Origin of the sequence: Methylobacterium sp. Leaf87 (genome assembly GCF_001422775.1) — a bacterium.
Classification (GTDB): Bacteria; Pseudomonadota; Alphaproteobacteria; order Rhizobiales; family Beijerinckiaceae; genus Methylobacterium.
Genome location: NZ_LMMI01000005.1, coordinates 111,684 through 169,159 on the forward strand (window position 1 = coordinate 111,684; position 57,476 = coordinate 169,159).

General features: G+C 68.0%; 50 protein-coding genes (1 of these 50 only partly in view). 22 read left to right on the forward strand and 28 right to left on the reverse strand.

All coding sequences use genetic code 11. The features are described 5' to 3' along the window. Both ASF22_RS05010 and ASF22_RS05015 read right to left on the reverse strand, forming a co-directional pair. Nucleotides 1-534, reverse strand: partial view of a DUF58 domain-containing protein gene (locus ASF22_RS05010; RefSeq protein ID WP_056173677.1) — the 5' portion only. It extends 402 nt beyond the left edge of the window; only the first 534 of its 936 coding nucleotides appear in the window; the start codon lies at nucleotides 532-534; its stop codon lies off the left edge, out of view. A 3-nt stretch (nucleotides 535-537) separates the two neighbouring features. Beyond that, nucleotides 538-1,542 carry a MoxR family ATPase gene (locus tag ASF22_RS05015; protein WP_056262066.1) on the reverse strand — a complete coding sequence of 335 codons (1,005 nt, stop codon included), beginning with the start codon at nucleotides 1,540-1,542 and terminating at the stop codon, nucleotides 538-540. 250 nt (nucleotides 1,543-1,792) lie between these two features. Here ASF22_RS05015 and ASF22_RS05020 point away from each other — a divergent pair, with 250 nt between their 5' ends. Genes ASF22_RS05020 through ASF22_RS05035 form a run of 4 tightly spaced genes read left to right on the forward strand, consistent with a single transcriptional unit; the run spans nucleotide 1,793 to nucleotide 4,504 of the window. Then, on the forward strand, nucleotides 1,793-2,362 hold the full coding sequence (locus ASF22_RS05020; protein ID WP_056173671.1) for a DUF1285 domain-containing protein: 570 nt from the start codon (nucleotides 1,793-1,795) through the stop codon (nucleotides 2,360-2,362). Further along, complete coding sequence (locus tag ASF22_RS05025) at nucleotides 2,359-3,024, forward strand: CoA pyrophosphatase (RefSeq protein WP_056262070.1); 666 nt, start codon at nucleotides 2,359-2,361, stop codon at nucleotides 3,022-3,024. The genes ASF22_RS05020 and ASF22_RS05025 overlap by 4 nt, the downstream gene beginning before the upstream one ends. Beyond that, nucleotides 3,021-3,278: a DUF6111 family protein gene (locus ASF22_RS05030; RefSeq protein WP_056173665.1), complete on the forward strand. Its 258-nt coding sequence runs from the start codon at nucleotides 3,021-3,023 to the stop codon at nucleotides 3,276-3,278. Before ASF22_RS05025 ends, ASF22_RS05030 begins: the two co-directional genes overlap by 4 nt. Continuing rightward, nucleotides 3,275-4,504, forward strand: coding sequence for a CCA tRNA nucleotidyltransferase (locus ASF22_RS05035; RefSeq protein WP_056262073.1), 1,230 nt, complete (start codon nucleotides 3,275-3,277; stop codon nucleotides 4,502-4,504). Before ASF22_RS05030 ends, ASF22_RS05035 begins: the two co-directional genes overlap by 4 nt. Before the next feature lie 19 nt (nucleotides 4,505-4,523). Here ASF22_RS05035 and atpC read toward each other — a convergent pair whose 3' ends face one another. The 8 genes from atpC to ASF22_RS05075 form a co-directional block, all read right to left on the reverse strand. Beyond that, the gene (gene atpC, locus ASF22_RS05040) at nucleotides 4,524-4,925 is read right to left on the reverse strand and encodes an ATP synthase F1 subunit epsilon (protein ID WP_056173659.1); all 402 of its coding nucleotides are present in this window, start codon (nucleotides 4,923-4,925) and stop codon (nucleotides 4,524-4,526) included. Between the two features lie 77 nt (nucleotides 4,926-5,002). Then, entirely contained in the window at nucleotides 5,003-5,251 is a 249-nt protein-coding gene (locus ASF22_RS05045; protein ID WP_056262077.1) for a hypothetical protein, read from the reverse strand. Between the two features lie 2 nt (nucleotides 5,252-5,253). Next, nucleotides 5,254-6,714, reverse strand: coding sequence for a F0F1 ATP synthase subunit beta (gene atpD, locus ASF22_RS05050; protein ID WP_056173653.1), 1,461 nt, complete (start codon nucleotides 6,712-6,714; stop codon nucleotides 5,254-5,256). A gap of 45 nt (nucleotides 6,715-6,759) precedes the next feature. Next, a complete protein-coding gene (locus ASF22_RS05055) occupies nucleotides 6,760-7,635 on the reverse strand; it encodes a F0F1 ATP synthase subunit gamma (RefSeq protein ID WP_056173650.1) in 876 nt (291 codons plus the stop codon). A gap of 111 nt (nucleotides 7,636-7,746) precedes the next feature. Next, a complete protein-coding gene (gene atpA / locus ASF22_RS05060) occupies nucleotides 7,747-9,276 on the reverse strand; it encodes a F0F1 ATP synthase subunit alpha (RefSeq protein ID WP_056173645.1) in 1,530 nt (509 codons plus the stop codon). Between the two features lie 68 nt (nucleotides 9,277-9,344). Further along, nucleotides 9,345-9,917 carry a F0F1 ATP synthase subunit delta gene (locus tag ASF22_RS05065; protein WP_056262080.1) on the reverse strand — a complete coding sequence of 191 codons (573 nt, stop codon included), beginning with the start codon at nucleotides 9,915-9,917 and terminating at the stop codon, nucleotides 9,345-9,347. Between the two features lie 301 nt (nucleotides 9,918-10,218). Continuing rightward, nucleotides 10,219-10,908 carry a DsbA family protein gene (locus ASF22_RS05070; RefSeq protein ID WP_056262084.1) on the reverse strand — a complete coding sequence of 230 codons (690 nt, stop codon included), beginning with the start codon at nucleotides 10,906-10,908 and terminating at the stop codon, nucleotides 10,219-10,221. Nucleotides 10,909-10,974: 66 nt separating this feature from the next. Continuing rightward, nucleotides 10,975-11,604, reverse strand: coding sequence for a 2-hydroxychromene-2-carboxylate isomerase (locus tag ASF22_RS05075; RefSeq protein ID WP_056262085.1), 630 nt, complete (start codon nucleotides 11,602-11,604; stop codon nucleotides 10,975-10,977). 178 nt (nucleotides 11,605-11,782) lie between these two features. Between ASF22_RS05075 and ASF22_RS05080 the strand changes: the two genes are divergently transcribed. After that, a complete protein-coding gene (locus ASF22_RS05080; RefSeq protein ID WP_056174143.1) occupies nucleotides 11,783-13,024 on the forward strand; it encodes an argininosuccinate synthase in 1,242 nt (413 codons plus the stop codon). A 48-nt stretch (nucleotides 13,025-13,072) separates the two neighbouring features. On the opposite strand, the gene ASF22_RS05085 is transcribed toward ASF22_RS05080, so the two are convergent. The 3 genes from ASF22_RS05085 to mtgA all read right to left on the reverse strand — a co-directional run bounded on the left by ASF22_RS05085 (nucleotide 13,073) and on the right by mtgA (nucleotide 15,574). Beyond that, nucleotides 13,073-13,639, reverse strand: coding sequence for a hypothetical protein (locus tag ASF22_RS05085; RefSeq protein WP_056262088.1), 567 nt, complete (start codon nucleotides 13,637-13,639; stop codon nucleotides 13,073-13,075). 32 nt (nucleotides 13,640-13,671) lie between these two features. Next, nucleotides 13,672-14,712, reverse strand: coding sequence for a DUF4424 family protein (locus ASF22_RS05090; protein WP_244474201.1), 1,041 nt, complete (start codon nucleotides 14,710-14,712; stop codon nucleotides 13,672-13,674). Nucleotides 14,713-14,860: 148 nt separating this feature from the next. Further along, the gene (mtgA, locus tag ASF22_RS05095) at nucleotides 14,861-15,574 is read right to left on the reverse strand and encodes a monofunctional biosynthetic peptidoglycan transglycosylase (RefSeq protein WP_244474204.1); all 714 of its coding nucleotides are present in this window, start codon (nucleotides 15,572-15,574) and stop codon (nucleotides 14,861-14,863) included. Between the two features lie 85 nt (nucleotides 15,575-15,659). On the opposite strand from mtgA, the gene ASF22_RS05100 reads away from it, so the two are divergent. From ASF22_RS05100 to ASF22_RS05130, 7 genes are all read left to right on the forward strand, one after another. After that, nucleotides 15,660-16,622, forward strand: coding sequence for a polyprenyl synthetase family protein (locus ASF22_RS05100; RefSeq protein WP_056173627.1), 963 nt, complete (start codon nucleotides 15,660-15,662; stop codon nucleotides 16,620-16,622). Between the two features lie 85 nt (nucleotides 16,623-16,707). Beyond that, nucleotides 16,708-17,814 (forward strand): 3-isopropylmalate dehydrogenase, encoded by a 1,107-nt coding sequence (leuB, locus tag ASF22_RS05105; protein ID WP_056173624.1) that lies wholly within the window; start codon nucleotides 16,708-16,710, stop codon nucleotides 17,812-17,814. Nucleotides 17,815-17,921: 107 nt separating this feature from the next. Next, on the forward strand, nucleotides 17,922-19,094 hold the full coding sequence (locus ASF22_RS05110) for a transglycosylase SLT domain-containing protein (RefSeq protein ID WP_056173621.1): 1,173 nt from the start codon (nucleotides 17,922-17,924) through the stop codon (nucleotides 19,092-19,094). Nucleotides 19,095-19,306: 212 nt separating this feature from the next. Next, on the forward strand, nucleotides 19,307-19,846 hold the full coding sequence (locus ASF22_RS05115; RefSeq protein WP_056174139.1) for a response regulator: 540 nt from the start codon (nucleotides 19,307-19,309) through the stop codon (nucleotides 19,844-19,846). A gap of 98 nt (nucleotides 19,847-19,944) precedes the next feature. Continuing rightward, nucleotides 19,945-20,865, forward strand: a complete 921-nt coding sequence (locus tag ASF22_RS05120) for a transglutaminase family protein (protein WP_056262094.1) — start codon at nucleotides 19,945-19,947, stop codon at nucleotides 20,863-20,865. A gap of 74 nt (nucleotides 20,866-20,939) precedes the next feature. After that, entirely contained in the window at nucleotides 20,940-21,746 is an 807-nt protein-coding gene (locus tag ASF22_RS05125; RefSeq protein WP_056173613.1) for a transglutaminase family protein, read from the forward strand. A gap of 105 nt (nucleotides 21,747-21,851) precedes the next feature. Further along, complete coding sequence (locus ASF22_RS05130; protein WP_056262098.1) at nucleotides 21,852-22,505, forward strand: L,D-transpeptidase; 654 nt, start codon at nucleotides 21,852-21,854, stop codon at nucleotides 22,503-22,505. Between the two features lie 117 nt (nucleotides 22,506-22,622). Here ASF22_RS05130 and ASF22_RS05135 read toward each other — a convergent pair whose 3' ends face one another. Then, nucleotides 22,623-22,952, reverse strand: coding sequence for a hypothetical protein (locus ASF22_RS05135; protein ID WP_244474205.1), 330 nt, complete (start codon nucleotides 22,950-22,952; stop codon nucleotides 22,623-22,625). A 247-nt stretch (nucleotides 22,953-23,199) separates the two neighbouring features. Next, nucleotides 23,200-23,691 carry a phasin gene (locus ASF22_RS05140; RefSeq protein WP_056174137.1) on the reverse strand — a complete coding sequence of 164 codons (492 nt, stop codon included), beginning with the start codon at nucleotides 23,689-23,691 and terminating at the stop codon, nucleotides 23,200-23,202. 206 nt (nucleotides 23,692-23,897) lie between these two features. Between ASF22_RS05140 and ASF22_RS05145 the strand changes: the two genes are divergently transcribed. The 6 genes from ASF22_RS05145 to ASF22_RS05170 all read left to right on the forward strand — a co-directional run bounded on the left by ASF22_RS05145 (nucleotide 23,898) and on the right by ASF22_RS05170 (nucleotide 33,332). After that, entirely contained in the window at nucleotides 23,898-26,666 is a 2,769-nt protein-coding gene (locus ASF22_RS05145) for an ATP-binding protein (protein ID WP_056262103.1), read from the forward strand. 47 nt (nucleotides 26,667-26,713) lie between these two features. Next, a complete protein-coding gene (locus tag ASF22_RS05150; RefSeq protein ID WP_056262105.1) occupies nucleotides 26,714-26,983 on the forward strand; it encodes a hypothetical protein in 270 nt (89 codons plus the stop codon). 152 nt (nucleotides 26,984-27,135) lie between these two features. Further along, nucleotides 27,136-29,085, forward strand: coding sequence for an acetate--CoA ligase (gene acs / locus ASF22_RS05155; RefSeq protein WP_056262107.1), 1,950 nt, complete (start codon nucleotides 27,136-27,138; stop codon nucleotides 29,083-29,085). A gap of 121 nt (nucleotides 29,086-29,206) precedes the next feature. Continuing rightward, nucleotides 29,207-29,515 (forward strand): DUF485 domain-containing protein, encoded by a 309-nt coding sequence (locus ASF22_RS05160; protein WP_056173595.1) that lies wholly within the window; start codon nucleotides 29,207-29,209, stop codon nucleotides 29,513-29,515. Beyond that, nucleotides 29,512-31,206: a cation acetate symporter gene (locus ASF22_RS05165; protein WP_056173592.1), complete on the forward strand. Its 1,695-nt coding sequence runs from the start codon at nucleotides 29,512-29,514 to the stop codon at nucleotides 31,204-31,206. The genes ASF22_RS05160 and ASF22_RS05165 overlap by 4 nt, the downstream gene beginning before the upstream one ends. 380 nt (nucleotides 31,207-31,586) lie before the next feature. Then, nucleotides 31,587-33,332, forward strand: a complete 1,746-nt coding sequence (locus tag ASF22_RS05170) for an MFS transporter (protein WP_082479296.1) — start codon at nucleotides 31,587-31,589, stop codon at nucleotides 33,330-33,332. A gap of 141 nt (nucleotides 33,333-33,473) precedes the next feature. Here ASF22_RS05170 and ASF22_RS05175 read toward each other — a convergent pair whose 3' ends face one another. From ASF22_RS05175 to ASF22_RS05230, 12 genes are all read right to left on the reverse strand, one after another. Beyond that, nucleotides 33,474-34,826 carry a DUF2252 domain-containing protein gene (locus tag ASF22_RS05175; protein WP_056262110.1) on the reverse strand — a complete coding sequence of 451 codons (1,353 nt, stop codon included), beginning with the start codon at nucleotides 34,824-34,826 and terminating at the stop codon, nucleotides 33,474-33,476. A 56-nt stretch (nucleotides 34,827-34,882) separates the two neighbouring features. Then, the gene (gene purH, locus ASF22_RS05180; protein WP_056262112.1) at nucleotides 34,883-36,490 is read right to left on the reverse strand and encodes a bifunctional phosphoribosylaminoimidazolecarboxamide formyltransferase/IMP cyclohydrolase; all 1,608 of its coding nucleotides are present in this window, start codon (nucleotides 36,488-36,490) and stop codon (nucleotides 34,883-34,885) included. Nucleotides 36,491-36,566: 76 nt separating this feature from the next. Continuing rightward, the gene (locus ASF22_RS05185) at nucleotides 36,567-38,291 is read right to left on the reverse strand and encodes a heparinase II/III family protein (protein ID WP_056262116.1); all 1,725 of its coding nucleotides are present in this window, start codon (nucleotides 38,289-38,291) and stop codon (nucleotides 36,567-36,569) included. A 148-nt stretch (nucleotides 38,292-38,439) separates the two neighbouring features. Beyond that, entirely contained in the window at nucleotides 38,440-39,453 is a 1,014-nt protein-coding gene (gene bcsN / locus ASF22_RS05190) for a cellulose biosynthesis protein BcsN (protein WP_056262242.1), read from the reverse strand. 8 nt (nucleotides 39,454-39,461) lie between these two features. Then, complete coding sequence (locus ASF22_RS05195) at nucleotides 39,462-41,453, reverse strand: tetratricopeptide repeat protein (RefSeq protein WP_056262120.1); 1,992 nt, start codon at nucleotides 41,451-41,453, stop codon at nucleotides 39,462-39,464. Beyond that, nucleotides 41,438-42,673: a glycosyl hydrolase family 8 gene (locus ASF22_RS05200; RefSeq protein ID WP_056262124.1), complete on the reverse strand. Its 1,236-nt coding sequence runs from the start codon at nucleotides 42,671-42,673 to the stop codon at nucleotides 41,438-41,440. The genes ASF22_RS05195 and ASF22_RS05200 overlap by 16 nt, the downstream gene beginning before the upstream one ends. After that, nucleotides 42,670-45,288 (reverse strand): cellulose biosynthesis cyclic di-GMP-binding regulatory protein BcsB, encoded by a 2,619-nt coding sequence (locus tag ASF22_RS05205; RefSeq protein ID WP_056262125.1) that lies wholly within the window; start codon nucleotides 45,286-45,288, stop codon nucleotides 42,670-42,672. The genes ASF22_RS05200 and ASF22_RS05205 overlap by 4 nt, the downstream gene beginning before the upstream one ends. Then, nucleotides 45,288-47,753, reverse strand: coding sequence for a UDP-forming cellulose synthase catalytic subunit (gene bcsA, locus ASF22_RS05210; RefSeq protein ID WP_056262128.1), 2,466 nt, complete (start codon nucleotides 47,751-47,753; stop codon nucleotides 45,288-45,290). The genes ASF22_RS05205 and bcsA overlap by 1 nt, the downstream gene beginning before the upstream one ends. Before the next feature lie 656 nt (nucleotides 47,754-48,409). Next, nucleotides 48,410-49,186, reverse strand: coding sequence for a cellulose biosynthesis protein BcsS (gene bcsS / locus ASF22_RS05215; protein WP_056173566.1), 777 nt, complete (start codon nucleotides 49,184-49,186; stop codon nucleotides 48,410-48,412). Nucleotides 49,187-49,540: 354 nt separating this feature from the next. Beyond that, nucleotides 49,541-51,952 carry a response regulator gene (locus tag ASF22_RS05220; RefSeq protein WP_056262131.1) on the reverse strand — a complete coding sequence of 804 codons (2,412 nt, stop codon included), beginning with the start codon at nucleotides 51,950-51,952 and terminating at the stop codon, nucleotides 49,541-49,543. 265 nt (nucleotides 51,953-52,217) lie between these two features. After that, complete coding sequence (locus ASF22_RS25290; RefSeq protein ID WP_156647607.1) at nucleotides 52,218-53,273, reverse strand: glycosyltransferase; 1,056 nt, start codon at nucleotides 53,271-53,273, stop codon at nucleotides 52,218-52,220. A 166-nt stretch (nucleotides 53,274-53,439) separates the two neighbouring features. Next, nucleotides 53,440-53,655, reverse strand: a complete 216-nt coding sequence (locus ASF22_RS05230) for a hypothetical protein (RefSeq protein WP_056262136.1) — start codon at nucleotides 53,653-53,655, stop codon at nucleotides 53,440-53,442. Nucleotides 53,656-54,382: 727 nt separating this feature from the next. Between ASF22_RS05230 and ASF22_RS05235 the strand changes: the two genes are divergently transcribed. Then, nucleotides 54,383-54,583: a hypothetical protein gene (locus tag ASF22_RS05235; protein ID WP_056262139.1), complete on the forward strand. Its 201-nt coding sequence runs from the start codon at nucleotides 54,383-54,385 to the stop codon at nucleotides 54,581-54,583. A 728-nt stretch (nucleotides 54,584-55,311) separates the two neighbouring features. Here the strand turns inward: ASF22_RS05235 and ASF22_RS05240 are convergent. Then, entirely contained in the window at nucleotides 55,312-55,512 is a 201-nt protein-coding gene (locus ASF22_RS05240) for an Rmf/CrpP family protein (RefSeq protein WP_056173544.1), read from the reverse strand. A 497-nt stretch (nucleotides 55,513-56,009) separates the two neighbouring features. On the opposite strand from ASF22_RS05240, the gene ASF22_RS25160 reads away from it, so the two are divergent. The 3 genes from ASF22_RS25160 to ASF22_RS05250 all read left to right on the forward strand — a co-directional run bounded on the left by ASF22_RS25160 (nucleotide 56,010) and on the right by ASF22_RS05250 (nucleotide 57,058). Then, nucleotides 56,010-56,141, forward strand: a complete 132-nt coding sequence (locus ASF22_RS25160) for a hypothetical protein (RefSeq protein ID WP_274533798.1) — start codon at nucleotides 56,010-56,012, stop codon at nucleotides 56,139-56,141. A 347-nt stretch (nucleotides 56,142-56,488) separates the two neighbouring features. Further along, nucleotides 56,489-56,689 (forward strand): hypothetical protein, encoded by a 201-nt coding sequence (locus tag ASF22_RS05245; protein ID WP_056262143.1) that lies wholly within the window; start codon nucleotides 56,489-56,491, stop codon nucleotides 56,687-56,689. 147 nt (nucleotides 56,690-56,836) lie between these two features. Then, on the forward strand, nucleotides 56,837-57,058 hold the full coding sequence (locus tag ASF22_RS05250; protein WP_056173536.1) for a hypothetical protein: 222 nt from the start codon (nucleotides 56,837-56,839) through the stop codon (nucleotides 57,056-57,058). Nucleotides 57,059-57,476: the final 418 nt, after the last annotated feature.

Below are 57,476 nucleotides of genomic sequence, written 5' to 3' on the forward strand. Positions count from 1 at the left end.
TGTGAGACCGGCGTGGTCGCCGACGAGCGCCTGCGCCAGGGTCTCGACGATGCGACGCGAAGTGACGGCGCGGGTCAGTCCCAGAAGTCCCGTACGCTCACCCCCGTCCACCAGGGTGTCGGCCAGCGCGAATGCCAGGACCAGGGCGCGCTCGACCTTCGGCGCCTGGGCGAGGTGCGAGGCGAAGCCCATGGAGGCCGATCGGTCGATCCAGAACCAGATGTTGTGCGCGGCCTCCCACTCACGCTCGCGGACGTAGAGCCGGTCGTCGCGGGCGGAGCGGCGCCAGTCGATCCGTGCGGCGGCCTCTCCGGCGACGAAGGGCCGGAACTGCCAGAAGCTCTCCCCCGGTCCCGCCCGGCGGCGGCCGTGCAGGCCGTGGGCCAGGGTGGTCGAGACGCGTCGCGCTTCGAGGATCAAGCGCGGCATCCGCTCGGCGAGGCCGAGGGCGCTCTCGGTCTCGCGCCGCCCGGGAACGCGGGCCTCGGCGGGGAGGACCCGCGTGGGGGCCGTCCGCGTGGGGGCTATGGCCATGCGCTAGAGCTTGGCCGCGAGCTGGGCGATGAGACCCGGGACGGTCTCCCCGTCCGCACGCGCGGCGAAGCTCAGGGCCATGCGGTGCTTGAGCACCGGTTCGGCGAGGGCCTTCACGTCGGCGATGGAGGGCGCGACGCGGCCTTCGATGAGGGCACGGGCGCGGACCGCCAGGGTCAGGGCCTGGCTGGCGCGGGGGCCGGGCCCCCACAGGAGCTTGCCCTTGAGGAACGGGTCGCCCCCCTCGGGCCGGGCGGAACGCACGAGGTCGAGGATCGCGTCGACCACGGCATCGCCCACGGGCAGGCGGCGCACCAGGCGCTGGGCCGTAAGGAGCTGCTCGGTGGACATCACCGCCTGAGGCTTGTGGTCGTCGACGCCCGTGGTCTCGATGAGGATGCGGCGCTCGGCGGCCCGATCCGGATAGCCGACGTCGATCTCGAGCAGGAAACGGTCGAGCTGGGCCTCGGGCAACGGGTAGGTGCCCTCCTGCTCGATGGGATTCTGGGTCGCCAGCACGTGGAAGGGCCGCGGCAGATCGTATCGTTCGCCCGCCACGGAAACGAAATGCTCCTGCATCGCCTGCAGCAGGGCCGACTGGGTGCGCGGGCTGGCGCGGTTGATCTCGTCGGCCATCAGCAACTGGGTGAAGACCGGCCCCTTCACGAACCGGAACGAGCGGTGCCGGTTGGCATCCTCGTCGAGGATTTCCGTGCCGAGGATGTCCGAGGGCATCAGGTCCGGGGTGAACTGGACCCGGCGCCCGTCGAGGCCGAGCACGGTGCCGAGGGTCTCGACCAGCTTGGTCTTGGCGAGGCCGGGGAGACCGACCAACAGCCCATGGCCGCCCGCCAGGATGGTAATGAGCGTGAGATCGACCACCTGCTCCTGGCCGAAAATGACCTTGTGAACCGCTTCACGCGCCGTGCCGACGGCTCCGAGACACGCTTCCGCCGTGGCGACGATGCCGTCGTCGAGGGAGGTGGCCGGCTGGGAGCCTTGCGTCATGCGGTGTCGGTCCTCGCGTTCCGCCTCGACTTCTGGGGGTCGATGGCGGCAGTCAGGGAACGGCCATGGGGTGGCCGTGCAGGTCGAGTGTGGCGCCGTTTGCGCCGCCCTGGCAAGGTCGGCGCGACGCCGCAGGCGTTCGCCTTCGGTTTGACAGTGCCTTTCCTGTCGCGAATCGGACGCATGCGGGCAACGAAACAGGCCTGCCTCCAGGCGTTCCAAAGGCGGCTTCGAGCGCTATCTTTCCGTCATGGCACCAAACGAATCCGACCCGACCATCGACCGCTTGAGCGCCGCCCTCGGTGATCTGCCCCGACGCGGTCCCCCGCCCGTCGACCAGTGGAACCCGCCCTATTGCGGCGCCATCGACATGCGCATCGCCGCCGACGGGACGTGGTTCCACGATGGTGCGCCGATCCGGCGCCCGGCCCTGGTGAAGCTGTTCGCTTCCATCCTCCGGTGCGAGCCGGACGGCAGCATCGTGCTGGTGACGCCGGTCGAAAGCGTTGGAATCACCGTCGAGGATGCCGCCTTCGTCGCCGTCGAGATGGCGGTGGAGGGCGACGGCGACGGTCGCCGCATCGCGCTGCGCACCAACGTCGACGACCTCGTGGCGGTGGGTTCCGACCATGCCCTGCGGTTCGAGGAGGACGAGGCCGGCGGCCTGCGCCCCTACGTGCACGTCCGGCGCGGCCTGTGGGCGCTTGTGACCCGGGCGCTGACCTACGATCTCGTGGCTTTGGCCGAGGAACGCGACGGCTGGCTCGGCATCGCCGCGGGCGGCACGTTCCACCGGATCGCACCCACCGCCACCGCATGAGACTCGACGCCGTCGCCGAGCTCATCGACCGCGCCGCCCGGTATCTCGACGCGGAACCACCCGGGCCGGGTGACCCGACGGCCAATCCGCGGGGCGACCACGATCTCGACGGCATCGACGTCGTGCCGCCCGGGCCACACCGGAATGCGGCGGTGCTGGTACCGGTGGTGCCGCGTCCCGACGGCCTCGGCGTGGTGTTCACCGTGCGCTCCGCACACCTGCGCGATCATTCCGGCCAGATCGCCTTTCCGGGCGGCAAGATCGATCCCACCGACGCGACGCCCGCCGACGCGGCCCTGCGCGAGGCCCGCGAGGAGATCGGCCTCGAGGCCGGCGCCATCCGGACCCTCGGCTATCTCGACCCCTACCTCTCGGCCACGGGCTTCCTGGTGATGCCGGTGCTCGGACTCGTCGATCCGGCCGCCACCCTGCGTCTCAACCCCGACGAAGTCGCCGACACGTTCGAGGCGCCTCTATCCTACCTGCTCGATCCGGGTCGACGCCGAATCGAGACCGCGACTTGGCAAGGGCGCACCCGGCGCTACTACGTGATCGCCTACGGTAATCATCGGATCTGGGGCGTGACCGCCGGCATCGTGAACAACCTCCACGAACGCCTGTATCCCCCATCCGGCACGTCGCCGCGAATGAGAGTTTCATGATCCGCAAGCTCGTCGAAGAAGTGCTGATCTTCCTCCTGCCGTTCCTGCTGTTCGCGGGCTATCTCGCCCTCAGCGGCCGGCATCCGCGCCATCATGCCCATTGGGAGGGCAAGGTCTTTCGCCTGACCATGGCGGGAATCGTCCTGGTGATCCTCTCCCTCGTCGCCACCGGACTGTTCGGTGAGCGCCATCGCGGCGGCTACGTACCGCCGCGCCTGGAGAACGGCGCGGTCGTGCCGGGTCGTTTCCAGTGACGGCGCACCGCCTCGACCCGGATGGGCTGGGCACCCTGCTGGCGACTCCCGGCCTCGCACGCGTCCTGGCCGCGCTGCGCGTTCCGGGGGAACACACCCGCCTCGTCGGAGGCTGCGTCCGCGACGCGCTCCTCGGGCATCCGTCCAACGACATCGATCTCGCCACCACGCTCCTGCCGGAAGCCGTCGTGGCGTGCGCCAGGCCGGCGGGCCTGCGCAGCATCCCCACGGGTATCGAGCACGGAACCGTGACGCTGATGGCCGGGACTGCGACGTTCGAGGTCACGACGTTGCGCGAGGACATCGAGACGGACGGACGTCACGCCGTGGTCCGGTTCGGCCGCGACTTCGGCCTCGATGCGCAGCGGCGGGATTTCACCATCAACGCCCTCTCGGTGGATGCCGAGGGTCACCTCCACGACACGACCGGCGGCCTCGCCGATCTTCGTGCCGGCCGTGTGCGCTTCATCGGCGAAGCCGCGACACGCATCCGTGAGGATGCGTTGCGGATCCTCCGATTCTTCCGCTTCCACGCCCGCTACGGCGCCGAAGCACCCGATGCGGAGGGGCTTGCGGCCTGCATCGGCGCCCGGGCCGCCCTCGACGGCCTGTCGCGGGAGCGCGTGCGCGGTGAACTGCTGAAACTGCTCCTCGCCCCTGGGGCGGTTCCGGCCGTGACCGTTCTGAGCGAGACCGGCCTCCTCGGCCGGCTCGTCGGCGGGATCGGTGACCTGCGACGGTTCGAACGGACGACCCGGCACCCCTGGGACGCGCCGGCGCGGCTGGCGGCCCTTTCGGTGTTCTCGGCGGACGATGCCGAACGCCTGACCGCTCGCCTGAGGCTGTCGAAGGCGGAACAGAATCGGCTTGGGCGCTATGCCCGTGCGCTGGTGGCTCTGCGGAGCAGAACCGTCATCGACGTGATGGAGATGCGCAGGCTGGCGGCCGCTCACGGCGCCGAGCCCATCGCCCTGGCCAGCGACGCCCTCGGGGCGTGTCTATCACAAATCACGGCGGAGGCCGGTGATCTACTCGGGCTGATGGTACGGGGCGAAGTGTCGGTTCCGGTCTTCCCCTTGATCGGGTCCGACCTCGTCGCACGGGGTATCCCGGCTGGACCGGAGATCGGGCGCCGCCTCGGACGGGCGCGGACGCAGTGGCTCGCGGCCGGCTGCCCGGCTGACGAAGCCGCGCGCGCGGCCTTGCTCGAGCGCGCGGCTTCGTAGATTTCGGGCTAGTTCGACCTCAGAGCGCGAGGGCGACCTTTGCATCCTGAAGCTGGACGATCTGACCGTTGAGCTCGTCCTTCTTGGCGAAATCCGTGGTCGCGTCGCGCAAGAGTTCGACGGCGGCGATATCGCGGTCGAGGGATTCCGGTGTGATCTCCTCGAAGGGATTGGCCCGTTCGGCGATGACGGTGACGGAGGTCGGCCCGATATCGGCGAAACCGCCGCGTACGAGGACGCGCTTGCCGGCGTGGCCGGCCTCGTTGATCACGATGACGCCGACCTTCAGGGCGGTGAGCACCGGAGCATGGCCCGGCAGAACGGTCATCTCCCCCTCGATGCCGGGAAGCTGCACGGCCTCGATCGGGCCGGAATACACCGTCCGCTCGGGACCGACGAAATCGAACTGGAAGGTGGCCATGACGTCGCGAATCCCGGTTCGGGTGTGTCTGTCGTGCGGTACGGCGCGCGGCCCGGGGCCGTGCGCCGCAGAGGGTGTCAGGCCTGGCCGCGGCCGGCGACGAAGCCGACCCCGAGGCCGAGGGCCGCGCCGATCACCGCGAAGATGCCGATATGCTGCATCTGGCCGGTGGTCAGGGTGCCGCCGGACGTACCCGCCGGCTTGTCACCCTGAACTTCGAGGCTGAAATCCCCGATCTTGATTTCGGCGGCCTGGGGCCGGGTGAGGTACCCGGCCAGGGCGCCGACGACGAGACCGACGAGGAGAAGACCGATCTTGCTGTTCAAGATCAGGCCGCCGCCGCGATCTTCTTGGCCTTCTCCTTGGCGTCCTCGATAGTGCCGACCATGTAGAACGCCGCCTCCGGCAGATCGTCGTAGTCGCCGTTCACGAGGCCCTTGAAGCCCTTGATGGTGTCGGCCAGCGGGACCTGGATGCCGGGCGAGCCGGTGAAGATCTCGGCGACCGAGAAGGGTTGGGAGAAGAAGCGCTCGATCTTGCGGGCGCGGGCGACGGTGAGCTTGTCCTCTTCCGAGAGCTCGTCCATGCCCAGGATCGCGATGATGTCCTGCAGGGCCTTGTAGCGCTGCAGGGTCTGCTGGACCTGACGCGCTACCGCGTAATGCTCCTCGCCGAGAACGGCGGGATTGAGCATGCGCGAGGTCGAGTCGAGCGGATCCACGGCCGGGTAGATGCCCTTCTCGGCGATGGAGCGGGACAGCACGGTCGTCGCGTCCAGGTGGGCGAACGAGGCGGCAGGCGCCGGATCGGTCAGATCGTCGGCCGGCACGTAGATGGCCTGCACCGAGGTGATCGAGCCCTTGGTGGTGGTGGTGATGCGCTCCTGCAGGGCGCCCATGTCGGTGGCGAGCGTCGGCTGGTAGCCCACGGCGGACGGGATGCGGCCGAGCAGCGCCGACACTTCCGAGCCGGCCTGGGTGAAGCGGAAGATGTTGTCCACGAAGAACAGCACGTCCTGGCCCTGGTCGCGGAAATCCTCTGCGATGGTCAGACCCGTGAGGGCGACGCGCGAGCGGGCGCCGGGGGACTCGTTCATCTGGCCGTATACGAGGGCGCACTTGGAGCCTTCGGCCGAGCCGTTGTTCTCCTTCGGGTCCATGTTGACCTTGGACTCGATCATCTCGTGGTAGAGATCGTTGCCCTCGCGGGTGCGCTCGCCGACGCCGGCGAACACCGAATAGCCCGAGTGCACCTTGGCGATGTTGTTGATCAGCTCCATGATCAGCACGGTCTTGCCGACGCCGGCGCCGCCGAACAGGCCGATCTTGCCGCCCTTGGCGTAGGGAGCAAGAAGATCGACCACCTTGATGCCGGTGACGAGGATCTGCGACTCGGTGGACTGCTCGGCGTAGGACGGCGCGGGCTGGTGGATGGCGCGCAGGGTCTCGGAGACGATCGGGCCGGCCTCGTCGATGGGCTCGCCGATGACGTTCATGATGCGGCCGAGGGTGTTGAAGCCCACGGGCACCTTGATGGCCTCGCCGGTGTCGGTGACTTCCTGACCGCGCACGAGACCTTCCGACGTGTCCATGGCGACGCAGCGCACGGTGCTCTCACCGAGCTGCATGGCGACTTCGAGGACGAGACGGTTGCCGTTGTTCTTGGTCTCGAGGGCGTTCAAGATCTCGGGCAGATGGCCGTCGAAATGCACGTCGACCACGGGGCCGATGACCTGGGTGATTTTGCCGACCTTGTTGGAGCCGGCGCCGGGGGTAGCGGTGTTCGCCATGATACGGGTCCTTCGACGATGTTGCGGTCAGGGTGCCGGAGCGGCCTAGAGGGCCTCGGCGCCCGAGATGATTTCGATGAGTTCCTTGGTGATCATGGCCTGACGCGTACGGTTGTAGATCTGCGTCTGCTTCTTGATCATCTCGCCGGCGTTGCGCGTGGCCGAATCCATGGCACCCGTGCGGGCTCCCTGCTCGGAGGCGGCGTTCTCGAGGAGCGCCCGGAACACCTGCACCGTGAGGTTGCGCGGCAGCAGGGTATCGAGGATGGCCTCCTCGCTCGGCTCGAACTGCAGGGCGGCGTCCGGGGCCGTGGCACCGGTCTCAGGTAGTTCCGCCGGGATCAGCTTCTGGGCGGTCGGAACCTGGGCGATCACCGAGCGGAAGCGCGAGTAGAACAGCGTCGCGACATCGAACTCGCCGGCCTCGAAACGGGCGATGACGCTGTCGGCGATTTCGGCAGCGAATTCGTAATCCACCGGCTTGTTGCCGCGCAGATCGCGGTTCTCGATGATCTGGTCGCGGTACTGGCGGCGCAGGAGGTCGTAGCCCTTCTTGCCGACGGTGACGATCTTCACCGTCTTGCCCTCGGCGGTGAGCCGGCGGATGTGCTCGCGGGCCAGACGCACGATCGACGAGTTGAAGCCGCCGCACAGGCCTCGATCGGCCGTGCAGACGATGAGGAGGTGGGTCTTCTCCGAGCCGGTGCCCGAGAGCAGCTTCGGACCCTGGACGCCGCCGACGAGGTTGGCGGCCAAGTTGCCGAGCACCTGGGACATCTTCTCTGCGTAGGGACGCGCGCTCTCGGCGGCCATTTGGGCGCGCCGCAGCTTGGCGGCGGCGACCATCTGCATGGCCTTGGTGATCTTCTGCGTCCCCTTCACCGAAGCGATGCGGTTACGCAGATCCTTCAAACTCGCCATGGGGTGACTTCCAGATCCATCCGCTGCGGCTCAAGGCGAGGTATCCGGCCTTCCGGATACCTCGCTTACACTGACGTTCGGCCGATCATCTGCGGATCGGCCGAGGGTCCTTCAGGCTAACGACTTGGCCACGGCCTCGACGACGCCCTTCAGCGTCTTGGCGCTGTCGTCGGACAGATCCTTCGAGTCGCGGATCTTGGCGAGCAGATCGGCGTGCTTGGTGCGCAGGGTCGAGAGCAAGGCGTCCTCGAACGGACGGACCTTCGAGACCGGCAGGGCGTCGAGGTAGCCGTTGACGCCGGCATAGATCACAGCGACCTGCTCTTCCATCTTCAGCGGCGAGAACTGCGGCTGCTTCAGGAGCTCGGTGAGGCGCGAGCCGCGATTCAGGAGCTTCTGGGTCGAGGCGTCCAGATCCGAGCCGAACTGCGCGAAGGCGGCCATCTCGCGGTACTGCGCGAGCTCGCCCTTGATCTTGCCGGCGACCTTCTTCATCGCCTTCGTCTGGGCCGAGGAGCCAACGCGCGAGACCGAGAGGCCGACGTTCACCGCCGGGCGGATGCCCTGGTAGAACAGGTCGGTCTCGAGGAAGATCTGGCCGTCGGTGATCGAGATGACGTTGGTGGGGATGTAGGCCGAGACGTCGTTGGCCTGGGTCTCGATGACCGGCAGCGCGGTCAGCGAACCGTTGCCGGCGGCGTCGCCCATCTTGGCGGCGCGCTCGAGAAGCCGCGAGTGCAGGTAGAACACGTCGCCGGGATAGGCCTCGCGGCCCGGCGGGCGGCGCAGCAGAAGGGACATCTGACGGTAGGCCACGGCCTGCTTGGAGAGATCGTCGTACACGATCACGGCGTGCATGCCGTTGTCGCGAAAGTACTCGCCCATGGCGCAGCCGGCGAAGGGCGCGATGAACTGCATCGGTGCCGCGTCCGACGCAGTTGCGGCGATGACGATGGAGTATTCGAGCGCGCCGTTGTCCTCGAGGGACTTCACGAACTGAGCGACGGTGGAGCGCTTCTGGCCGATGGCGACGTAGACGCAGTAGAGCTTGGCGTTCTCGTCGGTGCCCGCGTGGGCCGGCTTCTGGTTCAGGATGGTGTCGAGGGCGATGGCGGTCTTGCCGGTCTGGCGATCGCCGATGATCAGCTCGCGCTGGCCGCGGCCGACGGGGATCAGCGCGTCGATGGCCTTGAGGCCGGTGGCCATCGGCTCGTGCACGGATTTCCGCGGGATGATGCCCGGGGCCTTCACGTCGACGCGGCGACGCTCGGTGGTGGCGATGGGGCCCTTGCCGTCGATGGGGTTGCCCAGCGCGTCGACGACGCGGCCGAGCAGCGCCTTGCCGACGGGCACGTCCACGATGGCGCCCGTGCGCTTGACGGTCTGGCCTTCCTTGATGTCGCGATCGGACCCGAAGATCACGATGCCAACGTTGTCCTGCTCGAGGTTGAGGGCCATGCCGCGCACGCCCGACTCGAACTCGACCATCTCGCCGGCCTGGACGCTGTCGAGGCCGTAGGCGCGGGCGATGCCGTCACCCACGGACAGGACCTGACCCACCTCGGAAACTTCGGCTTCCTGGCCGAAATTCTTGATCTGATCCTTCAGGATCGCGGAGATCTCGGCGGCGCGGATATCCATCGTCGGGCCTCTTGTCGTTGATTGATTGAATGGGTGGAGAACGGGAGCGGGGGAACCCTGACGGGTTCTTACCGGGCTTCCCGCATCGCGAGGCGAATACCGTTGAGCTTGGTCCGCAGGGAGGCGTCCACCATGCGGCTGCCGATTTTGACCACGAGGCCGCCGATCAGGCTGGGGTCGATCCTGAGGTCGAGGTCGATCTCGGCGCGGGCGACATCGCGCAAGCTGGCCTTGATCTCCTCGACGACGGCGTCGGAGGGGCGCTCGGCGACGGTGACCTCGGCGCGGACGATGCCCTTGGATTCACGGACCAGCACACGGAACGCGCGGATCATGTCGGGCAGGGCGAACAGGCGGCGGTTGGCGGCGGCGAGGCGGATGAAGCTCGCACCGAGACCGGTGATGCCCGCCTTGTCGAGCACGGCGCCGATGGCGGCCTCCTGCTCGGCTCCGGAGAAAACCGGGCTGCGCACGAGACGGCGCAGATCCGCGCTCTCGTTGAGCAGGCCGCCGAAGCGCTCCAGGCTCTCCGCCACGCCATCGACATTGCGCTCGTCGCGCGCCAGCTCGAACAGGGCCGACGCATAGCGCGCCGCCACGCCTGCAACCGGGGAAGCCGCCTCGGAACCGTTCTGCGCCACGCGCCGCTCTCTCTTCAATCCGGCCCTAGGGTTTCGGCCACCGCGTGCCGTGTCCGGCGCAGGTTTGCGAAACCGTCAGGATTGGGAACGTGCCGGTCTGCGCGGGTCATGGAAAAACCCGCCCTTCCGGCGCGGCGAGGGCCTAGCATGCGGGTTCTAGGGGCGCAAGACGATCGGCCACGCCGACACGGGACAGCCCGTCGAGGGGGTTGCGCGCCCGATCGGGGCACGGCCGCTCGTGCGACGCAGCAGCGTCTCGAACATGCGGTCGCGCCGAACGGTGGCGAAGGTGAGGCGGGCGTCAGCAGGCGATCCGGTCGCAACGCCGCGTGGCCGCGATCATCCGGGCCAGGGACTTTGCGCCGGGATGCCCGAGGAGGCCCGTGTTGCCGAGCACGTAGGACGGTGTGGCGGCAAGTCCGAGATCGGCCGCCATCCGCATCTGGGCCTTCAGGGCGAGGCGGACTTCCTCGCTGTCGCCGATGGTCTCCAGCTCGGCGGACGGCACGCCGAGCTTGGCCGCGGCCCTGAGGGCGCCGGTACCGTCGATGGTGCCGCGTCCGGCGAGAAGGGTTCGGTACAGGCTCCATGCGGCGGCCGAGCCGAGCCGGCGTTGCACGGCCAGCACCACCTTGGCGGCCTGGGCCGATTGGGGCGCGAGGATCGGATTGTTGACGAGGCCGATGCGCAAGGTGGGATCGCTCTCCGCCAGCGAAACCATGTCGGAGGCGGCCTTTCGGCAGTACGGGCAATTGTAGTCGAAGAACTCGTACAGGGTCGTCTCGGCCTCGGCGGGCCCGATATAGGTCACCCCCTTCAGGCCCGGAATCTCGCCGACGATCTCGCCGGGCAGGCGCATGTTGGCGACGGGGCGGCCCTCGTCGCTGTCGACCTTGTAGGTCTGGCCGTAGCCCTGGGCGAACGCCCGGCCGGCGCCCGCGAGGCCGATGGCGGCGGTGGAGGCGAGAAAATGCCGACGGTCGAAGCGCATGGGGCGGCCCGGGATCGAGGAGAGGTCGGGCCCGGTTCTAATCCCGATCGGCTCGGGGCGAAACGCCTACTCCCGCATGGCCCCGGGCCGGTCGCCCGCCGCCCAGGCGAGCGCCTGCTCGAGGCGGTCGTTGCCCCAGAACAATTCGCCGTCGCCGGTGAGGAAGGTCGGTGCGCCGAAGATCCCGCGTGAGCGCGCCTCCTCGCCGTTGACGCGCAGGCGCCCCTTGTTCGTTTCCGACGCCGCCTGCTTGAGGATGATCGTCCCGTCGAGGCCGAGGCCGTTGAGCAGGGCGACCACGGCGGGTGGTTCGGCGATGGACTGTCCGCGCGCGAATTCGGCCTCGTAGACCGCCTTCGAGAACGGCACGAGCCAGTCGTGGTCCATGCCGTAGGTGGCGGCCCGCGTGGCGCTGAGGCTGTTCTGCGGGAACGGATCGGGACGCGTCACCGGCGGCAGGCCGATCCGGGCGGCCTCGCGCTCCACGTCGCGCCACATGTTGCGACCCTTGGCCGGGTAGAGGTTGAACGGTGATGAGTTCCAGCCCTGGGCGGCGAAGATCGGCCCGACGAGGAAGGGCCGCCAGCGCACCTCGACACCGGCCGCGTCCGCGAGGGCGTCGATCCGCATGGCCGAGAGATAGGAATAGGTGGATGCGAACTCGTACCAGAATTCGAGGGTCGGCCGGCGCGGCATACGTCGAATCTCCGGATTCTCTGGAAGCGGCCAGATTGGCCCCTGGGAGCGACGGGGGCAAGGTCGCCTGGGCCACTGTCACGCTGACGAACGCGTCGGCGGCACGGCGGTTGCACCGTCCATCGCTCCGCTGATAAGCCGCGCCATACGCCCGATGTCCGAACCCGAAGCGAGTCCGATGCCAGACGCGAACCCGAAGCCCGTCAACAAGGTCGTGCTAGCCTATTCGGGCGGTCTCGACACCTCGATCATCCTGAAGTGGCTGCAGACCACCTATGGCTGCGAGGTCATCACCTTCACGGCCGATCTCGGCCAGGGCGAGGAACTGGAGCCGGCGCGCAAGAAGGCCGAGCTCCTCGGCATCAAGCCCGAGAACATCTTCATCGAGGATCTGCGCGAGGAGTTCGTGCGGGACTACGTCTTCCCGATGTTTCGCGCCAACGCGGTCTACGAGGGGGTCTATCTCCTCGGCACCTCCATCGCCCGGCCGCTGATCGCGAAGAAGCAGATCGAGATCGCCGAGCGCCTCGGCGCGGATGCCGTCTGTCACGGCGCCACCGGCAAGGGCAACGATCAGGTGCGGTTCGAGCTCGGCTACTACGCGCTCAAGCCCGACGTGACCGTCATCGCCCCGTGGCGTGAGTGGGACCTGAAGAGCCGCGAGCAGCTCATCGCGTTCGCCGAACAGCACCAGATTCCGATCTCGAAGGACAAGCGCGGCGAGAGCCCGTTCTCGGTGGACGCCAACCTCCTGCACGCCTCCTCCGAGGGCAAGGTGCTCGAGGATCCCGCCGACGAGGTGCCGGACTACGTCTATTCCCGCACGCTGTCGCCGGAAGAGGCGCCCGATACCCCCACCATCGTCACCATCGGCTTCGAGAAGGGCGACGCCGTCTCCATCGACGGCGAGGCGCTATCGCCAGCCTCGCTGCTCGCCAAGCTCAACCAGCTCGGCCACGACAACGGCATCGGCCGCCTCGATCTCGTGGAGAACCGCTTCGTCGGCATGAAGAGCCGCGGCATGTACGAGACGCCGGGCGGCACCATCCTGCTGCCGGCCCACCGCGCCATCGAGTCGATCACCCTCGACCGGGGTGCGGCGCACCTCAAGGACCAGATCATGCCGCAATATGCGGAGCTGATCTACAACGGCTTCTGGTTCTCACCGGAGCGGGAAATGCTCCAGGCCCTCATCGACAAGAGCCAGGAGATGGTCACCGGCGAGGTCCGGCTGAAGCTCTACAAGGGCGGCATCCACGTGATCGGCCGCACCAGCCCGAACTCCCTCTACGATCAGGACCTCGTCACCTTCGAGGAAGGGGCCGTGGCCTACGATCACCGCGACGCGGCGGGCTTCATCAAGCTCAATGCCCTGCGCCTGCGCACCCTCGCCCAGCGCAAGAAGAAGCTCGGCGCCTGATCCTCCGCACCCTCCCCCGTCCCGGGGGAGGGCTTTTCGGAACGATCGTCAGGCCGAGACCCAGCCGGTCGCGCCCCGCCGGAACATCCCCGGTCCGAGATCGGCGTACCGCAAAAAGATCTGCAGGGCCGGCTGCATCTCGTGGTGCAGGGTCGGTGGCTCCGAGGCGGTGCCGTAGGGCCGGGCCACGTCGATGGCCGGCACGTCGCGGGCCGTGTCCCACACCACGTTCAGGGCCTGCACCAGGGCGATATGCTCGGCTGTGATGTCGAAGGTGACGTGCTCCGGCGTCTCGCCGGTGGTCTCGTCGCGGAACACGTCGCCGACATCGGCCGAATCGAGCTTGGCCAGGGTGTTGTGATAGGCGTAGCGCCCCGGTTTGAGGACCGCGTTCGCGCAGAACACCGCCAGCCCGTCGCCGAGGGTCCGGTGCTCCTCGTCCGCGCCGTCGTCGTCGCCGGTGACGTTGAAGATGTCGCCGTCCCGATCCGTGCTGCCGTAGGGCGCGTCCGGATGGACGATCGGGGCGCCGCTCCCCTCCCGGTTCCAGGCCACCACCATCCGGCGGATCAGCGCGATGCGCTCCAGGGTGAGTTCGAAGGTCGGCTCGGTCATCGCGTGTCTCTCTGGAAGCGTTCCGGCCTCCTCTAACGGATGCCGAGCGCCTTCGCATCCGGCGAGACGTAGAGCACCCTCAGATCGGCATCGGGTACGAAGTCGGTGGCGGTGAAGGCGAAGGTCGTGGGGCCGGTCTTGACGAGGCCGTTTCGGCATAGGCTCACCAGGGTCTTGGGATGCCCCTTGTCGACGGTGAGCGCGAAGGTCCCGATGGTGCCGGCCCAGTTGCGTGCCGTGGTGACGATGTAGGGAACCACCACGGCGCGGACGACGGCGTTCGGGCCTCCGCCCGCATCGACCGGCTTCGCCCCCGCGGCGGCGATGATCCGGCGCAGCCCCGCCGCCCCCGCATCGTCGAGGCAGTAGCGGGCGCGGAAAGCCTGGTCCTTGAGGTCGCTCTCGCCGATCAGCAGACTGCCGTTGACCGGCCGGTAGACGTGCTCGACGACGAGGTCGCGCCCGGGCGGAAACGTCTGGTCCCAATGGAATTTCGCTTCGCTGCGCCAGAGGCCCTCGCCCATCTCGGCTGCCTCCGGAATCAGCTTGGCGGCGACGAGTTCGGCCCGTGCGGGCCGCGACAGGTTGGCCAGCGCCTTGGCGAGGTCGTCGCGCCGCATGGGGTTGAGGGGAATGGCGTGCTTGCGCAGGAGATCGCCGACCTCGCGGTCCCCGAGGAAGGCGCGCTCCTCGAGTTGCGGGGTCAGGGGTATGCCGTCCACCGCCACCGTGAAGCCGACGAAGTTGGCGCTCGATTCGTCGGGCAGATCCTGGGCCGAAAAAGAAAGTTCGGCGCCATCGATGGGGGGCAGCGGGAAGGCCACCCGCACGGTGCGGGGGCTCGCCGAGCGATTGCGGAAGACGTAGCGCACGGTGATTCGTTCGAGGCCGATGCGCAGATCCTCGCGAACGAGACCGATGTCTCGGTCCTTCACCAGGACGAGACCGCCGGCGTCGAGTTCCGCCGCGCTGTCGTTCGCCCGGGCGGGCGAGACCGAGACCGATGTGAACAGGTTCGCCGACAGGAGGACGGCCGCAACGCGGAGGGATGGGCGTGGGAGCATGCGGAGCATGGCGTGCGATCGTCCGGAATCGAGGCCGGCGCCGAATCACCGGGCGGATCGCGATATCACGTCGGCCGCATCGAGAAATCCTCAAACGCGGGTCACGAACCGCGACGGCGTTTCCCGCCGCCTCCGCGCCCCGGGTGTCGAGGTGGGGCTATCGTTTGAGGCAGCCCATCAGCCCGCCCACCCCGTTCATGCGCGCCTGGATGCGAGCGGCCGCCGCGCGAACGCCGCGCGACGGCAGGGCCGGGTTGCGCAGGATCGGATTGGGCAGCACCGCCGCGAGCAGGGCCGCCTCCGCGCGCGTCAGGTCGCGCGCGGGTTTGCCGAACCAGCGCTGCGCCGCGGCTTCGGCTCCGAATACCCCCTCGCCCCACTCGGCGACGTTGAGGTAGACCTCGAGCATCCGGCGCTTGCCCCACAGGGCATCCGTCGCCAGGGCCAAAGGAATCTCGAGGCCCTTGCGCAGGACCGACCGCCCCGGCCACAGGAACACGTTCTTCACGGTCTGCATCGAGATCGTCGAGGCGCCGCGGCTCGGGCCTTCCTCGTCGTCGACCACGTCCCGAAGGGCGTTCCAATCGACGCCGCCATGCAGGCAGAACCGCTGGTCCTCCGAGGCGATCACCGCCTGGACGAGGTGGGGCGAGATCGCCGACAGGGCCACGGCCTGCCGGTCGACGGCCTTGAGGGTCGCCCATCGCCCGAGCATCAGGGTTGAGGGCGGGGTCACCGCGCTATAGACGAGCGCCATGACGAGCAGGAAACCCACCGCGAGGGCGGGCACCAGCAGCACGAGGCCGACGAGCCTGCGCAGGCCGCGGCCACGGGCCGGGCGTGCGGCTGCCTGGGGCGGCCTGCGACGCAGGGGCCGCTCGGCACTCTCGGCCTCGTCCTGAATTCGAACCTCCTCCGCTCGCGCCACGCTCACACTTCCGAAGGCCCGCCCGACCATGACGTCAACGCAAGGATCTCACGCTTCGGTCAAGGCGGATGCCCCGGTCGACGCGTTTTCCCACAGGCTCGCCACGGTGGCCGACACCGTCGAGGCCTGGCTCGCCGACCGCCTGACCGCCGAGACGCAAGCCGGCGAGATCACCCGCCCCGTGCGCCTGATGGAGGCCATGCGCCACGCCGTGCTCGGCGGCGGCAAGCGCCTGCGCCCGTTCCTCGCCGTCGAGACCGCCCGCATGCTCGGCGGCCCCGAGGCCGGGGCGCTCGCCGCCGGCTCGGCCATCGAACTCGTGCATTGCTACTCCCTCGTCCACGACGACATGCCGGCCATGGACGACGACGACCTGCGGCGCGGCAAGCCGACCGTGCACAAGGCCTACGACGAGGCCACCGCGATCCTGGTCGGCGACGCGCTTCAAACTCTGGCCTTCGAAGTCCTGGCCGATTCGGCTTGGCAGCCCGATCCTGCCATCCGGGCCGATCTCGTACTCGGCCTCGCCAAGGCCTCGGGCCTCGGCGGCATGGTGGGCGGCCAGCTCCTCGATCTCGGGGCGGAAGGGCGCTTCGGAGCCGTCTCGCTCACCGTCGACGATACCTTGCAGCTCCAGGCCATGAAGACCGGCGCGATCCTGGCCTTCTCGGTGGAGGCCGGCGCCATCGTGGGCGGTGCGACGCCGGACCAGCGTCGCGCGCTCCTGCGCTACGGCCACGCCCTGGGTCAGGCTTTCCAGATCGCCGACGACATCCTCGACCGCGAAGCCTCGGCGGAAGCCATGGGCAAGGCGACGGGCAAGGACAAGGACGCCGGCAAGGCCACCCTCGTCGACCGCCTCGGCCTCGACGGCGCACGCGCGGAGTGCGACCGTCTCGTGGGCGTCTGCGAGGATGCGGTCTCGGCCTGGGGCGACAGGGCCCAGATTCTGCGGGACGCGGCGCGGTTCACCGTGGCGCGGAAGGTCTGAACACCCGCAACCCCAAATGCTGCGGCTCCGCCGCAGCCCATCGTACAGCGTCCGACGGGACGATGAACCCAGGCGAGTTGATCCCATGACCACCTACAAGCTCCTCCTCCTGCCCGGCGACGGCATCGGCCCCGAGGTGATGGCACAGGTCGAGACGGTGATCGGCTTCCTGGGGCAGGCCGGCATCGCGGCGTTCGAGACCGAGCACGACCTCGTCGGCGGCAGCGCCATCGACGCCCATGGCGTGGCGCTCACGGACGCGGCCCTCGCCCGGGCGGATGCGGCCGATGCGGTGCTGCTCGGCGCCGTCGGCGGACCGAAATGGGCCGACGTCGCCTACGAGATCCGCCCCGAATCGGGCCTTCTCCGCCTGCGCAAGGATCTGGGCTTGTTCGCGAATCTGCGTCCGGCGATCTGCTACCCGGCGCTCGCCGACGCCTCCGCCCTCAAGCGCGAGCTCGTCGAGGGCCTCGACATCATGATCGTACGCGAGCTCACCGGAGGCGTGTACTTCGGGGAGCCGAAGGAGATCACCACCCTGCCCGACGGGTCGAAGCGCGCCGTCGACACCCAGGTCTACACCACGGGCGAGATCGAGCGCATCGCCCACGTCGCCTTCGATCTGGCGCGCAAGCGTTCGGGCCGGGTCGCTTCGGCCGAGAAGCACAACGTGATGAAGTCCGGCGTCCTGTGGAAGGAGGTCGTCACCCGGGTCCATGCCGAGTACACGGACGTGGCCCTGGAGCACGTGCTCGCCGACAATTGCGCCATGCAGCTCGTGCGCCGCCCGAAGCAGTACGACGTGCTCGTGACCGACAACCTGTTCGGCGACGTGCTCTCCGACGTGGCCGCCATGCTCACCGGGTCCCTGGGCATGCTGCCATCGGCGTCGCTGGGCGCCGTCGATGACAAGGGTTCGCGAAAAGCCCTCTACGAGCCCGTGCACGGCTCGGCACCGGACATCGCCGGGCGCGACATCGCCAACCCCCTCGCGATGATCGGGTCGCTGGCCATGGCACTGCGCTACTCGTTCGGCCTCGGCGAGGCGGCGGATCTCCTCGACGGCGCGATCACGGACGCCCTCGCCAGTGGCGCCCGCACCCGGGACATCGCCGCCGAGGGCGCACAGGCGCTCGGCACCGCCGGGATGGGCGATGCCGTCGTGGCCGCCCTCAAGGCGCGCATCGGCTGAGGAAAACTCGGCCGCCACGGCTTCGCCACGAGCGGAGCCGTGTTGTCGCCACATCTGTCAAGTTAATCTCTCCCCGTAGTTACCAGCCGCGGGGACGAAGAGAGCACATGCAGGGTCGCACGGTCGGATCGTCACGGACTGCCCTCGCCAACGGTCCCGTCAAGGGTCCCCTCCGCGGTCGTTCCGCCGCGATCGTTTCGTCCCCCACTTCCGACGCCCTGACCCTCGGCGGCCGCGTCGGCCGCGAACACGGCAGCCGGGCGGCGCTGACGCGCTCCGTCCTCCTGGTGACGCTTCTCGTCGGTGGGCTCAGCGTGGCCCTCCTCAACGGGGTCGGTCCGGCCGGGTCCGGCCTCGGTGGCGTGGTTCAGTCGGCTCAGGCCATGACCACCGTGGCGATGCCCCGCCCGCGCGTTCAGATCGCCCCGCCCGCCATTCTCGGGACTCCTGCGAGCGTCCTCTCCGCGTCGGCCGCCTTCGCGCCGATCCACGACCTTGATACCGAACTCGGCTCCAACGCCGTCGACCGGGTCTCGTACGACTTCCTCATCACCGAAAGCGCGGTGGGCGATCCCAACGACGTCCTCGAGTTCGGCCCGATGAAGATCCGCCGCCACCTCGTGCAGAAGATCGTCCGCGCGGCCCAGGCCGTGCAGACCGACCCGGTGCTGCTCATGGCGGTGGCCGATAAGGAATCGAGCTTCAAGACCGAGGTGCAGGCCCAGACCTCCTCGGCCACCGGCCTGTTCCAGTTCATCGAGCGGACCTGGCTCGGCGTGGTGCGTGATTTCGGACCCAAGCACGGGCTGACGCAGGACGCCGCCCTCGTGACGACGGGCGACAACGGCCGCCCCGCCGTCGCCGATCCGGCCGAGCGCACCCGCATCCTCGAACTGCGCCGCGACCCCTACCTCTCCGCCCTCATGGCCGGTGAGATGCTCAAGCGCGACGCCGCCCGCATCGCCCTGCGCATCGGCCGCGACCTGTCGCTGGGGGAGGTCTATCTCGCTCACTTCCTCGGACCGGACGACGCCGAGGAGTTCCTCGCCACCGTTGCCGACAAGCCCAAGGCCGCCGCCGCCCAGATGCTGCCGGGGCCCGCGCGCGCCAACAAGACGATCTTCTTCGCGGCTCAGCGCGGACGCCGCAAGGCGACGAGCCTGTCCGTGGCCCAGGTTCACGAGAAGTTCGAGGCGATGATGAGCGCGCGCGGCGCCCGCTATCGCGATGTCCGCTCCGTGGCCGGCGTCATGGCCTATGCGGACGCCTCCGCGGACTGATCCGCGCCTGCATCGCGAACGCACGATGGATTTTCGGCAACCCAGCGTGCCCTCCCGGCTTTAATGTAGGTGTGTCCGACACTCGGCCCACCACGAGACCGTAACGCTGGAGGCTCCGCTTGGCCGATTTCGAGGCCGATACGAACGGCACGCCGCACCGTCGCGTGCCAGAGGGAGGTGTGTTCGGTCCCGCCGACACCCTGAGCCCGAGCCTGTCCCTCGACCGAATCGGTCAGGCCCTGGCCTCGTTCTACGACGATCTCATCGCCGAAGGGGTGCCCGAGCACTTGGCCGCCCTCGTGCGCCAGGTTCGCCAACCCGAGCCCGCACCCGCCGTCGCCAGCCCCATCGCCGGCAAGCCCACCTCCAAATCGGGCAAACTCGCCCTCGTGGTCGAGGATGACGCGACCACCCGGGCCCTGGCGGAGGCCTTGCTCGAAGAGACCGAACTCGGTGTCGTGGGGTGCGACAGCGCCGAGGCGGCCATCGAGATCATGCGCACGCGTGGCGGCGACGTGTCCCTGGTGTTTGCCGACGTGCATCTGTCGGGCGTCATGGATGGGGTTCAGCTCGCGTCCGCGATCGCCCTGCTGTGGCCGATGACCCGGCTCGTCGTCACCTCGGGCCAGCGCACGCAGCGACCGGGCAGCCTCGCCCCTCAGGCTGTGTTCATCCCGAAACCGTGGCGTCCGATGGACCTTCTTGGCGAGGCGGAGCGGGCCTGCGCGGAGCCGCAGCCGATCCTGCCCTGAGGGCAACCCCGCCTTTTGCATCGCACCATCTCGCTTGGGCGCACCTCTTGCATTAATCGAGGACGAGACCGCGCCGCCCGGGGCGGTGGAGCCGATTCGTGCCGATTCTGTCCGTCCGCCACATCACCACGTATCGCTATCGTCAGCCGGTGGCGTTCGGCGAGCACCGTATCATGTTCCGGCCGCGCGACAGTTACGATCAGCGGCTCCTCTCCGCCGCCCTGAAGATCACGCCCGAGCCGGTGTCGTTGCGCTGGCTGCACGACGTATTCGGCAATTGCGTCGCCGTGGCGTCCTTCCAGGGGCGGGCCTCTACCCTGACCTTCGACTGCACCATCACCCTCGATCACACGCCCGAACTCGCGCCGATCTTCCCGCTCGCCCCGCACGCGGCCTTCTACCCGTTCGGCTACGGCGCCGATGACATCCCCGACCTCAGCCGCTCGATGGAGCGGCAGCATCCCGATCCGCGCAACGAGGTCGACGCCTGGGCCCGCGGCTTCGTCCCGCCCAACGGCCGGATCGCGACCCAGGATCTCCTCGCCGAAATGACCCGCAGCGTTCGGCGCAACTTCGCCTACCTCGCTCGCTCGGAGAAGGGCGTCCAGGACCCGGTCACCACCCTGCGCTTGAAGCGCGGGAGCTGTCGCGACTTCGCCGTTCTGATGATCGAGGCCGTGCGGGCGCTCGGCATGGCTGCACGGTTCGTCTCCGGCTACCTCTACAACCCGCGCGGCGACCGTGAACGCCATGTCGGCGGCGGCTCCACCCATGCCTGGGTGCAGGTCTACCTGCCGGGTGCCGGCTGGATCGAGTTCGATCCGACCAACGGGATCGTCGGCAACCGCGACCTGATCCGCGTCGCCGTTGCCCGCGATCCGCGCCAGGCCGTGCCCCTGCACGGCTCCTTCTTCGGGTTTCCCGCGGACGACCTCGGCATGACCGTGAGCGTCGCCGTGGATGAAGTCGAACCGGGTGCTGGCGATGCACGGGTTCCGGACCCTATGATCGCGCGTTGACGGTCCAATTACTGCATTGCCCGGATCTTCCCGCGGGACACGACATTTCAAATTCGAGAGATTGGGTAAGCGTCATGAAGATCAGGACTGGGTTCGACATCGCCTTCGAATCGGCTCAGCCGACCCCCATGATCCTGGCGCTGAGCGTCCATCCCTCTCGGATGCCCGACCTGCTCACGCCGCATATGATCACCTTCGATCCGCCGATCCCGTCGCAGGAATACCGTGACGTCTTCGACAACATCCTCACGCGCATCGTCACGCCGATGGGGCGGCTGACCATTTCGGCCGATTTCATCGTGCAGGATTCCGGGCAGCCCGACGTGTACGCCCCCTGGGCACAGCAGATCGAGGTCCAGAACCTCCCGTCGGACGTGCTCGTCTACCTCCTCGGCAGCCGCTACTGCGACACGGACAAGCTGTCCGAGACGGCCTGGTCCCTGTTCGGCGGCACGCCCATGGGCTGGGGCCGGGTTCAGGCCATCGTCGACTACGTCCACGAGCGGATCCGCTTCGACTACATGTGTGCGGACGCCACCCGCACGGCCTGGGATGGGTTCATGCAGCGCCAGGGCGTGTGCCGGGACTTCGCGCACCTTGCGGTCGCCTTCTGTCGCTGCATGAACATCCCGGCACGCTACTGCACCGGCTATCTCGGCGACATCGGGATTCCGCCCGTGCCCGATCCGATGGATTTCTCGGCCTGGTTCGAGGTCTATCTCGACGGAGGCTGGTACACCTTCGACGCCCGCCACAACACGCCGCGCATCGGCCGCATCGTCATGGCCCGGGGCCGGGATGCCACGGACGTGGCGATCACCACCAACTTCGGCTACGCGCACCTCGCCCGCTTCGACGTGCACACCGACGAGGTGTTCTGATCGCGCGCGATCGGCGGAGAAACGAAATCTTCAGGGCCTCGTGGAACCGGCACCCTACGCTTACGCTTGTATAGCAAAGGTTACGCTTCAGGTAAGGCATCAACGATGAAGACCTTGGCCTCCGCCCTCGCGGGCATTCTCAGCGTCTGTGTCCTGTCCAGCAGCCCGGTGCTGGCGAACCCCTACGATCCCTTCGGCGGCGATGCCGGCGAAGACTACTACGCCGACCCCGCTTACGGGCAGACCGGCGCGAGCCCCTATGGCTACCAGGGCACGGTCGGCCAGGGTGTCCAGGCCGCTCCCCAGGCGCAGGTGGCTCCGATCCCGCGTGAACTCGTCGCCTTCCGGGGCGACTACAAGCCCGGGACCGTCGTGGTCTCGACCTCCGAGCGCCGGCTGTACTTCGTCCTGCCGGGTGGCGAGGCGATCCGCTACGGCGTCGGCGTCGGTCGCCCGGGCTTCACGTGGTCTGGAACGAAGACCGTGACGGCCAAGAAGGAATGGCCGTCGTGGACTCCGCCGGCCGCCATGATTGCCCGCCGTCCCGATCTGCCGCGCTACATGGCCGGCGGAGTCGAGAACCCCCTCGGCGCACGGGCCATGTACATCGGCAACACCGAGTACCGCATCCATGGCTCCAACGAGCCGGACACCATCGGGCAGGCGGTCTCCTCGGGCTGCATCCGGATGACCAACGAGGACGTCACCGACCTCTACGAGCGTGTCCGGGTCGGTGCCAAGGTCGTCGTTCTGAACTGATCCTTTCGGGCGCCGACCAGAAACCGACGTAAATCGAAATCGCCGCCCCTTCGTTCGAGGGGGCGGCGATTTCGTGTCCGTAGACGGGGTGCAGGAGATGGGGGCCAGGCCGGTCCGTTACGGGACCACCCGGCCGACGGCGGTCTGCGGCGCGCTGAACGACGCGATGGGCATGTCGCAGAAGCAGCGCACACCGAGGGGGCGCGGCCCCGGCAAGGGACAGGAATAGGGCCTGAAGCCCGTGAGACCGGACTGCACGGCATCGCAATTGAGGCCCGTCGCGACCCGGCGCGGCGGCGGACGCCCGTAGGGATCGTCATAGGCGCGGCGCGGCGGAGGCCCACGGTCGTCGTAGTAGCGGCGCGGCGGCGGACGGTCGTAGCCGTCGTCGTAGTATTGTGCGCTGGCGCCTTGGGACCCGAGCACGGCGGTCAGGGCCGCGACCATCACGCTAATTCGGTAGGCAGGTCGCATCGGGATACGCAGCTCCTCGATTGATCCGGTCCGCTCGTGGCGGGACGCCCGGCGGGGCGCAACCGTTAAGGCATCGCGGCGCGGAGGGGAATCGGGTTTTCGAGCATGGCGCCTAGGAATATGGCGACGACGAAAACGGCCCGCCCCGCTGGGATGCGGGACGAGCCGTCGGGCGTCGATCGGTGGCTTGACCGAACCGGGATCTCGGACGAGCCGGATCTCAGTTGTTGGTGGCGTTGCGCAGGGCCTGCTCGGTGTCGGCGCCGGCCTTACGCGCGGCTTCGGCACCCTGCTCCATGGCCTTGCGGGCCTGCTCGGCCGATTCCTGCATGACGCCCTTGGCCTTCTCTGCGCTCTGCTGCATCGCCGTCTGAGCGAGACCGCCGAACTCCTTGGCCTGCGCCTGGATCGCCGCGAACTGGCTGCGGACGAACTCGGCCTGATGCTGCATGGCCTCCTGGAGGTCGCGCGAGCGGACCAGCTTCTGGGCGAGGTCGAAGGCCGCCGTCACGTTCTGCTCGGCGAACTCGAAGCCGCGGGCGGACACGTCGTGCGCGCTGGTGCGGGCGGTCTCGGCCGAACCCTGGACCGTATCGGCTGTGCGCCGGGCGGCGCTGATGAATGAATCGAAGGCCTTGCGGGCCTGATCGACACTCTTCTCGGCGAAGTCGCGCATCTCGGCGGGAACTTCATAATTCGGGGTGCTGGTCATCATCCTCTCCTTCTTGGACTGCTTGTTGATTCGTTCGTTGTGCGCTGCACAATAACACACCGTCCGCCCTATGCCACCCTGTGCGGCTGCATTAAGATTGACAACAGGTAAACGTGTGGCGCCACCGATTGATGTCCACTCTCCGGCCCGGCTGGGGTTAAGAGAAAACATCCTCTCCATAAGCTCGCCACGTGAAACGGGTGCGAATGTTCGATAACGGGGTCGAAGGGCTTGTCCCGGACGATGCGGCGCTGGGAGCCCTGGTGCGGAGTCTCGGGGGCGAACCGCGCCTCGGGCCGCTCCTGAACGTGCCCGGCTGCGCCCTGCTGATCTTCGACGAGGCCGGTACCCGCCTCGTCCACGCATCCAGTGCGGCACGTCCTTTGGCGCATGCCATCGCGGACGCGAACGGGGTCGTCCTGCCGAGCCTTCGTCTCGCTGCGCAGATCCAGGCGACGCCCCGGCCCGCCCTGACCCGCATCCGGTTCGACCGGCGCGGCCTTGCCCCGCCGACGACCTGTCTCGTGGTTCTGGGGACGGTGTCCGACGGTCGCGTCGTGCGGGTTCTCGTCCTGACGGAGGCCGTTCCCCGACTGCGCCCCGTCGTGCCGGCTGCTCCGAGCGGGCATCCCGAGACGGTCCCGCCCGCCGCGTCCTCCCTGCCTGCGGCGGAGGCGGATGTGCCCGCGGATGTGCCAGCCGAGCCGAGCGCCGTTCCGCGCTTCACCTGGACGACCGATGCGGCCGGCACCCTCGTGCGTGTGGACGGTCCGGCCGGCGCACTCCTGCGCGGCGCGATCGTCGGGCGATCCTGGACCGCTTTGTCGCAAGGCGGCATCGCCCGGGATGCCGAAGGTCTGCTCGCCGTCCTCGCCGCCAACCGCACGTTCCGGGCGATCCCCTTGGGCATCCACCTCGCCGGCCCGAGCCGTGTCGTCGAACTCGACCTGTCCGGGGCGCCGCTGGCGCGCACCGGACAGCCGCCACGCGGGTTCGCGGGCTTCGGCATCGTGCGCGGCGTCGAGGCCGCTGCTGTATCCGAACCCGAAGCGGTCGTCCCGACCCCCCCCACCCCGGTACCACTCTCCGAGGCCGCACCGCAGGAGGGCCCGACGCAACGACTCGAGACCGCTCCGGACGAGCTGATCTCGGAACCCTCGCCGTCGGAAGCCGCATCCGGCACGCCGGCCCCGGACGTCGATCTATCCCCGACGACCCAAGAAACACCGGTGACCCAAGAAACACCGGTGACCCAAGAAACACCGGTGACCCAAGAAACACCGGTGACCCACGAGTCCCTGACGACTCACGAGCATGCGGCGTTCCGCGAGATCGCCCGCGCCCTGGGTGCGCGTTTCGCCGGCGACGATCTGGCGGAGGCTTCGCGCGACGAGGGACGTGCCAACCCGAGCGGCGCCGTGATGGCATTTCCCGGACCGCCGCCCCGGGCGCCTGAGCCGGAGGAGCCGGCGCCGGACGCGGCCGTGGTCGCCACGCTCGAACGCCTGCCCACGGGCGTACTCGTCTATCGGGGCGACGACGTCCTGTTCGCCAACCGCACGCTCCTCGATCTCGCCGGGTTTCCCGATTTCCCGGCCCTCGTGGCGGCCGGCGGCATCGCTCACCTGTTCCGCGGCCTGCCCCCGCACGAACGCCCGACGAGCGACGCGCCCGCGATCCTGACGGCGCGCGACGGCGCCCATCGCGGCGTCGAACTCCAGCGCTCGGCCATCGATTGGTGCGGCCGCCCGGCCGAAATTCTTCTCGCGCGCGACGCTGTGAGGGACGAACCGGCCCGCGCACGAACGGCCGAGCGGATCGCGCAGGATTTCGCCGCTCGCCGTGCCCAGGACGCCCTCGGCATCCTCGACGCCCTCGACGAGGGGGTCGTCACCCTGGACGACAGCGCCCGCATCCTCGCCCTCAACCGTGCGGCCGCCGCTCTGTTCGGTGCCGATCCCCGCGAGGTCGTGGGTGAAAGTTTCCTCAGTCTGTTCGCGCCTGAAAGCGCCGTCGACGTGCTGGCCGCCACGCATGGCGTTCCCGAACCGGGATCGTCCCCCGGCGAAGCGGCCTGCGAAGTGATCGCCCGCGGGCCGGACGGCCCCCTCCCCCTCCGGCTGACCATCCGCACGGTCCCGCGCGACGCCGAGACCCGGCTCTGCGCGATCCTTCGTCCGCAGCGCGGGCCGGATGTGCGGCTCACCCAGGATGCAGCGTCCTCCTCCTCGGAGGCCCTGCGTCTCGCCGAGACGGCGAACGTTCGGAAATCGGCGTTCCTGGCGCGCGTCAGCCACGCCATCCGGACGCCGATGAGCGGCATCCTCGGGTTCACGGATCTGATGCTCACCGAGCCCTTCGGTCCCCTGGGCAACGAGCGCTACCGCAACTACCTCGACGACATTCGCAAATCCGGTTCGGAGGTTCTGGGCCTCGTCGACGATCTCAACGACCTCGCCCGGATCGAGGCCGGGCATCTCGATCTCGACTTCACCGAGATTCCCCTGAACGATCTCGTCTCGCGCTGCGTCGCTCAGATGCAGCCGGAGGCCGCGCGCGAGCGCATCGTGGTGCGGACGAGTTTCTCCGCCGATCTCGCGCCGCTGCTCGCCGACGAACGCTCCATGCGTCAGGCGGCCTTGACGGTCATCGCCAATGCGATCCGCTTCACCGAGGCCGGCGGTCAGGTCATCGTCTCCACCACCATGGCCGACCGGGGCGAGATCGCCCTCAGGGTCCGCGACACCGGCATCGGCCTCACGCCCGACGAGATCGAGACCCTGCTGGAGCCTTACCGCGCCGCGCCGGTGCAGGGCCCGCGCCCGGGTGGTGACACCGGCCTCGGCCTGCCGATCACCAAGGCCCTGGTGGAGGCCAACCGCGGCGAGTTCCGGATCACCAGCCGCAAGGACGAGGGTACCCTGGTGGAGATGCTGTTCCCCGCAGCCCAGGCGAGCCGGCGCGCGGAAGGCTAGAACCTCGCGCAGGCTCCGCGCGTTGTCTGAAAAAGCAGGAGGTTCCCATGCTCAGGATCGTATCGAGCCGTGTGTTCCTGGTCGCAGGTCTGATGGCCTTGGCCGCCACCCCCGCCCCGGCGCAGGGGACGGACGCCGCGCCCCTGAAGAACCTCGAATCCGCCGGCGAATTTCGCAACATCACCTCCACCGGGGTGACCAAGCCGCCGGGCCGGGCCCTCGACGGCGCGGGCCCCCGGGAATCCGCCGAGCCGACCCGGCGGGAGCGCACCCTCGACCGCAAGATCGGGTCGGGAATCTGCACCGGCTGCAACTGACTGCGCCACCGCCCGATCTTCGGGCAACCTGTCCAGAAGTCTCGCCGGTAAGGTGCTTGCAGCGACTATCCCCCTAAGCATAAGAAGGTTTTGGGAAGCCCCGGCTGCGCGGATCATCGCGATACGATCGGGCACCGCTCAGGGAAAACGTCATGGACGAGAAGGTGGTGGCAGTCCGCACCGAGTGGGTCGAAGGTGCCCATGTGGACGATGCGAAGTATCAGGCCATGTACAGGGCCTCCGTCGACGATCCTGCCGCATTCTGGGGCGAGCACGGCAAGCGGATCGACTGGTCCACACCGTTCACCAAGGTGAAGCAGACCAGCTTCGAGCCGGGCAATATCGACATCAGGTGGTTCGAGGACGGACGCACCAACGTCGCCTACAACTGCATCGATCGCCACCTCGAGACACGCGGCGATCAGGTCGCGATCATCTGGGAGGGCGACGACCCGACGGAATCCAAGCACATCACCTACCGTCAGCTTCACGCCGAAGTCTGCCGGATGGCGAACGTGCTGCGCAATCGCGGCGTCTCGAAGGGTGACCGCGTCACCCTCTACCTGCCGATGATTCCCGAGGCCGCCTACGCCATGCTCGCCTGCGCGCGGCTCGGGGCGATCCATTCCATCGTGTTCGGCGGGTTCTCGCCGGATTCCCTCGCCGGCCGCATCGAGGGCTGCGCCTCCAAGCTCGTCATCACGGCCGACGAGGGCCTGCGCGGCGGCCGCAAGGTTCCGCTGAAGGCCAATGTCGATGCGGCCATCGCGCGTCTCGGCAAGGACGCCGTGGACCACGTGGTGGTGGTGCGCCGCACGGGCTCCGACGTCGCCATGGAGCCGGGCCGCGACGTCTATTACGACGAGGCCGCCGCTCAGGTCACCGACGAGTGCCCGGCCGAGGCCGTGGAGGCCGAGCACCCGCTCTTCATCCTCTACACCTCTGGCTCCACCGGCCAGCCCAAGGGCGTGGTCCACACCACCGGCGGCTACCTTGTCTACGCGTCGATGACGCACCAATACGTCTTCGATTATCGCGAGGGCGAGGTCTACTGGTGCACCGCCGATGTCGGCTGGGTGACGGGGCACAGCTACATCGTCTACGGGCCGCTCGCCAACGGCGCCACGACGCTGATGTTCGAGGGCATCCCGACCTATCCGTCGAACTCCCGCTTCTGGGATGTCGTCGACAAGCACAAGGTCAACATCTTCTACACCGCGCCCACCGCCATCCGCTCCCTCATGGGCGGCGGCGAGGCCCCGGTGAAGCGGACCTCGCGGTCGTCCCTGCGGGTCCTCGGCTCCGTCGGCGAACCGATCAACCCCGAGGCCTGGGAGTGGTACTTCAAGGTGGTGGGCGATTCCCGGTGCCCCATCGTCGACACCTGGTGGCAGACCGAGACCGGCGGCATCCTCATCACCCCCCTGCCGGGCGCCACCAAGCTCAAGCCCGGCTCGGCCACCCGGCCGTTCTTCGGCGTGCAGCCGATCATCGTCGATGCCGAAGGCAAGGTCCTCGACGGTCCGTGCGAGGGTAATCTGTGCATCGCCGATTCCTGGCCCGGCCAGATGCGCACGGTCTACGGCGACCACGAGCGCTTCGAGCAGACCTACTTCGCGACCTATCCCGGAACCTACTTCACGGGTGACGGCTGCCGGCGCGACGCCGACGGCTATTACTGGATCACGGGGCGTGTCGACGACGTGATCAACGTCTCGGGGCACCGGATGGGAACGGCGGAGGTGGAATCCTCCCTCGTGGCCCACGCCAAGGTCTCCGAGGCGGCGGTGGTCGGGTATCCCCATGCCATGAAGGGACAGGGCATCTACGCCTACGTCACCCTGATGGAGGGCGAGGAGGGCTCGGACGACCTGCGCAAGCAGCTCGTGGCCTGGGTCCGCAAGGATATCGGCCCGATCGCGTCTCCGGACCTGATCCAGTTCGCGCCCGGTCTGCCGAAGACCCGCTCGGGCAAGATCATGCGTCGCATCCTGCGCAAGATCGCGGAGGACGAGTTCTCGTCCCTCGGCGATACCTCGACCCTCGCCGAGCCGGCGGTCGTCGACGACCTCATCGAGAATCGCCAGAACCGGACTCACTGAGCGACACCGGTCCGATCATCCGCGCGGGCATTCCGATGCCCGCGCACCTGCGTTCGCACACACGCTTCGTCACAACGGGATGCTGGTCCGTCAAGAGACAGCGCCCGGGGAGGATCATGTCATGTCGGATCTCGAGACTGCGCGCGTCGCGCAGAATCCGCGTTTCCAAGAGCTCGTCCACGAGCGCACGCGGTTCGGCTGGACGCTCACCGCCATCATGCTGTTGATCTACTTCGGCTTCATCGGCCTCATCGCGTTCGACAAGGCGCTGCTGGCCGTGAAGATCGGCGGCGGCACCGCCTCCCTCGGCCTCGTCCTCGGCGTCACCGTGATCGTGCTCGCCTTCATCCTCACGGGCATCTACGTCCAGCGCGCCAACGGCCGCTACGATGACCTGACCGCCGCGCTGAAGCGGGATCTCGGCCGATGATCCGCCTCCGGCACCCCATCGTCCTCGGCACCACCCTCGCGGGCCTCGCCGCCAGCGTCGCCTACGCGGCCGGCCCGGACCTCGGCAACGTCACGAAATCGGCGACGAACTGGCCGGCCATCGGCATGTTCGCGTTCTTCGTGATCTTCACCCTCGGCATCACCTACAAGGCCGCCAAGGGCACCAAGTCGGCCGCCGACTTCTACGCCGCCGGCGGCGGCATCTCGGCCGGAACCAACTCGCTCGCCATCGCGGGCGATTACATGTCGGCCGCCTCGTTCCTCGGAATCTCCGGCCTCGTCTACACCTCGGGCTTCGACGGGCTGATCTACTCCACCGGCTTCCTCGTCGGCTGGCCGATCGTGCTGTTCCTCATCGCCGAGCGCCTGCGCAATCTCGGGAAGTTCACGTTCGCGGACGTGGCGAGCTTCCGCCTCGACCAGACCTCGATCCGCATCATCTCGGCCACCGGCACGCTTGTGGTGGTGGCGTTCTATCTGATCGCCCAGATGGTCGGCGCGGGGAAACTGATCCAGCTCCTGTTCGGCCTGCCCTATCTCTACGCCGTCATCATCGTCGGCGTGCTGATGATCGTCTACGTCGCCTTCGGCGGCATGAAGGCGACCACATGGGTGCAGGTGATCAAGGCCTGCCTGCTGCTGGGCGGGGCCACCTTCATGGCCGGCGCGGTGCTCTACCGCTACGGCTTCAACCCCGAGACCCTGTTCGCCGCCGCCGTCGCCACGCACCCGAAGGGTGACGCGATCATGGCGCCGGGCGGCCTCGTCAACAACCCGATCGAGGCGATCTCGCTCGGCGTCGGCCTGATGTTCGGCACCGCCGGCCTGCCGCATATCCTGATGCGCTTCTTCACGGTGTCGGACGCCCAGGCCGCCCGCAAGTCGGTGTTCTATGCGACCGGTCTGATCGGCTACTTCTATATCCTTACGTTCATCATCGGGTTCGGTGGCATCTCCCTGCTGATGTCCGATCCGGCCTACTTCAACCTCGATGCGGCCGGCGCCTTCGACAAGCTGAAGGGCATGATCGGCGGCACCAACATGGTGGCGGTGAACCTAGCCAACGCGGTGGGCGGTCCGTACTTCCTCGGCTTCATCTCGGCCGTGGCCTTCGCGACCATCCTGGCGGTGGTGGCGGGCCTGACCCTGGCGGGTGCCTCTGCGGTCAGCCACGACCTCTACGCCCAGGTGATCGCCCGCGGGCGCACCAACGAGGCGGCGGAAGTGCGTCTCTCGAAGATCGCCGCCGTCGTCATCGGCATCGTGGCGATCTACCTCGGGTACGTCTTCGAGAACCAGAACGTCGCCTTCATGGTGGGCCTCGCCTTCTCGGTGGCGGCGAGCTGCAACTTCCCGGTCCTGGCCATGTCCATCCTGTGGAAGGGCACGACGACCTGGGGGGCGCTCATCGGCGGCCTCGTCGGCCTCGTCGCAGCCGTCGGTATGGTGGTGCTGTCGAAGGCCGTCTGGGTGACCACATTCGGCAATCCGGTCGCCATCTTTCCCTACGACAACCCGGCCCTGTTCTCGATGCCGCTCGCCTTCCTGACGATCTTCGTCGTCTCGAAGCTCGACAACACCCGTCGGGCCCAGGCCGAACGGGCGTCGTTCGAGGCACAGTTCATCCGTTCGGAGACCGGAATCGGTGCCGACGGAGCGCACGCACACTGAGGCTGCGAGGACGGAAAAGCTCGAGATCTGTAGGGGCGCGGCGCAATCCGCGCCCCTTTACGCATGGGTGGACGCTTTAATCCTCGCCCAAAACAAAAAATAATTGTCATTTCGCGGAATTCGTTTCGAATTCGGTACTCTCCGTTGCTGCGGCGCTATTGGGCGAAATCGAGGCGTCGCTTAGCATTCGGCCCGACGCATTCAGGAACGTCGCTCGCGGACCTGGGGCCGGTTCATGCCACCCCGGGCCACGACAACTTGGATACGCACAAGGGTCCAACAGCTACGGGCGGACAACGTTCGGGCGATCGAAATACTGGAGAAACGTCGTTATGGTTGCGTCAAGCGCAATGCCCGTCAGCGATTCGGCCACGCGGCCGATGAGTGCTGGCGAGAAGAAGGTCATCCTGGCGTCCTCACTCGGCACCGTGTTCGAGTGGTATGATTTCTACCTCTATGGTTCGCTCGCAGCGATCATCGGGGCGCAGTTCTTCTCCGCCTACCCGGAAGCCACGCGCAACGTCTTCGCCCTGCTGGCCTTCGCCGCCGGCTTCCTCGTGCGTCCGTTCGGTGCCCTGGTGTTCGGCCGTCTCGGCGACATGGTCGGCCGCAAGTACACCTTCCTCATCACCATCCTGATCATGGGCATTTCGACCTTCGTCGTCGGCCTGCTGCCCTCCTACGCGACCATGAACGAGTACGGCGTCGGCTGGGTCGCCCCCGTTGCGCTGCTGGCTTTGCGGATGCTGCAGGGCCTGGCGCTCGGCGGCGAGTATGGCGGTGCGGCGGTCTACGTGGCCGAGCACGCCCCCCGCGGCCGGCGCGGCTTCTACACCGCCTTCATCCAGACCACGGCGACCCTGGGGCTGCTGCTGTCGCTGATGGTGATCCTGTTCACCCAGATCTACGTGAACGCCAACTACGCCCCCGTGGCCACCACCCTGGCCGACGGCACGGCCGGCACCATCACGCCGTTCGCCGCCTGGGGCTGGCGCATCCCGTTCCTGGTCTCCATCGTGCTGCTCGGCGTCTCCGTCTGGATCCGCCTGCAGATGCAGGAGAGCCCGGCCTTCAAGAAGATGAAGGAAGAAGGCACCGGCTCGAAGGCGCCGCTCTCCGAGGCGTTCGGCCAGTGGCGTAACGCCAAGTGGGCCCTCCTCGCCCTGCTCGGCCTCACCGCCGGCCAGGCCGTGGTCTGGTACACCGGTCAGTTCTACGCGCTGTTCTTCCTGCAGACGATCCTGAAGGTCGACCAGTTCACCGCCAACGTGCTCATCGCCTGGTCGCTCATCCTCGGCACCGGCGGGTTCCTGTTCTTCGGCGCGCTCTCCGACAAGATCGGCCGCAAGCCGATCATCCTCGGCGGTTGCGTGATCGCGGCACTGACCTTCTTCCCGCTGTTCAAGGCGCTGACCGCTGCGGCCAATCCGGCCCTGCACGCGGCCCAGCAGAACACCCAGGTGGTGGTGAAGGCCGATCCGGCGGATTGCTCGTTCCAGTTCAATCCCGTCGGCACCGCCAAGTTCACCAACTCCTGCGACATCGCCAAGGCGCTGCTCGCCCGGTCCGCGGTGAACTACACCACAGAGCCGGTCGCCGCCGGCACCAAGGCCACCGTCACCGTCGCCGGCAAGGAGTTCGCCGCCGCCGATCCGGCCTTCGCCAAGGATGTCGGCGCCGCCCTCACCGCCTCCGGCTACCCGACCGCCAACAACCCCAGCATCGTGAAGATCGTCATCGACCCGAAGGACGGCCTGTCGAACTTCGCCAAGATGATCGACATCTTCTCGGCCCAGAAGCTGACCATCATCGGCATCCTGACGATCCTCGTCCTCTACGTGACGATGGTCTACGGCCCGATCGCGGCTGCCCTGGTCGAGCTGTTCCCGACGCGAATCCGCTACACCTCGATGTCGCTGCCCTACCACATCGGCAACGGCTGGTTCGGCGGCCTCCTGCCGGCCACCGCCTTCGCCATGGTGGCCCAGACCGGCGATATCTACTTCGGCCTCTGGTACCCGATCGTCATCGCCCTCGCGACCGCCGTCATCGGGGCCCTGTTCATCCCCGAGACCAAGGATCGCGATATCTTCACCTACGACGAGGCACCGGCCCGCTCGGCCTGAGCCTCATGGACCCCGAAGGGGGACGATATCCGGCACATTCGTCCGGACGTCGCCCGCCTTCGGGCAGCGGATGAGAAAAGGCCCCGTCGCAGGACGGGGCCTTTTTCGTCGGATGCGAGCGGGATCGGCCGGAGCCGGCGTTCACCCCTCCGCGTCGACCATCGCGGCGTGATCGGCCTGAGTCTGCCGCGCGTAGCGGATGGCGAACTCGGCGATGGCCTCGTCGAAGGCCGACCCCCGTCCGAGGTAGCCCGCGATGGTGGTCGCGTCGCCGGAGCGCGCATGCGCTCGCGCGAGAGTGGTTCCGCACAGCTTCGCGTAGGCCTTCGCCCCGCTCTCGGCGAGGATCTCGGCCACGGCCGAGAGCTTCTTGTTCTTCAGCTGCCGCACGTAATAGGAGCGGCCGCTCGGCCCGGAATGGGACGTGCCGAGAAACGGGTCGCTCGCCGCCTGCATGATGCGCTGCCCGTCGATGACGCGCTGGCCCTCCGACGCAAGGAAGAACGGGCTCAGGGCCAGGGGAGCCAGAACCGAGGGCCGCGCTTCCTTGATCTGAAGGAACAGCGGCGCCCCTTCGGCATCGGCGTAGATCCCGACGGCGCAGACCGTGCCCACGGAGCCGATCCCCACGACCTTGAAGGCCACGTCGCGCTGAACGTAGCGCAGCACCAGGAGGTTGCGGTCGGCGGTCAGGCTCTGCGGGTAGGTCAGCAGCGCCGCCGCCGCCTCGTCGACCGCCTCGGTCAAGCCGTTCGGTCCGGTATGGAAGATCGTCGGCGCCTTGTCGGCGATGCGCCAGTGCGCCGGGTCGGAACGCTGTGTGGCCGGATCCAGGTCGGGCGCGTCCCCGTGGCTGAGGCCGTCGGAGGTCTCGGTGGCGGCCTTGGCCAGGAGACTGCGGCAGAGGTCGCCATCGCCGAGGCGTCCGATCTCGTGTCCGAGGTCGATCCGGCTGTGCCAGACGCTCAGCGGAGCCAGGTCGGAGAGCGCCCGCATATGCTCGCGGTAGGCCCGCACGCCGGCCCGGGCCGCGCGGCGCGCCTTGTCCTCGCCTTGCGACAGGGCCGCGACGGCGACGCTGGCGGCGAGGCGCTTCACGTCGATGGTGAAGTCGACGTTCCACAGGGTCTCGTCGAAATCGTTGATGTCGAACAGGGTCTGCCCTTCGGGGCTGCGATACACTCCGAAATTGCCGATATGGCAGTCGCCGCAAGCCTGGACCGGGATGCCCGGCGCCGGCGCACCGACGAGATCGGCGGCCATCACGGCGGCGGCCCCGCGCAGGAAGGCGAAGGGGTTCGCCCGCATGCGCTCGTGGCGCAGGGGAATGAGTTCGATGAGCCGGCCGGAATCGCCGGCGTTCAGGATCGCCAGGGGATCGCGACCCGGCGCCGGCTGCCATTCGGCGTGGGACTCGCGCGGCACCGAATCGCGCAGGCGCTTGCCGGCCGCGCGGCGCTCGCCACGGCGGGATGAGGTCTGGGTGTCGGTCATGGAGTTAGGCCTCGGTCGGGATGCGGCACGTTGCGCGGGCGGCGCGCCCTGCGAGATCAGTGCCGGAAGTGGCGGTGTCCGGTGAACACCATCGCGAGGCCGGCGGCGTCGGCGGCGGCGATCACCTCGGCGTCCCGCATGGAGCCGCCCGGCTGGATCACCGCCGTCGCACCGGCTTCGGCCGCGGCGAGGAGGCCGTCGGCGAACGGGAAGAACGCATCCGAGGCGACTACCGCACCCTTGGCGAGGCTCTCGGCGGCTCCGATGCGCGCCGCACCCTCGGCGGCCTTCCAGGCGGCGATGCGGGAGGAATCCACCCGCGACATCTGCCCGGCGCCGATGCCGACGGTTGCGCCGTCGCGGGCATACACGATGGCGTTCGACTTCACGTGCTTGGCGATGCGGTAGGCAAAGCGCAGGTCGGCGTATTCCCGCTCGGTGGGCGCGCGCTTCGTCACCACATCCAGCGGCATGTCGTCGATGACGGCGGCATCCCGGTCCTGAACGAGGAAGCCGCCGGACAACGTCTTCACCGTCTCGCCGGTCGCGCGCGGGTCGGGCAGGCCGCCGGCGAGGAGCAGCCGGAGGTTCTTCTTTCCCGCCACGATGGCGATGGCCTCGGGGCTCGCATCGGGCGCGATGATCACCTCGGTGAAGATCTCGACGATCCGCGCCGCGGCCTCGGCGTCCAGCGTCCGGTTCAGGGCGACGATGCCGCCGAAGGCCGAGGTCGGGTCGCAGGCGAGGGCCCGCTCGTAGGCCTCGACGAGGCTCGCACCCTCGGCGACCCCGCACGGATTGGCGTGCTTGATGATCGCCACCGCGGCGACGCGGGCGGGATCGAACTCGGCCACGCATTCGTAGGCCGCGTCGGTGTCGTTGAAGTTGTTGTAGGACAACTCTTTGCCCTGGAGCTGGCGCGCGCTGGCGATTCCGGCGCGGACGAGCCCCGGCGCCCGGTAGAAGGCGGCCTTCTGATGCGGGTTCTCGCCGTAGCGCAGGCTTTGCGCGAGGCTCCCCCCGATGGCGCGGAAGGCCGGAGCCGAGGTCCCGGCCGCGCCCTCGCCCTGCCCGGCCATCCAGTTGGCGATGGCCGCGTCGTAGGCGGCGGTGCGCGCGAAGGCCTTGCCCGCGAGCGCCCGGCGCGTGCCGCCGCAGAGGGAGCCCCCCTGGGCATCGAGCTCGGCGAGGATCGCGCCGTAATCGGCGACATCGACCACCACGGCCACGTCGGCGTGGTTCTTGGCCGCCGCGCGGATCATCGCCGGACCGCCGACATCGATGTTCTCGACGCAGTCGTCGTAGGATGCGTCACGCGCGATGGTGGCCTCGAACGGGTAGAGGTTGACCACGAGGAGGTCGATCGCGGCGATGCCGTGAGCGGCGAGGGCGGCTTGATGCTCGGGATTGTCGCGCACCGCCAGGAGGCCGCCATGGACCGCCGGGTGCAGGGTCTTGACCCGTCCGTCCATCATCTCGGGGTAGCCGGTGAGATCGGCGACTTCCGCCACCGGCAGGCCCGCCGCCTGGAGTTCGCGGTGGGTGCCGCCGGTGGAGACGAGGGCGATGCCGCGTGCGTCGAGGGCCCGGGCGAACGCGACGAGCCCCGCCTTGTCCGAGACGGAAAGGAGCGCGCGGGTCACCCGCACCTGATCATGCGACATGGAAGGCTGTCCGGTCGAAAGCGATGGAACCGCTCGGCGCCTAACACGAAAGCCCGGCAGGCGACCAGGGTGGTCCTCAGCCCGTCGTGGGTGTCGCCCTGGCGAAGCGCCAGCGCACACGGGTGGCCTCCGAAACCGTGAGGTAGAGGACGATCTGGTCCGTGCGTCGTGCGCCCGTCAGCCCGGCGAAGTAGACGCTCTCTTCCAAGGCCATCTGCGCGCCCTCGGCCTCGACATGCCAGACCTCGCCGATGGGCGAGACGAGCTCGAGGCCGCCCTCCTCTCGGCCGCGGGCGGCGATGGCGGGGTGGAGGTGGAAGCGGATCGCGACCTCGTGGGCCCTCGCGCGTGCCGACCCCGACCGTACGAAGGCATCCTCGCCTTCCACAACCGACCCGTCGGCGGCCAGGCGCCAGCGCCGCTCGTGGACGAGGCCGAAATCCGGGACGTAGCCGTCGTGGCGGGCGGCGAGCACCCGCGTACCGTCGGGATCGAGGGTGCGCTCCGCCTTCACGGCCTTGGGGCCGCGCAGGACCACGGGCCCGATGCGGCTGGCGAGCCACGTCACCGCCCAGCGCTCGTACCAGGCCCCGCCCCCGGTGAGGAACCGGCACGAAGAGGAATCGGCGATGGTCGCCGTGGAATGGGCGGCGGTGCTGCGGGCGAGGCGCCGGAGTTCCGGACCGCTCGCCGGCAGGCCGCAATTGATGACGATGCGCTGGGGGCCGCTCGAGAGTTCGAACGAGAGGCAGCCCGCTCCGGCGTTGATCGAGTCGACCAGCGGCGGCGGCGCACCGACATCGGCGACCAGGAGCACGCGGCCGGCCTCCAGGCGCTCGTAGCCCGAATTCGGCGCGTGCATGAGGGGCTGGGCCATGGCACCGTCATAGACCAGCAGGGTGGCCAGATGGTCGGCGGCGGTGGCGCCCATGCCGTTGAAGTGGCTCAGCGAGGCGTCGGCGTGGCGCAGGAGCCGCAAGAGGGGCAGCATCCGGTCGACGGCGTGAAGCAGCGCCTCCGGCGGGTCGATGCCGCGCCCGAGGAAACTTTGACGCAGGGGCAGGAGGTCGAGGAGCAGCTCCATGGCGAAGCGCGGATCGCGGCTGCGGTGGCCGCCATCCGGCATGATCTGACGTTCGAGTTCGCGCACGAGGATGCGCGTGGCTCGCCTCAGGATCGGCTGAATGCCCTCGCAGCACAGCCCGGCGTAGCAGAGCGCGACGGCGGCGAGCAGCCGGGTCTGGGGCGAGATCCCGCGCCGTAGGTCGCGCTCGAGATCGCGCGCAGTCCGGCCGATGGTCTTGAGGAAGGCCTGATAGAAGGCGTGGTCGGCCCCCTCCAGCACCAGGGGGGACTGGCACAGGAAGGCGATGAGCCGGCGGGCCGCCACGGGCGTCGGTTTGGCGAGCCCCGCCTCGCCGCGCCCGGCCATGAAGTCGGCCACGAACGCACGGGCGTTGGCGCGGGCCAGGGCCGTGTCGGCGGCGCGCAGGTGGCGCAGCCAGCCGAAACCGTAGAGGGCGTCGGCCCATTCGGGGGATGGCGGCGCGTAATCGAACGGCGAACGCCCGCTGACGGAAAGGGACCGCCCGGCGAAGACGAACAACCCCGCGTAGATGTCGTCCGCGAAAGTGGCATCGCTGGTGCGCAAGTCATGGGGCGCGATGACGAGGCCGGTGACCCGGGCACCCGCAAGAATATCGGGTCGTCCGGTGGCGCCCACATAGATATTGCGTGCAACCTGAGCGACCTCGCGGCCGATCAGCCGATAGAACCGCCAGCGATCAGCCCCCCAACGCACGCCGTCTCCCTTCCCGAAGGGCCGGCATATGTCCGGATTCCCTCGCCCTCAACCTAGGCCGTGCGTCTTAAGGGTTGGTTAACCTCATAAGACGGGGCGGTCGAGGGGGCGTGATCGCGATCGCGGGAAAGACGCCGTCGCGGGCGTTTCAGCGAGGGCTGCGCTGGCCGGGGCGATAGGCCTGGGCTGGAAGGTCCGACGATACGGCCTCACCGCCCGTCGGCCGCCCAACCGGATTGGGCGCGGGCGTCGGAACCCCGCGGGCCGGCGCCTCGGGCTGCTGGATCACATCGGTGATGTACCGGCCGCCGGGCGCGGGACCCGGTACGGCACCCGGCACCGGACGGGTGACGGGTGCCGCGACGGCCTCGTTCGAGGGCGCCGGGGCGATGAATCGGCGACCGGCCGCTTCCGGTACGGCGCCGGCCTTGGGCGCGGGCTCGGGTCTCGTCCGTGCCTCGACCGGCCGCGGCGGCGTGGCGCGCTCCCTCCGCGCCGTCTCTGCGCCCGCGACCGGGCGGGGGCGGCGCCGGATGCGGGTGGGCTCGGTGCCGGCAGGCGCGATCCCCACATCCGCCCGGGGGCGCGCCACGAGGTCCAGTCTCATGCTCTCCACGGCTGCGATGAGGTCCGGCAGGCTGGCCTGCTCGGTCCGGCACAGGCGGATGCGGAGCGACAGCGCCCCGATGGGATCGGGTCGGCTCAGGGCGCCGAACAGGCGCGGTCGGCCGGAGGCCTGCATCATGGCGGGGGTCAGGTCGATCCACTGCCAAGCGTAGAGACAGTCGGCGCCCACGGCCATGCCGACGGGGCCGTAGGCGTTCCGGCGCGGAACCGGAAGCACGCGCAGGATCTGACCGGGAAACAGGGCGGCGATCTCGGCGTCGATCCCGGCGCGGTTCGGCCGCGCCAGGTTCGCCGGAAAAGCCAGGACGAGATCGGCGGTCTGAGTGCGCAGGGCGAGATTCGCCGCATTGGTGCCGGCGCCACCGCCGAACTGGATGCGCTGATCGAAGCCGTCGCGCACGAGGGTGTCGTTCGTGGCGACCACCCGCCCGGCGCCCGGCAGGCGCAGTACGGGCGCCGCCTGCGCCGCCGGGCCGATGGCGAGCAGGGCCAAGGCCGCGGTGGCGGCGAACCGGGCAGCAGGAAATCGGCGCACGTGGTGGATCAAGGCAGGCCCCGTCGAGTGTCCGCGCCGGTTGCGTCGAGCGCCGAGGCGCGGCCGGGCGCCGAGAAACGATCGTCCTCGGAAACCGAGCGACCCGGCACCGCCGTCCGCTCCGCCTCCTGCTGCCGCCACAAGGTACCGGCGGCCGGAAGCGGCATGCCGCTCGGCTTGTCGCTCCCGTTGTAGCCGGGCAGCAGGGCGAAGCCGTAGCGCTCGTAGGGCATGGCGCCCGCGCCGGGAACCCGGCGTGCCACGAGGGGTGGCGCCGGCATGACCGGTTCCGGCGCATAGGTGCCGGGCGGGTTCTCGGTCACGAGGCGCTGCGCCGACGGCGCCGGAAAGCGCAGCGGGTTGTCGAGGGCGACGGCGAGGGGGAATTCCTTGCGCTGGATCGCGGGCGGCAGGCCGGCGGCGCCCGGGGCGGACGTTCCGGGCTTCGGCACCCGGCCATAGCTCGGCTCGGCAGCCGGCGGTGCGGCGGCGGCCTGCCGCGCAGCGGGCTGAGGCGTCGCCTGGCACGGCAGCGGCGGTCCGCCCAAATCCTCGCGGAACAGGAGGTCCACCACCTTCGGGAACAGGCCGTCGTAGCGGTTGATCACCTCGAGATACTCGCGCTGGCGCTTGAGCCGTTGCAGGGTCAGGGCGTAGCCGAGCACCGTGGTCTCGCCCGGGAGCCAGGCGACGCCCCGCTGGAACCACTCCAGGGCCGCCTCGAACTGGCAGGAATTGTAGGCGTACCAGCCGAGGGCCTGGGCGCCCTCGCCCGAGCCGGACGCCGCGACCACTTTCGCGTAGCGCTCGATGCGGGCCGGCTCGACGAAGGGTGGGTTGGCCTGCGTCAGGCGGCGCTCCAGCAGATCGATGTAGAGGATTTCGTTGCCGACGAAACGGTCCCGCCACGCATAAGCTACCTCCTCGGCGTCCCGCACCCGATTGAGGGCCCGCAGGGTGTGGGCGAGGCCGTGCGCCACCATGGCGTCGCCGCCATGCGCGATGGCGAGCTTGAACCAGTCGAGGGCGTCGCGATACTGGCGCCGCTTGTAGCCGTACCACCCGAGCAGGCTGGTCTGGCCTGGATCGTTCGACGCCTTGGCGTAGGCCTGGAATGCCGCGAGGTCCGGAACCTTGGGTTCCTGGGCCGGGTCGTCGTGCAGAAACGCGGCGATCTGCGCACGGGTGATGTCGAGGCGGATCGGATCGAACTCGGCTTTCCCGTCGCCCTTCCGGTCGGCCTCGCCGCGGCCGAGGGCGATGAGTTCCTCGGCCTGAGCCATCTTCAGGTAGGCCATGGCCTTCTGGATCGTGGCCCGGCGCGCGCCCGCATCGGCGTTGCCCTGAAGCACCGAGCGATAGAGCGTCTGCGCCTCCTCGGTGCTGCCCATGGCGGCGAGGCTGTCCGCGATGGTCCAGATGCTCTCGACGTCGGACGGGTCGAGGGCGGCCTGGTCGGCCCGATACAGCGCGACCACATCCTCGGCGCGCTTTGCCCCCTGTGCGGTACCCAAGGCGGTGATCCGGCTTCGGAATTCGGCCCGCAGGAGCTTGCGCGTCAGTTCTTCGGAGGGTTGCCAGGCGGGGTCGGACGCCCGGCGGTTGGCGATCGCCTCCCGCAGGTCGTCGAAGCGGCCGGCGGTGAAGAGGTCCCAGAGCGGGGCTTCCTCCGGCGGGCTCGGCTTCAGGGTGTCGAGGTCCTCCGGCTCGGTCCAGCCCGGATACAGCCGCTTCAGACGGCCGATCTCGGCCTTCATCCGGGCCGTCTGCTTCTGGGCCGCGTAGTAGCGCAGGGCGCTCTCGTCCACCATGCCGGGGGTCGCGGCCGTGGTGGGAGCCGCCAGGATGGCGGGCGCACGCGCACCATCGCCATAGACGACCTGCCGACCGGGCGTCGGCGTCTGGGCGAATGCGGCCCCGGCGACACCGCCGGCGAGGAGGAGCCCGAGGCCGACGCGCACGGCTTCGCTGCCGAAGGAACGGCTCAGCGCTTCAGGCATGACGCGTACCTCATCCGAACCGCGACCATGCTGAGGAGCTGCACCGTCGTCGGATAGTAGTTCTCGGTGTCGCGCACCGTCTCGAAATCGGCCGGAACGGCCCGGCCATCGGCGGCGCAGGCCACGAGGCTGGCCAGCGCGGCGTAGCCCCTCTCCGTGAGCCATTCGATGGCGCGCCCGTCGCGGGTGTCGACGATGGGCAGGCGATCGACGTCCGTGCTGTTCCACAGGGTGGCGAACGGCGCGTAATCCTCCGGGCGTCCCACCCCCGCCCAGGCGAGATAGAGCGGCACGCGGATCGCGTTGTAGGAGAACAGCGCCGGAAAGCCGTCGGCCGGGCGGGGCTCCGCCTTCATGGAGATCCACTCCGTGGGAAGGCGTGACGGTCCGAACCGGGCTTGGCGCAGGATGTCGATTCCGCTCCGGATCAGGCCCTGCCAATCGTATTCCGGGGCAACGAGACCGAGGCGCTGGAACGCCGGAAACACCCAGTAGGACAGGTTCACTAGCGGGCCGTCCGGTCGGTCGGCCGCCGAGAACCCCGCCACCGCCGGAAGCAGGAGAGTGCCGTGCGGGTCCTTGAACAGCATCGCCTTGCGGCCGACCTCGACGGCGATGCGGCGCGCGGCCGTGCGGTAGGCGCCTTCGCCCCAGGCTTCCGCCGCCTCGGTGAGGGCCCAGGCGACGAGGAGGTCGCCATCCGTGGCGTTGTTCAGGTCGGACACGGCCGGGCGCTGGTCCGGCGCCCAGCGCCAGGCCAGGAGCGCGTCGGAGCGAACCATCAGGTTGGCGCGGGTCCAGCCCCAGATCCGCTCGAAGGTGGCGCGGTCGTCGGCGGCCACCGCCAGGAGCATGCCGTAACCTTGGCCTTCGCTGTGGCTGATGGACCCGTTCGCCGTATCGACGACACGCCCCGCCGCGGTGACGAACCGGGCGCGGTAGGTGCGCCATCCGGGCGAATCCCCGAGGGCGCCCGCCAGAACCGGGACCGTGGTCGCTGGGCCGCTCCCATCGCCCGGGGCGGACGGCAGGGCGGTGGATGGCGGCACGGCGGTTCCCGTGGGAGCGGGACGGGACATCTCGCGCGTCGGCTCGTCGGCCGGCTCGGCTTTCTGGGCCTGCGCCGGTTTCGGTGTGGTCTGCGCGGGCGCGATGGACGGGGCGAGGCCGAGGGCGGCCGCCATGACGAGCCCGCGGACGCGGTGGACGAGCGGCTTCATCGGTTGCTCCGGCCGACATCGCGCACCAGGGCCGCCGTCGCCAGGCCGAGGCAGAGCGCCACCAGCAGCATGAGGACCACGTAGATCGCGGGATTGAGCGACAGCCACGCGGCGGCCAGCAGCCAAAGGTTCGACAGGCTGCGCGGCTGGGTCTCGATCACGCTTACGCTCTCCGGCTGGTCGATGGTGAAGGTGCCTTCCGCCGCGTCGAGGAAGGCGGCACGTCCGAAGAGGTTCGTCCAAACCCGCGGATCGACGAGGCAGGACGCCGAAGCCTTGAGGAGCCACGCATTCGGAGCGGTCACCAGGACGACGCTGGAATCGAACGAGGCACCGGCGCCCTGGGCGACGATCAGGGAGGCCCGGGCATCGAAGGTCTCGACGGACTTGCCCGGCGCCATCCCGACCCCGTCCACCAGGGCGTGCCACACCTGCTGGGCGCGATCCGAGATGGCATTGCCGGCGTCCGCCAGGGTGTCGAGGGAGGACGGGCCGGCGCGCAGGCGCTGGTCCCACTTGGCGACGAGGTCTCCCGACGAGGAGCCGCCGTCGCCGTCGGCGCCCGAGAGCTGGACGAGGGGCGAGGCGGTCTGCATCGGGGCCGGGACCGGTGTGGCGGGCGGTCCGGCGCGGCGCTCGCGGACCCGTTCGGCGGCTCCGTCCGCGAGGCGAAGCGGCATCACGGCGGATGGCAAGGCACAGCGCATGGGAACGTTGCGCCGGAGCCGGTCGAGGGTGAGGATCCCTTCGGCGCCGGCGGGTCCCGGCGCCGCGACGGTCTCTGCCCGACCCTCCCAGCCCTGCCGGATACGGTCGGGGTCGAGGCCCACGGACGCGACGGTGGCAGGATTGAGTGCACGGGCGGGGGCGACCACGAGGGCGGGGCCGCGCCCGCCCTCGTGGTCGGAGGTCACCTCGAAGTCGATGATCCGCTTGGCCGCGATGGCGAGGCGGGCGGCGATCACCGCGGCGGCGGCGGCCGAATCCCGGTCCGGCGTCGGCAGGACGAGCCGGGGCTGGCCTCCGGCGGCGATGAACGGGATCGCCCCGCCCTTCACGGCGGCGAGATCCGGATTGCGCACGGCGCGCGCGAGGCGCGGAATCACGATGCGCGTCTTCTGGAGGAGCAGGAAGCGCGCCTGGGTCGAGCCCGGCTGCAGGGTGTCGCAGGTCCGGTCGGCGTCCGTCGGCACCTGGGCGGAGATGTCGATCCGGTTCAGGCCGGGCCGCCACAGGCCGAGGGGGAGCGGAACCGCACTGTCCTCGAACAGCTCCCCATTGGCATAGGCCAGGGGGACGCTCGCGGCGTTCCGGCCGTTGACGTCGACGATGATCCGCGCCTCCGGCGACAGGCGCGCGGCGGAGGCCCCGGCCAGATGGAGCATCACCTTCCCGTAATCCGCCGGAACGAAATCGGCGGGCAGCCGGAGTTCGAACCGCGTGCGCAGCAGGCGGCCGTTGAATTCCTGCGAGGCGATGCCGACGGCATCGAGGCTCAGGGTCTCGCCACCCGAGACCTCGTAGCCACGGGTGAGGTCTGCGAGATCCTCGCCCCCGGCCCCCTCCGGTGCCCGCGCCCGCGCCAGGGTCTGGATCGCCTCGGCCACGTCGGCGTCGCCCGCACCCGTGACCACGAGGGTGGGGGCACGGTCGCTCCGGTCGGGAAGCAGCGCGAGCTTGGGTCCCGTGATCGCGCCGAGGTCGGCCACGCCGTCGACGCCGCGCAACTCTTCGGCCGTGCCGACCACGAGGTTGAGGCCGGCACGGCCCGCCATCGGACCGCCGAACTCCACGGCCGGCCGCGCGAGGCGCCCGACCAGGGCGATCGCCTGAACCGCCCCGATCATGCGTCGCAGGCGTTTCAGGCTCGGTTTCTCGGTGAGCAGGACACGCACCGGCAGGGCTCCGCTCTCGTCCGGTTCGAGCGCCGCGAGGTTGCGCAGGTCGAGGTCCTGGCCGGCGGGCTGAACCACCAGCCCCGTTCGGGACGGATCGATCTGGGTCCACAATTCGTAGGTGGCATCGACGGAGCAATCGACACGGTGGCGTTGGATCACGCTGAGCCGCACGGCATTGTAGCCCGGCTTCAAGCGACCGTCCGGTATCGCGAATTCGACCACTTTGACCGCGCCCGGCGCCTGAACCCGGGTCCAACCGATCTTCTCGTCGTTGACCGTGACGGTCAGCTCGGAGGATTCCGGGGCCACCGAGATCGCCGACAGGTAGGAGACGCGCATCCGGGCCGGGCCGCGGGCCTGACCGGGGGTGAGGAACACCGGATATTGCAGGCTGTCGGCCTCGCCCGAGAGGCGCATGCCGCGCGTCCCGGAGGGCAGTCGTCGCGCCGACGCGATGGTCGATCCGGCCTCGGTGACCCGGCCCGCCGTGGGACCGCCCGGGGGCGAATTGCCGAGCTTGGGGCCGCCCGTCGGGGCGGTGGCCGGGCGCTGCGTCTCGGGAGCCGGGGGCCCGCCGAACCGGTCGGAGGGTCTGCCGCCGAGGAACGTCTGTGCGTTCGTCGCGCCTGCGAGCAGGACCGTGCAGAGGCCCGTGGCCCGCACGATGCGGACCAGACGGCGGAGCCGTGGGACAGGCCGTCGCGAGAGCGTGCGCATCAGGATGCCACCGACTTGCGGCGATCGGCACGACCGCCCGAAAGCCTGCGCTCGTTCTCGAACTCAAGCATCAGGCGGACCCAGTCGCCGGCCCCTGCCTCGTGTGCGTTCGCCGTGGCCGCCGCGGGGGTCGGCCGGATCGGCGCCGGGCCCGGGGCGGTGGGACCCGAGCCCGCCGGACCCGGACCGGCCGACCCTGGGGCCGTGCCGAACTGGTCGAAATTCGAGTCGGGCGGACGTAGACCCAGGCGCGGGCTCTCGCTCGGACGGGTCTGGGTCGCCGCCGGGGCCTCGGCCGCGGGTGCCGGCACCGGCTTCGGCAGGAAGGCGTAGCGCAGGGCGCGCACGGGCTCGACCAAGCCCCACCACACGAACTGCAGCGTTCCGGTGAACAGGTCCTTGTGGCGCCGGCGGCGCAGCTGAAACCGGCGCATGGCGTCGGCTTCGCCGTACATCAGGCCCGACAGGGCGACGTAATCCTGTGTCGAGAGCGCACCGAAGCCGAGGCGGCAGATCGCCTCGTCACGCGTGCGCTCGACGCCGAGCAAGGTCACCGAGAGCGGGCCGGCCCTGCGGGCGCCCGGCACCGGCACCACCGACAGGCTGCCGGGCAGCGGCTTCAGCCCCATGCCGGGGGCGAGGAAGGCGGCATTCAGCCGAACCGTGCAGGCCTCGGCCGAGACGCGCTCCACCGTCACGTCGGTGACGCGGCCGCCCAGTGTCAGCGCGCCCTGGCGGTCGACGACGAGGGACGGCGTCCGCTCCGTCACCTTGCGCTCGGCGCAGACGCCCAAAGCCGCGCCGGCCGTGATCAGGTTGAAGAAGGTCCACAAGCCCACGACCAACATCAGGTTGGTGACGCCGGGCTCGAACAGGTAGCGATAGGCGGCGACGCCGCAGCCCGCGAGCAACAGCAGATAGACGGCGACGAACGGACCGGCCAGGGCCGAGAGGTGGTCGTGGTCGAGGGTGGCACCTTTGTTGGTGACGTTGAAAGTCGGTTTCCGCGGAGAGGCTATGACGGAGACGATGGCTTTGACCAGGAACAGGCCCTGGATGTACTCGTATAGTTCGGAGACGAACGGCCAGCGGAACTTGCCGTAGACGTAGTTCTGCAGCATCAGGTTGATGACGATGTAGGTCGCCGTGTAGGCGATCGACTCATCGACGCTTGCGACGAAGATCTTCAGGTCAAAGAAGATGTGCAGCAGCGGCGCGAACATGAAGATCAGCCGCGGCACGGGGAAGAACCAGAACGTCATGCTCGACAGGTAGGCGACCTTCTGGATCGGCTCGAGACCCTTCTGGAACAGTGGATTCTTGAGCATCAGGATCTGGAACATCCCCTGGCACCAGCGCGAGCGCTGGCCGATGAAGTCCGTGAGCGTGTCGGGCTGCAAGCCGGCGATGAGGGGCTTGTCGACGTAGACGCTAGTCCAGCCGCGCGAATGCAGCTCGAACGCCGTCTCGCAATCCTCCGTGATGGTGATGCCGGAGAAGCCGCCGGCCTCGTCGAGGGCGGTACGCCGCAAGAGGGCCGCCGACCCGCAGAAGAACGAGCCGTTCCACTTGTCGAGGCCGCGCTGCGTCACCGAATAGAACATCTCGTTCTCGGACGGCATCCGGTCGAAGGTGCGCAGGTTCCGCTCGACAGGGTCGGGGTTCAGGAACGCGTGCGGGGTCTGGACCAGGAAGAGCCGTGGGTCCTGCGCGAAGTGACCGACCGTCTCGGTGAGGAACGAGCGGAACGGCACGTGGTCCGCATCGAACACCACGACGACGTCGCCACGTGCGTGCGCGAGGCCGTTGTTGAGGTTGCCCGCCTTGGCGTGCTCGTTGCGCTCGCGGGTGAGGTAATGGCAACCGAGATCGCCGCACAGCCGCTGGAGGTCGATCCTGCGCTGGCGCGCCGCCGCGGCCTTGGCGGGGTCGGCATCCGCACATTTCTGGTCCGTGCCGCCGTCGTCGAGCAGCCAGACGATGAGCTTGTCCGCCGGGTAGTCCATCTGCCGCGCGGCCGCGAGGGTCATCGCCAGGATGCTCTCGTCCTCGTTGTAGGTCGGCACGAACACGTCGACCTCGGGAAGGTCCGCCGCCGCCGCCAAGGGAGGCGGGGGACGCCTGAGGGGATCGGCGTTGATGATGAGGCTGACGAACAGAATGAAGACGCAGTAGAGTTCACCGAGCAGCAGCACCAGGCCGAAGCCGAAGCCGACGGGGTCGCCCGGGGATGGCAGGGTGTTCGTCACCCGCCACAGGACGTAGCGGAGCACCACCATGGAGCCGAGGGCGAGGAACACGAAGCGCGCACGCGGGCCGTCGAAGAACACCCACAACACCAGCATCGCCAGCATCGCGGCGAGACTCATCACGAGCTGGTTCTGAGCACCGACCGGCTGGCCGAGCAGGACGAGACCGGCAACGGTCGCGACGATCCACGCTAGCCATCGGACCCCGATCCTCACACGCCGCGCTCCTTCTTCGCCCACCGGACCTCGGTATGGCTCCGGGTTCTTTCCAAAGAGGCATGAAAGCCGGTTAATCAGGGCTTGTTTGCGTCGATGGACAAGCGCCGACAGTCGTCCTCGGGGCAGCCAGAAGGATCTGGAGCGGTCGCGTACGACCCGGACGGATCGGACACCGTCAAATTCGCGAAGGTGTCGATTTGCCAGAACGATGAATGCACGACGGCGATGCGAGGAGAGGATAGGTCCAGGATACGGAATCTATGACGTCGCGAGGGAATTCCCGGGCCCGACGATTGTTTTTCCCCCTGGTTGCAGCGGAAACGTCTCGCAAGGGCGCAACGGCGATCTGACAATCGGCCTCGGATGAAGAAATGTCTTGTGCGCTGCACAGTAAGGCGGTGACGGCGCCGGCGCCGGGCGATCGATGGAGGTCGAGCCGTCCGGGCATTCGGTGCCTGTGGTAGAATGTCGCTGCACGGTGCGAGGGTACCCGGACCCGAGCGCGTGTCACGCGAGCGATGCCGCCGCGGGGACCGATTCGGGTGGCGAACGCGTCCGACAAGATCGCAGACGTGTCGTCAGATCCACGCGATACTCGAGCGGTCCGGATCCGATTCGGCGGATATGACGCCCGGCCGTGCGCCGAGATCCCCTCAGAACTGCATGCGTGCTTCGAGACTCGAATAGTAGCCGCTGCCCTGGATGCGATCCTGGACGAAGCCCGCCGCCACCGACATCGCCACGGGCCCGAACCGGACGCCGGTCAGGTGCGCGCCGATACGGTACTGCCGGAAGAAATCGTCGCCGAGGAACAGGGCCTCCGGGCCGAGATAGACGCCGTCGGCGACCATGTAGCCGGCCCGGACACGGGAGTAATAGGCGTTGAACTTGGTCGAGTACGAGCCATAGGCCGAGACCATGGTCCGGTCCGTGGGGGTGGCGTAGAAATTGGCCGCGACCTTGAGGCCGACCCCGGTTCCGACGACGGGGTTGCCCGGATCGGCGATGGAAAGCTGGTTGCTGCGGACGTTGAAGCCGAGATAGCCGGCCAGTGCCGCATCGGCCCAGATCCACTCGTAGCCGAGCAGGCCCGCGCCCTCCTGCTGGTAACCGGTGACGCGCTGCGCGACGCCCTGTCCTGGATAGGAGTAGGTCCCCGCAGTGCCGTCGATGCGCACGCGCGGCCCGCTCTGGGTCAGGGTTCCGGCAGCGGCGATGGTCCCCGTCACCGAGCCGAAGGCGGAGCTGTTCGAGGTGACGCTGGTGGACCCGTCCACGGCGACGCGCCAGCTGTCGTCGATGCCTTGCGCCTCGGCGCCGGTGTACCACTCGGTGCTGGTGGTGCGGGGATTGGGAAGATCGGCGGCGAACACGGTCGCCGGAAAAGCGACGAGGGTGCCGAGAACGGCGGACGCCTTCAGGCCATGCATGGATCGAAGCTCGCTTTGTGCCTGCGAAAACCTGGGCTCAGATTCCTGAGAACCGCACGGTCCGATTCATGATCGATGAAGGTTAATATCCGTCTGCCGCTCAAAGTCTTCCAGAGCGCGGCCTGTGTCGTCCTGAGACATCGATGAGCATTCATGGACGGATGGCCGGTCGTACCATCGACGTACCCGACAGCTGCGCACGGCGAATGCCACAAGGCAGTGCGACCGGCGAGGCGCATGCGGTACGGGCGAAACCGGACCGGCGTTCTGGCGGGTGAACGACATGGCCGCCTGGACCGGCCGTCGAGGCATCCCTGTCCCCCGGGCCGGTATCCCGGGGTGGCCGATCCCGTTTCAGGCAGCGTGGGCCAGGGGGGCCGCGGCGATGGCCGAGAGGATGGCGGCGAGGTCTTCCTCGCGGAACGGCTTGTCGAGCTGGAGGAACCGGCGGGCGGTGGCCGGCAGGTGGCCATGCGGTCCGGCAATGATGACGCGCACCCCCGGATGACGCTCGACCACCGTCGCGGCGAGTTGCAGGCCGGACATCACCGGCATGGCGTAATCGGTGATCATCGCGTCGAAGGCACCGTCCCGCATGAGCGCTTCGAGGGCATGTGCACCGGAGGCCGCCTGGACGACAGCATGGCCGAGATCGGTCAGCACCTCGGCGAGGCACGCCCGGACGAGACTGTCGCTCTCGACGAGGAGCACGCGTAGCAGGCGCGTCGCGCCAGCCCGCTCTGGGGCGGCCTCCGCGCGACGAGCCTCGGCCGGAAGCCAGAGGTCGGCGAGGAAGGGCTCGGCCCCCGACCCGTCCGATTGGATCGCGAAGCGGCCGCCGATTCCCGCGACCAGTTCCGCCACCGCCTCCAGCGGCGCGACCCCGGCCGGGGGCGATGGGCGTTGCCGTGCCGGGCGGCCGCTGGCCACGACGAGGCGGACATAGCGGCCCGCCAGGAGGCCGGGGAGGATCTCGGACTCGGTCTCGTGCGCGCTGCCCGCGACGGCGAACCCGTCGAAGCCGCAATCGCGGAAGTGGAAGGCGAGGTTGAGGAGTACGACCTCGATGACGGGTTCGCTGCAGCGCACGGTGGGCAGGTCGGCCGCCAAGCGGTTCATGACCGGCATCTCACCGAGCACCTGCGCCTGTAGGAACGGCAGGAACGACGCCACCGTCGCTGCGATGTCGGCCTCCGCGAGGCTTCCCTTGTCCGAACGGACCAGCCCGGCCATCCGGCGTGTCAGGGCGGCCCCGCGCGCGGCGCCGGCCAGGGCCCCATCCACCAGCCGCGCTTCGGCCGTGCCGAGGGCATGCCGCCGCTTCAGGATGCCGAGATTGGCCGTCACCACGGTGAGGGCGTTGTTGACGTCGTGGACGATGCCGTCGGTGACCCGTCGGAGGGGCGCGTCGCGCCGCCGCTCGTTGACGGCGGCCGTCGGCTCGTGGCTGTCGTCCATTTCGCGGCTGAGGGCGAGGAGCCGGACACCGCCCTCCTCCGGGGCTTCGCCGCGCCGGAAGCGCACGAGGAGGCGGCGCTCTCCGCCCTCCGGGCCCGCATGGGAGGTGCGCAGCACCACGTCGTGCGGACCGTCCTCGGCCATGGCGGCCTCCATGGTCAGCCGCATCAGGGCGCGATCGGCCGGAAGAATGCCGTCGATCAGTTCGTCCAGCGCAATCGAGCGGTCGCCGGCGAGTCCGGTCTCGTGGCTGGGGTCCGTCCAGATCACCTGCCGGGTCGAGGGATCGACCTCCCACAGGGTCCAGCCCGACATGGCCTCGAAGGTGCGCAGGCGTGCGCGGATCCGGCCGAGCCCCGTGCGGGCATCCCGCGTCCCGCGATCGTCGCGCGGTGCGAGGGAGTCGCGTGCCCGCTCGAGGTCGTCGATCTCGGTGATCCGTGCCGCCTCGTCGGGTGCCGAAACGGTGTCGAGGGGGCGGGCCAGGCGCCGCAGGCGCCGGGCGGGATGCATCGCGACGGCGTAGCCCAGTCCCGTGCCGCCGAAGATCATGGTGAGGACGAGGAGTGCGAATGTCCGGTCCGGGAGCCGGACGCTCGCGGGCGCCGGCGCCATCACCGAGGTGACCGCCCAGCCGGTGCTCGCCAATCCCTGAGCGCCGCTGGTCTGCGCCGTGGCTTCGACGGCGCCGTCGGGCAGCGGACGCGGAGGGGCGACACCCGAGAGCGGGATTCCGTCCGCACCCGTCACGCTGAGGGCGAGTCGGGATGTGGACACGGCGAGGCCGTCGCGCACGCGGGCTTCCAGTTCGCCGAACCAAGCCGGTCCGACGCGCAGCACGAGATGATCGCCGCCCAGTGCGACGCTGAGATGAACGGCGCCGCGCTCCGTCGCCACGGCGATGTCGGCCCCGCGGGCTCGACGGAACCAAGCCTGACCCACCGGCGCGCTGCCACCGCCGCCGGAGACCCGCACGGCACCGTCGGCACCCACCAGCATCGCGTCGGCGTAGGTTGGATGGAGGCCGAGCCATTGGCGCAGGGTGTCGCCGCGCCGCTCGTCGTCCGCCCCCGGCTCGCCCACCTTCAGGAGCATGGCTGCCGAACGGGCATCGGTCTCGACGGATTTCAATCCGAGGTCGATCGCTCCCGCGAGGTTGCGTGCCGCGAGGCGCGCGGTCTCCCGCATCTCGAGGGATTCCCGGCCGGTGGGCAGAATCAGCCACGCGCCGACGCAGGCGAGGCCCGCCACGAGTCCGACCTGGACGCCGTTCACGACCTTCAGCGAGATCCGCAATCGCTCGAGCATGAGTATCCGGTTCCACCGCAATCGGGCGCGAAGCGTCACCGACGCGCCTATATCTACCGGAGGCTGGAAGGGGCTAAGGACGCGTTAACAAGGCGCGTGGCGAAAGCAGAAGACACTCCGGCGCCCGATGATTCGGCCGGAATGGGGAGCATCGGTTGCCCGCTTCCCCCGGACGCCCGAAACGGCCTTCAGCCGGATCATCCAGCACGAGGCCGTCATGGGGCTGACCCGCAACCCGGACCCGTTGCGGCCATCGTTCGGGACTTCAGATAAAGAAACGCTCGCTGTTTTGCCGCTCGCTCCAATGATTGTTCGGTTTCCGGTACGTGTAGAATGCCGCCACTTCGAACCCGGAATCCGTTTCGTTTTTCATGAAATGAACGAATATCTTGTCACGATACTCGGCTTTGATCTCAGGCCGAGGAAGTGACTGATCGAAGTATGCCTGTATGATGACGTAAGTGCCGGTCATCTCGAAAAGTCCATAGGGAACATAGGCGGCGGTCGCGTCTTCTTTTTTCTTATGTTCCAGGACGTTCGCTATCATCCGATCAAGAACCAGATCGATGTACGGGGAGTTCTTTCGTGCAGCCAGAACCCCGTTCATGAGGTCGAAATCCGTAACCTTCGTCATGCTCCAGCCTTTGCCGAACAGGATCAGGTCGTGAGAATTCAGCTTATCGAGCGTCTCCATCAATTGTGCAGGAGACGTCGGCCCGACATGCGCGTCGATATAGAAGCCACCGTATTCGCGTAGGAGGAAAAAGCGGGCGATGTCCGATTTGGCGGAAGGCAGACGAATAGCTTTGAAGATCGGCACAAATGCCTGCGGCATCAATGGTACGACATCGTCATCGGAAAAGACTGTGAACTTCGGGTAGATGGCACGCCAAGCCGGCGCTGCCGGAGGCTCCTTCAGATCCTGACTCACCCAATACATGAAAACCATACTGTTTTCGGCATGAGAATTGAGCAGCGGGTTGTCTCTAACGTATTGATGTCGTGCTACGGGTGCGGGGGAATGGGATTCCTTCTCCCATCCTTTCCGACCTTCTGCCAATCCATGACCGAGAAAGTGCACCAGCGGATTCAGACCGCTCGCTTTGACATCGGGATTCGCCGCGAGATACCCGTCGCCACTGAAGCCGCGGCTTGGATCTCGCCCCTCTTTCCATCCATGCGTCAGATAGTGCTGCAGCGGGGTGCCCGAGAATTGTCTGACATCGGCATAGGCAGCGAGGTAAAACGTCTCGTCGAATCCTGGCATTCGGCTCGCCGGAAAGTCGGAATCGAGTTTTCGTGTGAAGTTTCGTAGTCTCATCGGCGATCTCGTAGCGCAGAGCGCAGCGCGTTGGAACCACCCACCAATCCGGAAGCGGGAAGCCGCGTGCCGGTCCCGGTCCCGGTCGCTGACGCCTTGCCTGAGGCCCGGTGGTTCTCTGAACCGTCGTGAATTTCGGGCCGATCCGCTCTCGGCCGAATAAGGTTTAAAGCCGGACGCGCCTCAACTCGGTGCCGCTGTCGTCGCAGATGACGAGATGCCAACCGATGTAAAGTGTTCGGGTCATACCTATGAATCTCAGTTCATCGATGGCCGACACAGCCTGAGCGATTGCGTGATCGAGATCGTCTGTTTCGACGCCGATCTCATCTCGGAATACTGTTTGATCATCTTCAAGGTCAAAGCGGTAGCGCGTCGGCACGTTGGTGTCTCTGGATTGAGGTATTACATCACTCTTCCTCACCTTAGCGCATTATGGGGAAGAACGCATTGTTTGACCGATGCGGAACCTTGATGTTTTTCGATCTTGTATCCTTATTGGTTCCCTCCTGCGTAAGTTCGATGACGGCGGACGAACCCGAGCTCCACGGTTGGGCGTTGCTGTTGGCATCGCCCGTTTCGAAGGTTGGAGGGCACATTTTCGTGTGCTTCTGATATATGTGAATGCCGAGGGCGCCATCTGGTCGCATCTTCCAATGACTATAGAAATCCGTCGGGGCTCGGGATCTGTTTTATTGGGCTGGACCAATGTTCAATTCGCCATCGCCGTAGTGTAAGTATCTTTTGACCGAGTTGTTACTTTATTAATTATATAAATAATAGTTCGGTATGATCTGTCTGGGCGTATCGCTATGTTTTTTGAAAAAACGCTCAAAAACAATTCGTCAATAAGAGAAATTTGATCATCAATATTTGAATATTCAAATTGCGCGATGATTTGTCTCTCCGGAATGTTATTAATTTCTGAAACGGTTCCATGAGTCGGATTAGCGAGAGATCAAAATCGTGACAGGCGCCATTGTGCAAGGCGGTTGTCTTGTCGATTTCAAGGTTGAGCGCCTGTAATATTTGCACTGATATTTCCGAGAACGTCGCCGCGCAATCGTGGTGGCGCAAAAGAGCGCAACGCCTTGAGCGAGGGAGAAACGATGTCCGATCCGCAGGATGGTAAGGAACTGGACGCTGCGACCCGTGAGCGGCTCGGTCGACTCACGCTCGCCCTCGCGGAGGACATCTTCGATTCGGGGGACGCCCACCTTGCCACGCTGATGCGTGTGTTGATGAAGGAGGTCGGCCGGGTGATCACGCGGAACCTCGACGACCCTCAGAACGAGTACTGGACCCAGTAGCGCTATTCGGCGAGCCCGATCGGACGGCTTCGGAAAAGCCCGCCGCAGCCGGAGCTGGGCGGGTGGAGGTAGCGTCTCACGAAGCGTCCCCTGTGGGGAGAAAGCGCTTTGGCAGAGAACGCCGCAGCTGCGAATCACACGGGTTATTTCTCGCTGCGTTTCGGATGCGGATCCCGTTTCAACGGTCTCGTGTCTTGGTCGTCCGAGAATCCTGCGTCTTGTTCCCATCGGCTGCGGGTGAGGCGCCTGGAACGCCCGTATTCCCGGAACCGCCACCCATCTCACCGGCCTTCATTTGCTCACCCTTATGCATCTCACCGGCCGTGCCCGCCGGTGAAGTCCTTGAGCGGACCGTCGTCTCGGGTTCCTGTGCATTCGATATCCCCCCCGCTGACAATCAGAAAAGCCAAGGCAAAAACATAGGTTACAATCTTCGGTATTTTGTTCTCCATGTGCGGTAGTATTAAAATTCGTTCGAAAAATTATTGTTCAAATAGATCTTAGTGGATCAAACAATTATAAGATATTATTAGGGAATACGGATCTGGTCTGACGTCGATCCATTTCAGCGGGTGGCAACCTATGGTGGCCGGGTCTCTTCCATGTCCGCCTTACTGTTTGAGCAATTCGTGTCTCCCCCTCCCTCGGCTTTTCGCTCGAACCGAGTCACAAAAAGCCCGCCGCGGATCGCTCCGGGCGGGTGAGGAGAAGAGAACGCGTGGCGCGTGCTACTCGGCTGCCTTCTGCGGGTCGATCGTTCCGGATTCCGTCCCGGTATCGTCGGTCGCGGCCTCGTCGAAGGCCTGCATCCACGCAACGTAATCCGCAGTGCCTTCGGTGTAGGGGCAGGCCTCTCGGCTCCTGCCGTTGAGGCGGGCGTTCCGACCCTTGATGAAGGGACTGTCACTCGCGGTGGCACCGTAGCTCATGTCATCATCTCCTTGGCGATCTGGAGTTCGCCGGGGGAAACGCGAAATCCGCCGAAGAGGATCATTGGAACTCAGCGCGTGCGACGAAAAACCCGCCGGGCTTCGCGCCGGGCGGGTGAAGTCGGGTCGACGAAAGAACCCCTTGGGAGGGGTATTCGTTCGTCGCAGCGGTTGTGTCGGATGCCAAGGCCCTTCCCATTCACGAGTTCGCCAGCGTTCGCGTTCGAAGAGCACAAGACATCGTCGCGAACTCGATCCTGGTCGTCGGCCGCGATGCGACTGCCGGCCGTCCGTTTGTGCCGTGAATCGTTCCACGTGTAGGTCTTAGCAAGAACGACGCTCCCGATTACGACAATAGGCTCCGCCAGGCACGGCCGAGGCGCTGCGGTGAAGGCGCACCGAAACGTGAAGGTAGCCGCTCGGGGCGGCCCTATTTATACCAGTACTAAAGTACTAGATGACGTGGTGGGCTCCAAGGCCTCACGTGGGACGCAGCCATGATCGACGACCACGCTCCGACCGGCATCCGCCGCCAACTTCTCGTGTGGCTCGCCTATATCCGTATTGGGTTCTGGGTGCTGAAGGGGGCAGCACACGGGAGCCTCTCTTTCGCGAAGCGGCGTTCCTGAACTCCCCGCGGCTGGGATCTCGCCACGCGAGCGGGCGTAGGCCCACCGTCCCGTGGGCGCTCGTTCAGGAGCCGCACTGCTTCGCGCCGTAACCGGCGCCAAGCCACCCCAAACGCTGCGTTCGGCGACCGGACTCTCGCCCTCTCGGCGGCAGAGGATGAATCTGGGCCGATCTCGCGCTCGGTCCATCGGTGGGAACGATCCACCGGTGCGGCGTCTGCGATGTGGGTTGCGGCGCAGGGTCGCCTGGGGTCGAAAGCCAGGAACGAGGCTCCTGACGTCGGGTTGGAAACATACACCGGCAGCCCTCCCGGCAGGGCCGACCCAGCCAAGCAACAGGAGTCCCCGTGTCGAACAAGCATTTGAAGTCCGAGACCCCAACGGACGCAGATCTCAAAGGAAATCCGGGTATCGGGCAATCCAAAGGGATGACCGGCCACGATTTCGAAGACATCGCGGCGGATTCTACCGTTGAGGGCGACATAGAGAACGAGACCAGGCCGGATGGCGGTATCGATCCGAACCATCGCGGGCATGGCAACCCCTGAGCGACGAGTTGCGGCGGTCGCCGACCGAGGCGCCGCCGTTGGCGAACCCCGAATTCCGTGGTCAGGCCGCGAGCGAGTCGTTCTAGACCCAGCCACCATCGGCCGATGCCCGCGCATCGTCTGTTCGATCTCGCAGGAGTGACAGTCATGAACGCGCAGAGCCGGTCCACTGCGACACCGCTCAAGACAACTCTGGACGTCGTCAACGCCGATTCTATACCTGTCGGCAGCCAGAGTTCTACGATTGAACCGCAGCACCGCGCCGGAGACACCGTCGATAAGGTCGATCAGGTCAGCAGCATCACCCTGCTGGGTCTGGCCATTGTCGGCGCGGGGGTGACGCTCGTGTTTCATTGGCTTCTGGGCTGATCTCTCGCGGACGCACGATCGTCTCCGCAGAAGCGGCGAGGCGATCGAGTCGCACCTGTTCGTCTGATCGTGTGGGCCCTCAGGGCGTTACTCAGGACCTTCCGTCAGCTGCCAAAGGGATCGATGACCCTCCACCCCGACACCCATGCAACCCGACTCGCGAACCAATCGCGCGGCACCGATGACGGGTTCGGCCGTCCGCTTCGGCCATCCTACGAGTCGGAGAACCATCCCGGCGACAAGGGCGTTCGAATCGTCAGTCTCGCTCTTCTCGGGATGACCGTCGTCGGAGCGATCGCGATGATCGGCTTCAATTGGACGACCGGCTGACGGCCATCCGGTCCACGACGGTAAAGACGTCCAGCGACAGCCGCGGCACCGATGATCGGCTAATAAGATGGAATGTCGTCGCGTTCCC

Coding starts and splice junctions, on each gene's coding strand:
- atpC (WP_056173659.1), bottom strand. CDS start 4,925: ATGGCCACCTTCCAGTTCGATTTCGTCGGTCCCGAGCGGACGGTGTAT.
- ASF22_RS05090 (WP_244474201.1), bottom strand. CDS start 14,712: ATGCTCCGCATGCTCCCACGCCCATCCCTCCGCGTTGCGGCCGTCCTC.
- ASF22_RS05205 (WP_056262125.1), bottom strand. CDS start 45,288: ATGCGCACGCTCTCGCGACGGCCTGTCCCACGGCTCCGCCGTCTGGTC.
- leuB (WP_056173624.1), top strand. CDS start 16,708: ATGACCACCTACAAGCTCCTCCTCCTGCCCGGCGACGGCATCGGCCCC.
- ASF22_RS05055 (WP_056173650.1), bottom strand. CDS start 7,635: ATGGCGAGTTTGAAGGATCTGCGTAACCGCATCGCTTCGGTGAAGGGG.
- ASF22_RS05160 (WP_056173595.1), top strand. CDS start 29,207: ATGTCGGATCTCGAGACTGCGCGCGTCGCGCAGAATCCGCGTTTCCAA.
- ASF22_RS05135 (WP_244474205.1), bottom strand. CDS start 22,952: ATGGTCGCGGCCCTGACCGCCGTGCTCGGGTCCCAAGGCGCCAGCGCA.
- ASF22_RS05145 (WP_056262103.1), top strand. CDS start 23,898: ATGTTCGATAACGGGGTCGAAGGGCTTGTCCCGGACGATGCGGCGCTG.
- ASF22_RS05250 (WP_056173536.1), top strand. CDS start 56,837: ATGAACGCGCAGAGCCGGTCCACTGCGACACCGCTCAAGACAACTCTG.
- atpA (WP_056173645.1), bottom strand. CDS start 9,276: ATGGATATCCGCGCCGCCGAGATCTCCGCGATCCTGAAGGATCAGATC.
- acs (WP_056262107.1), top strand. CDS start 27,136: ATGGACGAGAAGGTGGTGGCAGTCCGCACCGAGTGGGTCGAAGGTGCC.
- ASF22_RS05240 (WP_056173544.1), bottom strand. CDS start 55,512: ATGAGCTACGGTGCCACCGCGAGTGACAGTCCCTTCATCAAGGGTCGG.
- ASF22_RS05165 (WP_056173592.1), top strand. CDS start 29,512: ATGATCCGCCTCCGGCACCCCATCGTCCTCGGCACCACCCTCGCGGGC.
- atpD (WP_056173653.1), bottom strand. CDS start 6,714: ATGGCGAACACCGCTACCCCCGGCGCCGGCTCCAACAAGGTCGGCAAA.
- ASF22_RS05195 (WP_056262120.1), bottom strand. CDS start 41,453: ATGCCTGAAGCGCTGAGCCGTTCCTTCGGCAGCGAAGCCGTGCGCGTC.
- ASF22_RS05020 (WP_056173671.1), top strand. CDS start 1,793: ATGGCACCAAACGAATCCGACCCGACCATCGACCGCTTGAGCGCCGCC.
- ASF22_RS05030 (WP_056173665.1), top strand. CDS start 3,021: ATGATCCGCAAGCTCGTCGAAGAAGTGCTGATCTTCCTCCTGCCGTTC.
- ASF22_RS05235 (WP_056262139.1), top strand. CDS start 54,383: ATGTCCGATCCGCAGGATGGTAAGGAACTGGACGCTGCGACCCGTGAG.
- ASF22_RS25290 (WP_156647607.1), bottom strand. CDS start 53,273: ATGAGACTACGAAACTTCACACGAAAACTCGATTCCGACTTTCCGGCG.
- ASF22_RS05080 (WP_056174143.1), top strand. CDS start 11,783: ATGCCAGACGCGAACCCGAAGCCCGTCAACAAGGTCGTGCTAGCCTAT.
- ASF22_RS05125 (WP_056173613.1), top strand. CDS start 20,940: ATGAAGATCAGGACTGGGTTCGACATCGCCTTCGAATCGGCTCAGCCG.
- ASF22_RS05150 (WP_056262105.1), top strand. CDS start 26,714: ATGCTCAGGATCGTATCGAGCCGTGTGTTCCTGGTCGCAGGTCTGATG.
- ASF22_RS05075 (WP_056262085.1), bottom strand. CDS start 11,604: ATGCCGCGCCGGCCGACCCTCGAATTCTGGTACGAGTTCGCATCCACC.
- ASF22_RS05100 (WP_056173627.1), top strand. CDS start 15,660: ATGACGTCAACGCAAGGATCTCACGCTTCGGTCAAGGCGGATGCCCCG.
- ASF22_RS05175 (WP_056262110.1), bottom strand. CDS start 34,826: ATGACCGACACCCAGACCTCATCCCGCCGTGGCGAGCGCCGCGCGGCC.
- ASF22_RS05130 (WP_056262098.1), top strand. CDS start 21,852: ATGAAGACCTTGGCCTCCGCCCTCGCGGGCATTCTCAGCGTCTGTGTC.
- purH (WP_056262112.1), bottom strand. CDS start 36,490: ATGTCGCATGATCAGGTGCGGGTGACCCGCGCGCTCCTTTCCGTCTCG.
- ASF22_RS05140 (WP_056174137.1), bottom strand. CDS start 23,691: ATGACCAGCACCCCGAATTATGAAGTTCCCGCCGAGATGCGCGACTTC.
- ASF22_RS25160 (WP_274533798.1), top strand. CDS start 56,010: ATGATCGACGACCACGCTCCGACCGGCATCCGCCGCCAACTTCTCGTG.
- ASF22_RS05220 (WP_056262131.1), bottom strand. CDS start 51,952: ATGCTCGAGCGATTGCGGATCTCGCTGAAGGTCGTGAACGGCGTCCAG.
- ASF22_RS05070 (WP_056262084.1), bottom strand. CDS start 10,908: ATGCGCTTCGACCGTCGGCATTTTCTCGCCTCCACCGCCGCCATCGGC.
- ASF22_RS05025 (WP_056262070.1), top strand. CDS start 2,359: ATGAGACTCGACGCCGTCGCCGAGCTCATCGACCGCGCCGCCCGGTAT.
- ASF22_RS05015 (WP_056262066.1), bottom strand. CDS start 1,542: ATGACGCAAGGCTCCCAGCCGGCCACCTCCCTCGACGACGGCATCGTC.
- ASF22_RS05085 (WP_056262088.1), bottom strand. CDS start 13,639: ATGACCGAGCCGACCTTCGAACTCACCCTGGAGCGCATCGCGCTGATC.
- bcsS (WP_056173566.1), bottom strand. CDS start 49,186: ATGCATGGCCTGAAGGCGTCCGCCGTTCTCGGCACCCTCGTCGCTTTT.
- ASF22_RS05200 (WP_056262124.1), bottom strand. CDS start 42,673: ATGAAGCCGCTCGTCCACCGCGTCCGCGGGCTCGTCATGGCGGCCGCC.
- ASF22_RS05110 (WP_056173621.1), top strand. CDS start 17,922: ATGCAGGGTCGCACGGTCGGATCGTCACGGACTGCCCTCGCCAACGGT.
- ASF22_RS05170 (WP_082479296.1), top strand. CDS start 31,587: ATGAGTGCTGGCGAGAAGAAGGTCATCCTGGCGTCCTCACTCGGCACC.